This window comes from uncultured Campylobacter sp., from assembly GCF_938017775.1.
In the GTDB taxonomy this organism is placed as follows: Bacteria; Campylobacterota; Campylobacteria; order Campylobacterales; family Campylobacteraceae; genus Campylobacter_B.
In genome coordinates this window covers 1-57,671 of record NZ_CALIIU010000038.1, presented here as the reverse complement: position 1 = coordinate 57,671, position 57,671 = coordinate 1, and the positions used below count along the sequence as shown (strand labels likewise).

Here is a 57,671-nt window from a genome sequence, read left to right as displayed (position 1 = left end):
GAAAATTAATTCGATCATAGTAAAGCCCTTCATGTTTTTATCCTTTGATAAAAAATTTTTGGATTTATATTATAGAGCGTTTACTATAAATTTAACTTAAAAGTTCTTTGCGAATTCTAACATTTCAGATAAATTTTTCATCGCATTCGCGCCGACCGCCAAATAATGGTTATTTATCAGGCTTTTTCCGTTATAAAGAGGCGCCTCCATCGTCTTTAGATCTACCACCACTCCGCCGCTTTGATGCAGCAAAAAATCCCCAGCGGCGATGTCCCAGAGCGAACAGTCGCTAAATCTCGCATACGCGCTGGCGCCCCCCTCGGCTAAAATACAAAATTTTATCGCAGAGCCTTTGCACATTAGTTGCATTCCAAATTTCTGCGCAAATTGCACGTATTTTGCGGATCTGCTATAGTGCCCTTGCATGAAGATTTGCGGCGCGCTAGTGGGGCGAGCGAGCAGTACGCCGTTTTTATAAACTCCGCCGCCATTTGAGCTATATATATCGCCGCTTATTGGTATGCTGATCACTGCTAAAATTGGGCGCCCACGCTCGATCAACGCGATGCAGACGCAAAACTCGCCGTTGCGCGCGATAAACTCCTTCGTGCCGTCCAGCGGATCTATCAGCCAAAATCTCTCCTCGCTCATGCGCCGCTTGCTATCCAGCACGCACTCTTCCGAGCAGATCGCGATACCGCTAGGCTCCAGGGTGCTCATTATTACATCGTTTGCCGCAAGATCGGCATTCGTAAGCGGCGATCTGTCCGCTTTGACAAAGATATCGAATTTGTCGTAATTTTGCATTATCGCATCGTTTGCCTTTTTTGCGGCGTCCTCAGCAAGCGCCAAAAGCTCATCCAAGCCCACTTTTGCTCCTTAAATTTAACGGTGATTCTATCAAATTTAAAATTCTAAACGTCTAAATTTACGCAAATAAAAAAACAGGCAAAATTTCAAAACCCTTTAGAATTTTAATATTCTTTTTTATATAATTGCTAAAATTTTTTAAAGGATCAACATGACCCCAGTCGTATTAGATAGCGTTAAACACGCGGATTTACAGTATCACGCGGATGCATTCCCTACCGCGCCTTTCGTGCCGGTGATCGCGCCGGAGATTCCGTTTTGTGCGGACAACCTCGTTATCGTATTTACCATCGAAAAAGAGCCCAAAATAGTGGCGCTGCTAGGGCGCACCAAAAACATCCTAATCGATAAGGATTATAAAGGAACGGTGCCTTCCTCGGTGCAGAATTATCCATTTTTCCTAGCCCAGATCGGCGAGCAGACGGCGATCTGCTTCGACAAAGACGCGCAGCAGATCAAAGGCGACGGCGAGGCGCTTTTTAAAGACGGCAAGCCGACGCCGTTTTTACAAAATTTAAAAGAGGTGATGAAAAACTACGCCGATTTAGATATGCGCACGCGCGTTGCGGCGGCGGAATTTCAAAAGGCGGGGATTTTAGAGGCCAAGGAGCTCGGCATCAACTCTAGCGGCAAGGAATCGTCCCTGTTAAACGGCTTTTCGGTCGTAAATCGCGAAAAGCTTTTGAAGTTAAGCGATAAAAAGCTTGCGGATTTTGCGCGCCGCGGATATCTGGAGCTAGTGTATTTCCACTTAAAAAGCCTTGCAAATTTTCAGCGCCTGGGCGATAAGATCATGCAGCTTGACCCACCGACCGCGCAGAAAGAAGCGAAAAAATAGACCATTTTAGCCTCCTAAGTAGCTCATAATTTTTAGAATTTAATGTCGCAGATTTATAAAACTTGTAAAACTTACGATTGTTTCGGGGTTTGAAGTTGCCATAACCGCATGTGAGCTTGAAGCACTAGGAGGCTTTATTCGCGGCTAAACTAAATACACCGCAAATTTAGTTCTAAAATTTTAGCATAGGGTTTTATAACAAAATTTTGCAACAACACAGTATGCAAGATTCCACGCTTAAAATTTCAAGCGAGAAATTTTACTATAAAATTCTATTAAATTTAAAATTTAATTTAAGTAGATCAATTTATAAAATTTTATCCACACTGCCTAAAACTTTAGTTTTAAATTTAGCCCAAGCTCCACCTTTGCACTAAAATTCCATCCGCGATTTATAGAAATTCCCGCGGCTCGTAGATTTGCACGCCGCGGGCGCCGCCGCGAGCCGCATTTATCATCGCGCGGGCGATACTTGCGCCGCTAAGCGGTCTAAATTTACCAAGCACGCAGGCGGGCAGCAGTTTAAAAATCGCCGCAGCGATCTGCTCTATTGGGCGAGTGTCGAATCTCTCGCCGAGGATTAGCGGCGGATGAGCGATCTGGAGGTACTCAAAGTCAAGCTCGCTCACGCATCGCTCGATCTGCCCTTTGGCACGCAGATAAAAGCTTAGCGAGCTCTCTTTCGCACCCAGAGATGATACGAGAACAAAGCGCCGCACGCCCGCTGCTTTGCCCCACTTCGCCGCCGCATAGACGTAGTCCACATCCACGCGCAAAAACGCCTCGCGCGAACCCGCCTGCTTCATCGTCATGCCAAGCGCGCAAAAAATTTCGTCAAATTTATGCGGTGCGATATCCGAGATACCCTCAAAATCAAATGATCCGCACGTGAAACTTAGGGTGGCAAAAGCCTATCTCGCGGCGCGCCCATGCCTCTACCTCATCGTAACCGGGACTCTCACAAAGCTCGCGTACCAGCTCTCTGCCAACGACGCCCGTAGCGCCCAGCACCAAAGCCGTTTTTCCCATTTTTGCTCCTTAGTCTTTAAATTTATATTCCCTAAAAGATGCGGATGATTTTACCCGCTTTCATCTTAAATTTACGCGTTTGCCCGCGTAGTCAAATCGCGGGGCTTGTAAGCTAAACTCAAAGCTGTTTCGATCCACCGCACCCACGCACGCGTCGCTATCGTAAAGCGCGAGCAGAAATTCCGCCATCTCCTCGCTTGAATGATAGCGCTTAAAAGCCGCGTCGTAGTCGTAGCCCGCGTCATCCGTCGCCACAGAGCCAAAAATTATGTCCTGCAGGGTAAAATTTCGCGGCGGAATGAACGAGCTAAATTAAAATCAAATCTGCGCGCGGAGTAGAAAGCGCCCTAGCTAGGCTCGCGCCGCCGCCAGCGTTATAATCCGCTTAACCACCTCGCTCGCCGCTTTTAAAGAGCCTACGGGCAGATACTCGTAGATCGAGTGGAAATTGTGCCCGCCGGTGAAGAGGTTCGGGCACGGCAGCCCCTTTGCGGAGATGACGGCGCCGTCGTAGCCGCCTCGCATAGGCTTGATCTTGGGCTCGATGTTTAGGCTTTTAAAAGCTTGCTTCGCAAACCGAATTGCCGGTGCATCGTCGTTTTTCAAAAAGTTATAGACGTTTTTGTAGCGGTCGTTTAGCGAAATTTCGATCCGATCGCCCCAGATCGCGCGAAGCGCGTCCGCAGTTTTTTGCAAAAAATCCATACGCTGCTCGTATCTTTTCTCGTCAAATTCCCTCACGTCGATCTTTAGGACGGTCTTTGCGCTGTTGCCGCTAAGCTCCTTGACCCAAAAATAGCCCTCCTTGCCCTCTGTGTATTCGGGCGCCTCGCCCGCAGGCAGCAGCGAGATAAACTTATGCGCCAAAAGCAAGGAATTTACGAGCTTGCCCTTGGCGTTCATCGGATGAGCGGACTGGCCTTTAAAGGTAACGACGCAATCGCCCGCGTTCCAATTCTCGTAGATAAACTCGCCGATGCCACAGCAATCAAGGCAGTAGCCAAAATCCGCGCCTACCTCGCTTACGTCCAGCGCCTTTGCGCCCCGCAAGCCTTGCTCCTCGTCCGGCACGAAGCAAGCGATTATCTCGCCGTGCTTGATCTGCGGATTTTGGACGAAAAATTCTAGCGCATTTACGATCGCGGCGATCGCTGCCTTGTCGTCGGCGCCCAGCAAGCTAGTGCCGTCCGTTACGATGATCTCGTCTCCTTTGTAACCCTGCAGCTCCTCATTTTCGCTCTCTTTAAGATAAATCTCTAGCTCTTTATTCAGGCAGATATCGCCGCCTTCGTATCTTACGATCTGCGCTTTGGTGTCGCCGCTCTGCTCGGCGCTGGTATCAAGGTGGGCGAAAAACGCTATGCTCGCAGCGGGCGCGTCTAAATTTGAGGGAATTTTAGCGATCAAAATCGACTTCTCGCTAAGGCTGATATTTTTTATGCCCAGAGCTTCGAGCTCGTTTTTTATGAAACCCGCCAGCTCGAGCTCCTTGGGGTTTGAGGGCATTATGCCCGCAGCGCCCGCGGCTCTATTCGTGGTGGTGTTAATTTTGGTGTAGTTTAAAAACCTCTGCACGATATCCATGATAAGCTCCTTTTACAAAATGAAAAATGCGATGACGCAGACGGATAGAAACATCCCTAGAGCCGTTCTTTTAGCGATCTGAATAGGACTTACCATTGCAAGTCCCGCGCAAACGATACAAGCGCCCGCAATCGGCGATGCGCTCCTGCCTAGCGCGCCGCTTATCGCAACCGCCATACCGAGCTTATCTTGCTCAAAACCCAGCGCGTCGGCGTGCACGGTCACGGCGGTGTTAAACGCCATCGACGCCGCGTCTCCCGAGCCCGTTACGACGCCCATAAAAAACGGCACGAAGGTTCCGCCGAATTTTACGTAGCCCTGCTCGTTCTTAAGCCACTCGATTACGAAATCGATCGCGCCGCACGCGCTAAGCCCCGCGACGAAGACGCCCGCAGCGATGATGATACCTATGATCTCGGCATACGCGCTACCCATGCCTTTGAAAAATTCCTTCGTAATTTTTTGAGGATCGGTTAGAGTAACGGCGATGGTGAGGATAGCGCCCAGCAGCATCGCTTCGGCAACGCCCATCTTCGTCCATTTTAGGAAAGAGACCTGATTTAGACTCGTGCCGCCGATTACCAAGATCACTAGCGGCACTAACGGCATAAGCGCGTATAAGACGTTTATCTTTTGAGGCTGCGCGTCTAAATTTGAACCGTCGGCGGAATTTGACGCAACGGAATTTACGCCGCCCTCCTTTTGTGCGAGATAATTCACCCCCTTGGTGTAGTCTTTGCAAACTATCGCCGTTATACTCATTACGATCAAAACCACGATCAAAGCGGTAATCGCGCTGGAAAACTGCACGGCGATGACGTCTTGAACCGTGTAAGATGGGTTGTGCGCCTTTACCATATCGGCTACAAATACGTTGTGCGCCGAGCCCGGGCTTAAAACGCTACCGAAAGTGCCCGCAAATACCGCAGCTCCCGCCATTTCTGGCTTAACGCCTGCAGCCATCATCACGGGAATCAGCGTAGCGCCGACCGCAGCCGAGCAGCCCGCAGCGGAAGGGATAGCGATATTGATAAAATATGTAAGCGCCACGACGATAGGTATCAATAAAAATCCGATATTTCCAAGAGGCCTGGTGAGTAAATTTACAAGAGCGCGGTCGCATTCGGTAAATTTCATCACGAAGGCAAAACCCATACTGGCGCAGATCGCCTTAATGAGCCCCGCCTTAGTCATATACGAGGTAAAGGCATTTAGCCCGTCCAGCGGCTTTAGACAAAGCACGCACAGCACCAAACCCACGCCGATAAGCACGGTTTTAGTATCCTTCTTCATAATCAGTAAAGCGACGACTGCGACGATACCCGCAAGCGCCAAAAATAGCCTAAACGTCTGCACGATAACTCCTTTTAAATTTTAAATTTACTTCCCACGGCGATGCGCGAGATCTCTTTTTTATACTCGAATTTCAGCACGTCCGCATACCCCATCACCTCGCACTCGTTTCCGTTTATCAAAAACGCGCTACCCTCGGGCATAGCATAGACGCTGTCATTTTGATTGACGATCAAAAACTCCTCCAGTCGCTCCTCTCTACTCTCGCCGTTGTGGTTTGAAATTTTACCGCTTATGAAGTGCGGATTGATCTGGTGCGGAAAGATCCCCAGAGCTACCGGCGAGGGCGGGAAGACGATCGGCATGTCGTTGGTAGTCATCATCGTCTTGCCCGCGACGTTTGCGCCCGCAGACCAGCCGAAATACGGCGTACCGCCGTCCACGACGTCTTTGATCGCACCCAAAAGATCAAATTTATAAAGCTCATTTAGCAGCACGAAGGTATTGCCGCCGCCGATGCAGATCGATTTGGCATTTTTAACGGCGGCTTTCATATCGGCAAAGCGATGGATCGATCTGATATTGTTGCTCCCCAAACAGTCCGCGACTTTCTGCTCGTATTGATCGTTCGTGCGCCTAACGCCTGCAAACGGAATGAATAAAATTTCATCCTCCCAAAGACCCCCTAAAAATTCCTTGATCCACCCCTTGCAGTGGTTTAGATAGCCGCTGTCTTTGTAACTGGAAGCGCTTAGAAGTAGTGCTCTTTTCATACCGCTCTCCTTAAATTTTACCGTTTAGCTTATACGCGCAGCGCAGATAAACGTCCACTCCCGCAAGCAGCGAGTCCTCGTCGAAGTCAAATTTGCCATTGTGATGCCCCGCCGCAAGCGTCGTGCCGATCATCAGATATCCGCTCTTGCCGCCCGCGTCCTGCACCGAGCGCATAAAATGCGCGAAATCCTCGCATGCACCGAAGCTTAGCTCCCTTACGATTTTATCGTCGTCGATAAACGGCGATGCCTTCGCGGCCTCCTCGTAAAGCTGCGTGGTGGCCTCGTCGCTATCGCCGCCTGCGGTACCGCCCGTAACCTGCACGTCGTAGCTGACGCCGTAAATTTTAGAAACGCCCTCCACTATGTCCATGCATTTAGCCTTCATAAACTCATTCAGCTCCGTGCTCTCGCCGCGAGTCTCGCACGCAAGATAGCCGTTGGGCGCGATGACGTTGCGCCCTTCGCCCGCGCGCAGCACTCCGACGTTGATACGCGTGACGCCGTCTGCGTGCCTGGTTATGCCGTGCATATCAAGCGCCATCTCGGCTGCGGCGAGCAGAGCATTGGCTCCATTTTGCGGCGCGCCAGCGGCGTGAGCGGACTTGCCTTTTAAATTTATGTCAAATTTAGTGGTCGCAAGCAGCTTTTTGGTACCGCAGATGATGCCTCTCATGGTGTTTGCCTGAAAGCCGATATGACCGCCAAGCAGATAATCCACGCCCTTGGTGACGCCCGCAGCTTCCATACCTACGGCGCCTCTGGTGCCCTCCTCGGCGGTTTGAAAGATAAATCTAAATTTACCGCTAAAATCGTCCAAGTTTTGCGCGATCAGCTTCGCTAGGGCAAGCCCCATCGTGATATGCCCGTCGTGCCCGCACGCGTGCGTGATGCCGCTAATGTCGGAGCGAAAGCCCTCCTTAAAAGGGCGGTGATCCGCGTCCATGCTCTCGGTCACATCCACGCCGTCTATGTCAAATCTAAAAGCGACCGTCTTGCCCGCGCGCCCCGTGTTTATTTCGGCTACGAGACCCGTTAGCCCGTCTTCCATCGCATCAAGAAATTTTATCTGATCTGCATTTAGCAGCTCTTTGGCGCGCTGCTTCGCCTTCTCGCAGGCATCCTTGCTACCTACGCCCTGCCTCGCCTCAGCCTTTACCACCTCGCGACCGAGCTTTATCTCATAGCCCAGGCGCTGCATACGATCTGCGATAACGGCGGTCGTAAAAAAGGTAAACCAGCCCGTCTCGGGATGCGAGTGAAAAAACCTGCGATCCCCGATCATCTCGCCTTTGAGCGCCTCTACTTTTTGTGCGATAGCATCCATCTTTTCTCCTTTATTTTTTAGCTAAGCTTAACATCGCCGCAGCTAAAACCTTCGTAGCGGCAAAGGCGTCGTGCCAGTTTATACTTTCATTTACGTTGTGGCTGATGCCGTCCTTGCACGGCACGAAAAGCATCCCCACGCGATCCGCAAGCTCCGTCATATTCATCGCATCGTGTCCCGCACCGCTAGGAAGCCTTAGGCTTGGAATTTTAAGCTCGCCGGCACAGCTTCCAAGCAGATCTATCATCTCCTCACTTAGCTTTACGGGGCGATCCTTGATGAGATTTTTTAGTTCAAATTTGCACCCTCGGCGAGCGCAAATTTCATCTATCGCCGCACAAATTTTATCATCCGCCGCCCTGAGCGCATCCTCGTCTATATCGCGTATATCAAGACCTAGCGTGCAGGAGCCGGGGATCACGTTTAGCACGCCGGGTAGCGCGTTTGCATAGCCCGTCGTCGCTACCGTGGTTTTGCCCATCTTTGCGATCCTCTCCGCGCTTAAAACGATCTCGCTCGCGCAAGCTAGGGCGTCGCAGCGCATATCCATCGGCGTAGCGCCGCTGTGATCGGCTCTACCCTCGATCCGTAGTTCGTATCGCACGGGTGCGGCGATACCCGTGACGATGCCTACGGGGATGCCGCGTCGCTGCAATACCGGCCCCTGCTCGATATGAAGCTCGATATAGCTATGAAAGCTGGATTTTGGCAGGATGCAGCTTTTTAAATTTGCGGGATTTAGCCCGAAATCCTGCATGGCGTCAAATAGCGAAATTCCGTCCGGATCCTTTAGCTCGCCCAGCCGCTGCCGAGAGAGCTTGCCGCTGATTATCTTGCTGCCTACGGTCGCCATTTTAAAGCGGCTCGATTCCTCGCAAACAAAGACGATGAGTTCCAGCGGTCGCGCAAGCTCCTCGCCGCTATCTCGCACCGTGCGGATCGCCTCCAAAGCGGCCATGACGCCCAACGTGCCGTCGTAAAAGCCGCCCTGCGGTACGCTATCGATATGCGAGCCAGCACTTACGGACGGTAGATCGGGATTTTGAACGCCTTCAAATTTAGCGAAAATATTGCCCGCATCGTCGATTTTGATCTTGAAATTTTCTTTTTGAAATAGCGATATGAGGAAATCGCGCGCCTCTTTATCCTCGCGCGAAAATGCAAGCCGCGTAAGCCCGCCGCCCGCCAAAGCCCCGAAGCGGCTTATCTGTTCGAACTCGCTTTTAAAGCGCTGCATGTTTATGTCCATAAATCCCCTTTTTTAAAAAATTTATGAATACGGCATTTTAATATTAAATTTATATAACAAAGCTGAAATTTACCTATCGCGGCGGCAAATAGGGCGCCAAAACGGCACGCGAACAGAACTGTTTTAAAAATAGCGCTTAAATTTCATTTTGCCTTTTGGGCTTTAAAATCGCAACGAGCCTGCTTAACTTCAGACTAAACGGATATAATTACCGCAAAATTTAACGAGGAGCAAGGATGGAACAGGGCTCGCTAGAGGGGCTTTATGAAAAGCTAAGGCAATTTGATAGGCTGGCGGATAAGGAGGAGTGTCTGTTTGATGCGATAAAGGGCGCCATCAAGGCGGAAAATTTTGACTTTGCCGCGCAAATTTGCGACTTTGTGCTAAACGAGGAATTTGAAAAATTCGGCGCGGTTTTAAGAACGAGGGCGCTAATGTGGCTCACGGGCTACATCGCGCAAAATTTAAAAGAAAGCGAATACCCGAATTTTGGCGACTTTGAAAGCTGCCTGTGGAAATTTAAATGGATTGTCTCGGGCGTCGCCAAAAGCTCCGTGATCGAAAAAGAGCTCATAGATGAGGTGAACGAGGCGATGCTGTTTTACTACGAGCGCTTGGAGCTCTCGCCGGCCTCATACTACAAGGCTTTGATGAACCAAAACATCGATATGGGCGACGCTAGAGAGGCAAGGTCCAACTACGAGCTGTGGAAAAAGCTCGCCAAAGACGATATGGGTGATTGCGAGGCGTGCGAAGCAAGCGATGAGATCGCGTATTTAAATTTTGCCGGCGAGCACGAAGCGGCGCTGGGTCTTGCCGAGCCGATACTCTCGGGCGAGCTAACCTGCGGCGAAGTGCCTCACACGACCTACACGCCGATGCTTTTTAGCATGATTAAAACAGGCAAGATAGAAGAGGCAAAAGCCCTTTTACCAAAGGCTGCGGCGACGATCGAGTCAAATCCTAGCGTCATAAATCAGATCGCGCCGCTAATCGAGATCGCCGTTAGGCTAGATGAGCGCGAGACGGCGCTAAACTTAGCGCGCAAGCACTCTGCGGCAATCCTTGAGGGCAACGACGATCTAAACGACCTGCGATTTTTCATCGCAGTTAGCGCATTCGGTGATGAGGGCGACTACAAAACGGCTTTGGAACTGGCGGGTAAATTTGACGCTAGAAATCAAAACTTCTACTACGCCGATTATCTGAATAAATTTTACGAGGAATTTTCAGGGCTTGAAATTTGACGGCTTAAAGACCTAGCGTGCTTTGTCCGCAAAGAAGAACACTATTCTCAAGCGCATACAGCGAGATAGTTTAAAATTTGCGGCTCGATACTACTTCGCTCTCGCAACAGCGAGCGCGATAAAATTTACGCCGAACGGGTGCAGCGGCTCGTGCGGTAAATTTTATGCCGCTTACTCGCGCACGTCGGCAGCCCATTGCCGAAATGATGATAGAGTGCATGCATGGCATTAAATTTTAACTAGATCGGTGCAGACGAAAACAAGTATTTGCGGTAGCCAAGACACGTATTCTAAATTTCAACCGCCGCAGAATGCAAAATTTAACCAAGCCCGCCGTCAATCTCATCGTAAAATACATAAGCGGCACAATGGCGTATCTCGCGCATCGTCACCAAGATTTAGCGGTAAATTTAATAGCAAAATTTTAAGCGTGGCGCGACGAAATTTTAAAACAAAATTTCAAGTAGATTTTTAAATGCAAAATTTCAAACGGAATCTTAAATTTAGAATTTCAAATAAATTTTAAAATTCCAAGAGAATTTCATCCCTTGGAATTTTAAATTCAGTGCTTGGCTAGGTAATTTGTATCGTAGTTATTATCCACGAAATCGGGGTTGTTCATCATCCTAAGATGAAAATCGCGCGTCGATTTTATGCCGCCGATGATGAGCTCATCTAGCGCAACCTTCATTTTTGCGATCGCACGCGCGCGGTCCTTGTCGTAAACGATGAGCTTGCCGATCATGCTGTCGTAGTAAGGCGGCACCGAGTAACCCTCATAGACGTGGCTGTCCATACGCACGTTTCTGCCGCCTGGAGCGACGTATTTTGTGATTTTGCCCGGGTTTGGCATAAAGCTTTTGGAGTCCTCGGCGGTGATGCGGCACTCAAGCGCGTGTCCGCTAAATTTTATCTCGCTTTGAGGTAGCAGCTTCTCGCCCTGCGCGATGCGGATCATCCACTCGATCAGATCGAGCCCGCTTCGCATCTCACTTACGGTGTGTTCGACCTGCAAGCGGGTATTCATCTCGATGAAATAGAATTTTTTATCCTTGCTATCGTATAAAAACTCAAACGTTCCCGCGCTTGCGTATCCGATCGCCTTAGCGGCGCGAACCGCCGTTTCGTGCAGGCTCTTTCGTGTCGGCTCGTCCAAGATCACGGCTGGGCTCTCTTCGATCAGCTTTTGGTGGCGGCGCTGCATTGAGCAGTCGCGCTCGCCGATATGCACGACGTGTCCGTGCTCGTCGCCCAAGACCTGAACCTCGATGTGGCGCGGGTTTGTGATATATTTTTCCATATACATCGTGCCGTCGCCGAATGCACTCATCGCTTCGCTCTCTGCCGACCAAAAGAGCTTTTCGATATCCTCTTCGCGCTCGACCACGCGCATTCCGCGCCCGCCGCCGCCGGCTGCGGCTTTAATGATGACCGGATAGCCGATTTCGGCGGCTAGCTTGCGTGCCTCTTCGACACTTGCAATCGCGCCGTCGCTGCCAGGCACTACGGGGATGCCCGCGCGCATCATCACTTGCTTAGCCTTGCTCTTATCGCTCATTAAAGTCATTGCCTCGACGCTCGGGCCGATAAATTTAATGCCGTGCTTAGCGCAAATTTCTACGAAATTTTGACTTTCGCTCAAAAAGCCGTATCCCGGAAATATCGCGTCAGCTTCGGTTAGCTCGCAGGCTGTGATGATCGCGGGGATATTTAGGTAACTATCGCTACTGCGCGGTCCGCCTATACAGACCGATGCGTCGGCGTATTTGACGTAAAGCGCGTCTTGATCGGCGGTGGAGTGCACGACAATGGCTTGCTTGCCCATCTCTTGGATCGTGCGAAGCGCTCTAAGCGCTATCTCGCCGCGATTTGCGATTAGAATTTTTTTAAGCTCCCTCATAGCTTCTCGACCTCAAACAGCGCCATAGCGTACTCGACGGGCTGTCCATCTTCGACGAGAGCTTTTTTTATGCGGCAGTCGAATTCCGCCTCAATCTCGTTCATAATCTTCATCGCTTCTATTATGCCGATTGTATCGCCCTTATGCACGACCTGGCCCACGCTTACGAACTCTGCCGCACCGGGACTTGGCGCTTTATAAAAAGTACCTACCATCGGGCTGTCGATCGTATCCATCGCGCCTTTTGAGGCGGGCTTATCGCCCACGAGCACATTTACCGCAGGCGCAGCAAGCTGCGGGGCAGGTGCCGGTGCGGCGAGCTGAGGCGTGCTCCCACCGCATGGGCCATATTTTTTTATCTCGATTTCAAAATCTTTATCTTTAATTTTTAGCTCGTTAATGCCCTGCTTTTCGCCGAAAAAATCCATTAACTCTTTGATTTCTGCTTTTGTCATAAATTTCTCCTGAAAAAATTTGCGAAATTTTAGCTAAATTTTTATAATTGTTTCTTTAAATGGATTTTTGAGGGACTTTTAAGAAGTGCAAAGCGAAATTTACGACAGAATTTGCGGACTGATTTTAAGGATTTACGGAGCGAGATTTGCCTCGTTCATTTTAAGCTCGAACTTCGCAAGCGAGACACGGAATTTTGCAGCAAGAGCGCGAAATGATTTTGAATTCTTTAAAATTTAGCACTTAATTTTACGATCGAAATTCTACGCCCAAGCCCCGAGCGCGAAAATTCCGCGCTTTGCTTTAAAATTCCACCTTCGGGCTCGTATCAAAATCCTGCGTCTTGCTTTTCTTTAAAATTTCGCGCCGAAATTTTGTTTTATAACCCCGCGCCGAAATCCTATCCGAGCGAAGTCCTGTGCGTTAATGTGTCGCAAAAAAGCTCTGAATTTTCGCTTTATCGCTCGTTTTGCTAAGAGCCAGCATCAGCAGCACGCGCGCCTTTTGCAGATTTAGATTATCTGCGGTTAGAAAGCCGAGCTTAGCGTCGTCCACCTCTGAGCTAACGCTAGTCGAGCCGCTGCCCGTGCGACTTGAGCGCACGACGATCACGCCTGCTTCGCTAGCTTTTGCAAGCGCAGCCTGCAAATCCGGATATAAATTTCCATTGCCTACGCCCGCTACGATAATGCCCTTAGCGCCCTTTTGCACCGCTGCATCGACCAAATCGCCGCTATCTTGCGCGTGTCCATAGATGATATCGACGCGCGGCAAGGATTTGAAATCCTTGATATTAAACTCGCTTGCGACGGTGTGTTTGCGAAGCGGCGCCATATAGAAATTTACGGCGCCATAATTTACGGTGCCGATCTTGCCGGAATTCGGGGAAGCGAAAGTAGCAACATTGGTGGTATTTGTTTTCGTAACCTCGCGCGCAGCATGAATCTCGTCGTTCATCACCACAAGAGCGCCCTTTTCGCGAGCGTTTTTATCTGCCGCGACGGCAACGGCGTTGTATAGATTAAGCGGTCCATCAGCACTCATCGAGTCTGCGTTTCGCATCGCGCCCACCAAAACGATCGGTTTTTTAGATTTTATGACCAGGCTTAAAAAATACGCCGTCTCCTCCATCGTATCGGTTCCATGCACGATGACGACGCCGTCTACGTCGTTTTTAGTAAGCAGTTCGCTTACGCGGTTTGCGAGCTTGAGCCAAATTTCATCATTCATATCCTGCGAGCCGATATTTGAAATTTGCTCGCTTTTAATCGTAGCTAAATCCCCTAGCTGCGGCACTGCCGATAAGATATCTTCTACGCCCTTTGAGCCTGCGGTATAGTTGCCCTCCGTGGCGCTTGCGCTGCTTCCCGCGATAGTGCCGCCGGTAGCTAAAATATAAATATTTGGCTTCGCAGCAGCCAAAGATGACGCGATAAAAAACGTAATAAACGCAAATTTCTTGAATAGCCCCATAGTTGCTCCTTAAAAAGTGATAAAATTTTTATAATTTAAGCAAAATTCTAGCATAAAATTTTTATTATATTTTATTTTGCTGCTATAATGCGCGAAAAATTTTGATTATTTTAAGGAAATTTTATGGGACTGAAAAGCGATAAATGGATCAGACAGATGTCGCAGCAGCACGATATGATAGCACCCTTTTGCGAGGAGAATATCGGCCGCGGCGTCGTTAGCTACGGACTTTCGAGCTACGGGTACGACATACGCGTAGCGCGCGAATTTAAAATTTTTACAAACGTCGGCGGAACGGTCGTCGATCCTAAAAATTTCGACGCAAAAAACGTCGTGGACTTTGAGGGCGACGTCTGCATCGTGCCGCCGAATTCCTTCGCTCTAGCGCGCACTATCGAATACTTCAAAATGCCGCGCGACGTGCTTGCGATCTGCCTGGGCAAAAGCACCTACGCGCGCTGCGGCATCATCGTAAACGTAACGCCGTTTGAGCCGGGCTTTGAAGGGCACATCACGATTGAAATTTCCAACACCACACCGCTGCCTGCAAAAATTTACGCGAACGAAGGCATCGCGCAGGTTTTGTTTCTGCAAGGAGACGAACCGTGCGAGGTGAGCTACTGCGACAAAAAGGGCAAATACCAAAGCCAAAAGGGCATCACGCTGCCTAGAATTCTAAAGGATTAAACAATGAAAAATTTAATCATCGTAGAATCTCCCGCAAAAGCCAAAACGATCAAAAATTTCTTAGGCGACAATTACGACGTAATCGCGTCTAAAGGCCATATCCGCGATCTGCCGCAGAAAAAATTCGGCATTAAAATCAAAGATAAAAGCTTCGAGCCCGAATATGAAATCAGCGCCGATCACGATCAGATCGTAAAGCAGATAAAGACGCTCGCCAAAAAGGCGGATCAAATTTACCTCGCGACGGACGAGGACCGCGAGGGCGAGGCGATCGCCTATCATATCGCCGCTTCGATCGGCAAGCAGGCGCAGGAGTTGCCGCGCATCGTGTTTCATGAGATCACCAAAAGCGCGATCTCAAACGCGCTAAGTTCGCCGCGCAAGCTCAATATCGCAAGCGTAAACGCCCAACAAGCGCGCCGCCTACTCGATCGCATCGTGGGCTACAAACTAAGCCCGCTCTTAAATTTAAAGATCCAGCGCGGCTTAAGCGCGGGTCGCGTCCAAAGCGCCGCGCTTAAGATTGTCGTCGATCGCGAGCGTGAAATTTTAAATTTTAAGCCGGTAGAATTTCACAGCATCGACGCGGTTTTTAAGAAGGATTTAGAAGCCGAGCTCGTGGAATTTCGCGGCAAAAAGATGGAAAAGCTCTCGGTCAAAAACGCGGCGCAGGCTAGCGAGATCGTCCTGACGCTGCAAAAAGACAAATTTAACGTAGAAAGCATCGAGAGCAAATCGCGCAAGACGAACCCCTATCCGCCGTTTATGACCTCGACGCTACAACAGGCGGCGAGCACGGCTCTGGGCTTTAATCCGCGTAAGACGATGAGCCTTGCGCAGAGCCTTTACGAGGGGGTTAATACAAAAAACGGCGGTGCGATCACCTACATGCGAACCGACTCGCTAAATATCGCTAAAGAAGCGATCGCGGCAGCTCGCGAGCTCATAGAGCAGCGCTTCGGCGAAAAGTATCTGCCCAAAAGCGCGAACTCATACGCCACCAAAAGTAAAGGCGCGCAGGAGGCGCACGAAGCGATACGTCCTACCGATCTAAAGCTTACTCCCGAGCTCGCGCAAAAAATCCTGCCTCGCGACGAATACCGCCTTTACGCGCTCATCTACAGCCGCTTCATAGCCTCACAGATGAGCCCTAGCGTCTCGCAAATCCAAACGATCATCGTGCGCGGCGAAGCGGGCGCATTTAAGATCAGCGGGCGCAAGGTGGAATTTGACGGTTTTTACAAGGCTTACGGCGATCTAGATAAAGATAAAATTTTACCAAGCCTTAGCGCGGGCGACGCGATGAGCCTACAAAGCCTAAGCTCGCAGCAGCACTTTACTGAGCCGCCGGCGCGCTATTCGGAAGCGAGCCTCATCAAAAAGCTCGAAAACCTCGGCATCGGCAGGCCCTCGACTTATGCGCCTACCATCTCGCTGCTTACTGCGCGCAACTACGTAAATATCGAACAAAAGCACCTGGTGCCGAGCGAGATCGCCTTTAAGATCACCGAGATGCTGGAGCAAAATTTTAAAAATATCGTCGATAGCGAGTTCACCTCCAAAATGGAAGAGAAGCTCGACGACATCGCCGAAAACAAAGCGGACTGGCAGCAAATTTTGGCGGATTTCTATTATCCTTTTATGGATGAGATCGCCAAAGGAAAAACGTCGATCGCAAGCCAAAAGCTAGCCGAAAAGATCGGCGAAGCATGCCCGAACTGCGGCGGCGAGCTACTTAAGCGCCAGGGCAGATTCGGCGAGTTTATCGCTTGCTCGAACTATCCGAAATGCAAATACTCGCGCAACGCGGACGCCGGCACCGAGGGGGCGAGCGAGGAGAAGGCGGCGCCCGAAGTGCTAGATGAGAAATGCCCGCAGTGCGGTAAAAATTTGATCAAGCGCAAGGGCAGATACGGCGAGTTTATCGCTTGCGAGGGCTATCCGAAGTGCAAATACTCGCGCAAAATCGAGGGCGCCGCAAAGGAGAAAAAGCCGCTCGTCTCTACGGGCGTCAAGTGCCCGAGCTGCGGCACGGGCGAGATCGTCGAGCGCTTCTCCAAACGCGGCAAATTTTACGGCTGCACGAACTACCCAAAATGCGGCTTTGTGAGCAACTACGCGCCGATCGCGCGCGCATGCCCGCAGTGCGGCAACTCATACATGCTCCGCAAAGAGCTGAAAAAAGGCAATTTCGCCGAGTGCCCGCAGTGCAAGCTTAAAGAAGAGATCGATTGATAATAGGCGCCATCTCGGACTCTCATCGCAAAAAAAAGGTCGCTGCCAGCGCCATAGAGTGGCTGCTCGCGCGAGGAGCGGATCTGCTCGTACACGCAGAGGGCATCGTCGAGAGCGAGACGCTACGGCTTTTGCGACAAAGCGGCAAGCCCTACTTTGCGGTTTTAGGGAACAACGACGAAGCGCTTGCGGAGCTAAAAAATGACTTTAACCTGCACGATGAACCCTTTTGCACGGAGTTTGCCGGGCTGCGACTAAAAATCATGCACCGTCCGTTTTATCTCTTTGACGAGGAGCCCGCAGCGCAAAATGAAGCCGACGGATTAAATTTAAACACGGATTTAAGTGCGGGTGCGGATCGCGCGGCAAATTTTCGCAAGGAATTCGGCGCAGACCTAGTCAAAAATTCTAGCTTTAGCGACGAAGTAAGTCGCGGCACGAATTTAGGCTCAGGCTACGGAGCGGATCACAAGGAAATTTTAGTCGTAAATTCTAAAGCGGCGGATCGCGAGACAAATTTAGACGCAAATTTTAATGCTGCGGACGATGATAAAATTTTAAATGGCACGCGCCGTGCAGATGCAAATTTTAAAAACATAGGTAGTGCGAGCACAAATTTAAAAAGCGTGCAGTTCGCAAGTCTAAATGCGAGCTTGAGCTTGAATGCGGGCGTGAACTCAAATGCAAATTTAGACTTAGATTTGAATGTAGACCTCGCTTCGAGCCCAAACGTAAATTTAAACTCAAATGCAAGCGCGAATTTGGCCGCCAATATGAACTCAAAAGCAAGCTTCAGTGCGGATCGCGCAGTAAATTTAACGGCGCCGAGTTTAAATGTAAATTTATTCACGCCGAACTTGAACTCAAATTTGACCGCGAGTTCGAGCCCCGATGCAAACGGCGAAAGTAAAAATCGGGGTTTGTGCCAGTGTGGCGCGGATAGAATTTCAACTATCAAAATTTACGGCCACACCCACTTTTTCGCCGCGGCGGTGGATAAAAACGGCACGCTCGTGCTAAATCCGGGCGAGATTTGCGGGCGCAAAAAGCGGCTTTTCGAGTTTGCTTACGTCGTGGCACAGGACGGGAAGCTCCGCGTATTCCACGTCTGCGCCGCACCTGAAAAAGCTCTAAAATGGCAAGAACGCGAGATAAAACTATGAATGAAATTTACGTCCTAATCGCGCTATCGTTTTTGATCTTTGCTTCGCCCTTTTTGGCTAGCTTAGCTAGAATTCCGCTCTCGCCTATGGAGATCATGCTTGGCATCATAGCCGCAAATTTAGGGCTTTTGCCGCCAAGCGCGACCTTCGATCTAGCCGCGCAGATCGGCTTTTGCTACCTTATGTTTTTGGCGGGCTGCGAGGTGGATTTCCGCGCGCTGCTTGCGATGCCGCGCAAAATTTTGCGGCTGATCCTAATCTTTTTGGCGCTGCTTTATATCCTAAGCGCGCTTGCGGTTTGGGTGTTTGAACTGCCGCAGATGCTTATCATCGCAGCACCTCTGATGAGCGTTGGGCTGCTTTCGGCGCTATATAAGGAGTACGGCAAGGATCAAGCGTGGCTCAATCTCGCGATGCCCGCGGGCGTGATCGGCGAACTCATCAGTATCGCCGTCCTTACGGTGGGCGGCATCTACCTTAAAAACGGCTTCGGCGTAGAGATGGCGCTTCATATCGGCGCGCTTTTGGGCTTTTCCGTGGCAGCCCTAGCGGTTTTTAAAGGGCTTGAAATTTTATTTTGGTGGTTCCCCGCGCTAAAAACGGTCATCATGCCCAAATACGACAAAAACGAAAAGGATGTGCGCTTTGCGATGGCGCTGTTTTGCCTAATCTGCGCGGGGGTGATGCTTTTGGGGCTCGAGGTTGTCATCGGCGCCTTTATCGCAGGCACCTTTCTGCCAACCTTTTTCTCTCACAAGGACGACCTCATCGAGAAGCTATCGTCGTTCGGCTTTGGCTTTTTGGTGCCGATATTTTTCATACACACCGGAGCCGTGATCAAGCTAGAAGCGCTTCTTATGCCCGGAGTGATGAGCTTTGCTGCGAGCCTAGCGGCGCTGATGTTCGGCATCAGGCTACTTGCAAGCGCTACGTTTTTAAGCACCTTAGGGCGCAAAGGCGCGGCGCTTTTCGCACTATCGCTTTCTATGCCGCTAACCCTCGTCATCGCCACGGCGACGCTTTTTTACTCCACCGCCGCGATCTCGCAAGAGATATACTTCGCGATGATCATCGCCTCGCTCATAGAGGCGCTTGCATCGATGATTTTGATAAATTTTATTTACAAGAAATTTTAGGGCGGGAATTTAAAAATTATAGGATTTCGGAATTTCAGAATTCTATGAAATTTGATCTGGTGCAGGATTAAAATAGAGTTAAATTTAAAGCTCTATTTTACGCCGCAATCGGTTAGGTCTTGTAGTTCCATAGTGTAGTTTGGGATTTGTTCCCGAGTAGAATAACCATACGCTTTTAATATTACATTCAACAGCTTCGTTATATCGCTTGCCGACAAAAGAGGTGTTTGCTTTGGATTTAGATTGAGCAGTTTCCAAATTCTATGGAATTTTTCGGGTCTCAATGCTTCGTCGATATCATAATCAAGAGTGACTTCAATAACTTCACCGTTATAATATAAAATCCAAATTCCTTTAGAATCAGTGCCATGGTCATAGTCTGGATCGGGAAAACTATAAATTTTCCACAGCCAACAATCCGCATCTCGATCAATAGTCCATCGCAGCTCATTAATAAAAGTCTCATAGTATGGATTATATTTGTAGTAAATCTTACTCAATCCATACTTCTCATCATCATCTTTTGTGATGATTGCATTTTCAAATGCCATCTGCGCTCCTTGTAATTTAAAATTTAACGTGCAAGCGGAAATTTTAAGTGCAAATTTATGCGAAATCCGCGACGCAGCCGAAACGACAAGCATGGAAATTCCAAACTCGCCGCGCTTAAATATGGACCGGCGCACTTGACGCGACTGCCAGCCCTCGCTCGCCGCAGATATACTTGCTTCCGCTAGCCGCGGCAAAGCAAACGCGGCTCGTCAACAAAGCTAGCGGTAAAAATTAATCGTAATTCATCCGCAAAATGGCATAACTGCACGATTTGCGGACAGGTTAATAAAGCCAAAGCGAGCCGATTAAATTTTAAAATTTAGCTTGCGGCGCTTAAAGCCGACTTAAGCCTAGACGCGGTGCGGGCGGTGTGCCGCGACGCGGTATCTAAGCTTTAAGCTACATTAAGACCGGAATTTTGGTCTTTTGTAGGAAGTATTTCGACGCGCCGCCTAAAAAGATCTCCTTTATGCCGCTGTCTGAGTGTAAGCCCGCGACGATGAGATCGAAATTGCCCGCGTCGGCGTACTCTAGTAGCACCTGTCCCGGGATCTTGCCCTCGACATTCAGTGCCTCGAAAACATCAATTTTAATGCCGTGCAGAGCCAGATAATCGCTTATACGGCGCTTCGTTTCGGCAAGATCATCCTGAAGGTAGTGATTTGCGGTAATGACGGTGATAGATTTGGCACGCTGCAAAAGCTCCAGCCAATTATCGAGCGCTCGCGCAGACGCCGCAGTGCCGGTAAGCGAAACTAAAATTTTATCCGCCCTAAACTCCTTCAGCTTGCGCGGTATGACGATGCAAGGCTTGCCGCTTTTGGTGACCGCCGCCTCGAATGTGCCCGTGATAGATCCCGTAGGCGGCACCGAAACCAGCACCAAATCGCAATATTTGGAGTATTTCTCGACCAGCTCGGAGCGGATACCTACCATATGCCTCAAAGCGGCGCTATTTGGGACGTGATCGTCGTCGTTTTGATCTAAGCCGAGCTTAGCGCATTCGGCGTCGAAGATAGCTTTGATCACCTCACGCTCGGCCCTCATCTCATCGCCCGCGGATTTTAAAAATTCCTCCATCAACACGCCGCCTTTTAGCGTCATACGGACGTTGTAGATCATCTTAGGATCGAGCTGGCACGCCATTATGTTGATGTGCGTACCGAAAAATTTATTTACGAGCAGCGCTCCGTGTATACGCTCGGCCAGCTCCTCGCCGCCGCCAATAGGGAAAAATATCTTTTTAAGCTGCATCTCATACTCCTATTAAAATTTTAAGCCAGTTCCAGTGAAATTTTAGAGCCTTTCTGATCGGTCACGCGCACTCGCACCACATCGCCCGCCTTGTAAGGCGTCGTGATAAATTTAGCGCGCAGTAGCCCGTCCACGCCGTCTCGCAGCGAGATGAAGGTGCCGAAATCCAGCACACTTTGCACCACGCCGTCAAACTCCTCGCCGATCTGAAATTTTACCTCTTTGCGTTCACCGCGCGGCTTGCGAAAATCGCGAGAATTAGAGACTATCGATAAAATTTTATCTTTCGCGCCCGATACGCCGCTAGCTTTGGCGCCTTGGATCTTAACCTCGCCCTTTTCTCGATCCAGATCGATATTTACGCCGAAGCTTTCGGTGATCTCTTTGATGACCTTGCCACCTTGGCCGATGATGTCGGGGATTTTGCTCGCCTCGACGCTAAAAATTTCGAGCTTCGGAAGCACGTCCTCGTTTATAACGATCGCCGCATCCGCCTGCTCCATAAGGCCCAAAATATGCGCGCGAGCCTGCTTTGCCTGCGCTAGAGCCTCTTTTAAAACCTCCAGACTGATGCCGCCAAGCTTGATATCCATCTGAAGCGCGGTGATGCCCTCATAGGTGCCCGCGACCTTAAAATCCATATCGCCGTCGTGATCCTCAAGCCCCATTATGTCGGTTAGCACGGCGTGTTTTTCGCCCTCAAAAATTAAGCCCATCGCGACGCCCGCAACGAGCTTTAGCGTAGGTACGCCCGCCGCCCGAAGCGATAGCGCGCCGCCGCAGACCGAAGCCATCGAGCTTGAGCCGTTGCTCTCTAAAATTTCGCTCACTACGCGGATGGACTGCGGCGAGTTTAGATCGATGCTCGGATATAGCGCTCTTTTGGCTAAATTTCCATGTCCCAGCTCGCGTCTGCCCGGGCTTTTGAGCGGGCTTGCTTCGCCGACGCAAAAGCCCGGGAAGTTGTAGTTAAACATAAATCTATCGTTGATCGGCTCGAGCTGCGTTAGGCTGTCGCTTAGCTGCGCGTCGCTATCGCCGCCTAGCGTAGTGACGACCAAAGCCTGCGTCTGCCCGCGCGTAAATAGGCAGCTTCCGTGCGCGCACGGCAGGATATTTGTCTCGATACTGATCGGACGCACCTCATCAAGCGCGCGTCCGTCGGCTCTGCAATGATCCTCAATGATCTGCGTACGGATGATGCCGCGCTTATACTTGCCGATGACGCTGGAGATCACCTCTTGGCTCCATTCGTTTTGCGCCGCGGCTTCGGTCGCTAAAATTTGATCTACGATTTTATTTAGTTCGGTAGCGCGTTCGCTCTTTGCCATCTGATTGATCGCCGCTTTGACGGCGTCTTTGTAGTTTGCGTCGATAAAATCCGCGATATCCTCATCCTCGATCTCGGGCTTGTACTCCAGGCTCGCATCCGGCTTTTTAAGCGGCAGAAAAGCCTCTTCGTAGGCGTTTGAACCCGCGCTTATCGCCTTTGCGGCAAAATCTATTGCATCTACCATCAGATCTTCGCTAAATTCATTCATCTGCTGCGCGCCGCCATTAATCTGCGGCAAGGAGCGCATCTCGATCATCAAAAGCTCATCGCCGACGCCCGCTACATAAAGATCGAGCGCGCTAGCTTTAAGTGCGGAGTTGCTCGGATTTAGGATAAAATTTCCGTTTTGATAGCCTATGCGCACGCCGCAAACGGGCGCCTTAATCGGGATGTCGCTAAGATACAGCGCCGCAGACGCCGCATTAAGAGCGACGACTTGCAGATCGACCTCGGGGTCCGCCGATAGCACGTAAACTACGATCTGCGTCGGATACGCGTATCCCTTCGGAAAAAGCGGGCGCAGCGAGCGGTCTATGATGCGGCTGGTAAGTGTCTCAAAATCGCCCGGCTTGGTCTCGCGCTTGATGTAGCCTCCGGGGATTCTGCCCGCTGCGTACATCTTTTCGATATATTGAACGGTAAGGGGTAAAAAGTCCTCTTGCACCTGCGTCTCTTCGCGCGCTACGGTAGCCAGCACGACGGTATTTTTCACACGCAAAAGCGCCGCACCCGCGGCTTGCTTTGCGACCTTATTGATATCGAAAATTTCGGTATTGCCATTTACTTCAATTTTGCACTGCATTAATTTTCTCCTTGTTTTTGTTGGTTTCGTGAAACGGCAGATAAAGCGGGCATTTGTTTAAAATTTGCATTATCTCCTCCGCGCTTGAGAGCGTTTTTTCTTTGTAATAAAAATCCACGTTCACGAAATCTCTGATCTTGTGAACGGCATAAATTCCATCCACCAGCATAGCGATCTCGTCCGCATTATCGCTGCCGATAACGGGCGTGGCATAAAAGATCGCTTTGGCGTTTAAGCTTACGAGCGTCTTTATGCAAGTAAGCGCGGTCAGCCCGCTCTCACACCCCTCATCTACCAAGATGACGTTTTTTTTCTCCAAATTTCCCAAAAGCTCGCCCTTGCGAAATTTATACATATTTTTTAAAATTTTCTCCTCATAAAGTCTGTTTGCCTGTCCGTAAACATAATCCAGGCTGATGCCGAAGCTTCGCACGAGCTCATCCACCATCACGATCTCTTGGGTTTCGCTTACGCACGCGATCGCACATTCAGGATTATTTGGCGCTAAAACGGGTTCTGTAAATAAAAACTCATAAGCAAGCCCTAATTTTAGAGCAAGATGGTTTGCGATAGGAAGCGACTCCAGGGATTGAGCGATTATTAGAAAATTTTCGTTTTTGATCACGGTAGCGGGTAAAATTTCTGCGAGTTTCATCGCGGCGTCGATTTGGTTTTCAAACATCAGCTCAGCTCTAGGCGTCATTATTTTTCGCTTCCGTATTCGCTATTTACCGAAAAATCATACCCTACTCCGCCGAACGGATAGAAATTTACGAGAAAGTAAATTCCGCGCTCCTTGCTTGCTTTGCTGTAGCCCGTCGTACTGGTATTTTTAGGCTCAATATCCTCTTGATACACAAAAGAGTAATTCCAACACTTGCGCGTATGAGAAAGCCCCACGCGCCACATTTTAGAATAAGATCGCTCCAAGTCGTAATCCCAACGCCCAAAAATTTTATTATTCCTAGGCAAATTTACCGAAGCGTTTACGATGCCGTAGTTATCTTTCGTATAGCGTTTAGGCTCCATGCTTAGCTTTTCGTATTCGTAAGCGTGGCTGAGTCCAAAGCTAAAGTCGTCGTTGGAGTAGTTGGCGTAGGTATAGACCTTATCAAAGCTTTTATATTTATGTGAGTAGGTAAAGCGGTTTCCGATATTTAGCCCATTTGCAAAATATGCATCGATGCGGTGTTCTAAATCATCAAACTCGTGATCGTCGAAGTCATATCGCTGCTTGACGCTATGGCGTAAAAATTTACGTCCGTCTTCATTATAAAAAAACTGCGTCATACTTAAAGCTGCATTTTCGTGGGTGTATTCGTCGCTAAGCTCGCTTAAGAAGTTATCCTCCCAATAAAGCGAGTCTTGCAAGTTACCCAGCCGCGAGCGATCTACTGCGCCGCGAGCAAGGTCGTATTTATACTGATGATATTTTAAAATTCTATCCTCTATATCGCCTTGCTGCCATCCGGGAATTCTAAAATCCGCCCTCCAGCTCATAGTGTGATACAAGCTATCGTAAGCCCTGGCTACGTCGGTGTAGAGCGAAAGCTCTGTGTATTGATTAGCGTAGAAAGTGCTTTTATCCTCGCCAAGATCGCCGTTTGCGTAGTAGAATTTATCGTGCCAATCGATATTGGTCATATACACTCGCTCGGTAAAGGCGAAATTTAAATAATCCGCCAGTAGCGGCGTGCTTATACTAATCGGTATGTCAAACTCGTATTGGCGAGCAGTCGCGCCCTCCCATCTGGTGTAATTACGCGCTTTTGCATCAAGCGAATAGATCAAATTTGGCAGTCCCAAATCATTGCTAAATTTATGATATTGCAGCGTCGGAAGCTCTTGGACGGTATCTTCGTTGCGGAAGGTATTATCGGCGTTTAGCTTGCTAGTATCAATATAGTAGCGTCCGTAAGCGCCAAAATAGTGCTCGTCGCCGGTCAAATAATAATTCAGCCGTGAAGTTACGAGCGAGTTATCCGCATCGTTGCCAAGACCTCCCTTTTCCTTCAGATCGTAGTATTCAAGGTCGTTTAGCTGAGTAAAATCGATCCATAAATTTTCGCGCAGATCGCCGTCTAGCAGATAGGTCGCAAGCTTGCTGCGATCGTATTGCACTTCAAAGCCGTGGTGGCGCTCATTTTTGTATTCGAGGCGTTTTTGCGCCCGCGAGAAGTTATCGAAAACTCCACCTCTAATCTCGCCGTAAGAATACGGCGACTCCGTAAATCGAAATGTCCCGTATACGCCAAAGCCCCTGCGCGTGCGCACCTGCGGATCGAGCTGAAAATCCCAGCTATCGTAAGGCGCGAAATAGATCGGCTGCTTATAATAGATCCCTTCCTTGCTGATGTAACCAGCCTCTGGAGGCAGCAAGCCCGTGCGGCGCGTGCGGTCGGTCGGGAAGCCGAAATACGGCAGATAGAGCACCGGCACATCGCCCACGTAAAATCTCGGATTGAACAGATGGAGGAATTTGCTCTCTTTATTGAGCATGCCGCTGCTAAATTTAATACGCCAATCGGGATCGGTGACGTTGCAGCTAGATACGCTAGAGCCCTCCACGCGGTAATACTCGCTGTCGCTGCAGCTGGCGTCGTTTTGCATCCAAAGCTCGGAGTCCTTGTCCATCATAAAATTTACGTCGGCTTCCTGCTTGTCGTTTTTCAGATCGATTTTGACGTGCTGCGCGCGCGTAGTTTCGCTGCTACCGCGCATCGCATTGACGTTGCCGAAAAGCTCGATGATGCCGTTTTGTTCGTCGTATGTAGCGCGATCGGCGGTGATAAAGTAGTCCTGCGAATACACCGTTACGTTGCCGCTTGCCTCCGTCAAAAAGCCGTTTTTCTCGACATTATCTGCTATGAGCTCGACGTCTTGGACCTTTGCACTCGCACTACTTGCTAAAAGAGCGCTAAAACTAAGCGCTAGAATTTTAAATTTTTTACTCTTTTTCAATCTCTACCACCAATGTTTTCGCCGCCATATCATGCAGGCTCTGACGCGAGTTCGTAAAAAGCGCCACCAAAAATCCCATATAAAAGATCATCTCGCTTATCAACCTAACCGCCGCGCGGATCGCTGCAGTAGCGATATCCATAGAGCTGCCGTCAGCGCGGACGCAATAAATTTTAACCGCAAGCTTGCCTAGCGTCGCGCCGTATAGATAGACAAAAATCGCCTGATATAAAAATTTTATTATCGCGTAATGCAAAATGAATTTTGACGCGATCTTTTGTACCTCAAGATTGCTTCCGCTCTGCGCCGCTGCGACAAGCTCTGGCTCATCGATAGCAAATAGCACGACCACAAAAAGCGTTACGCTCACCGCTTCGTCAATACTAAACGCGATTACGCGCTTGCTAAGCGGAGCGATGATCAAATTTTATCTCTTAAGGCTTGGTGCGCGATATCACGCCTATACTGCGCGCCGCTAAATTTTATATTTTCGCACAGCGCGTAAGCCGTGTCCCGCGCCTGCTTTAGGCTCTGTGCGACGCCCACGCCTACCAAAACGCGTCCGCCGCTAGCGTAAATTTGCCCCTCCCGCTCGCTCACGCCTGCATAGCAGATATGCGCGTCCGCAGGAATTTCGCCCGTCTTGATCGGCTCAGGCTGCGAAGAGCCGTAAGGGTAGCGCTCGCTAGCCATCACGACGCCCACCGCAAATCGCTCTTTTAAGCTTATGCTACTTAGCTTGCCTACGGCGGCATTGTATAAAATTTCGCTCAAATTGCCGTCAATTAGCGGCATCAAAACCTCGCACTCCGGATCGCCGAAGCGGACGTTGTACTCCAGTACGTAAGGCTCGCCGCTCACGATCATAAGCCCCACGAACAGCACGCCGCAAAATGGCGTGCCCTGCTGCCTCATCCCTTTTAGCGTAGGCGCTACGATCTCGCTTTCTACTCTTTTTATCAGCGCGGTATCCGCTAGCGGGCTTGGCGCATAGGCTCCCATGCCGCCGGTGTTCGGGCCTAGATCGCCGTCAAGAAGCTTTTTGTGATCCTGCGCTACGGGCAAGCTTACGAAATTCTCCCCGTCGCAGATCGCAAAAAAGCTCAGCTCGAAGCCCTCTAAAAACTCCTCCACGACGACGCGCTTGCCTGCTTCGCCGAAGCTTTCGCCGCTTAGCATGTCCGCGGCGGCTTTTTTAGCTTCATCTTTGGAATTTGCGATTATGACGCCCTTGCCTGCGCACAAGCCGTCCGCTTTAACCACGACGTGACCGTTTAGATCGTCTATAAATTTTGAAATTTCGGGGAGATCGTCGCTGCTTAGAAATTTTGCGGTTTTAATATGATTTCGCGCCAGAAAGTCCTTCATATAGGCTTTAGAGCCCTCAAGCTTCGCCGCAGCGGCGCTGGGACCGAATATTGCAAGACCTTGCGCTTTGAAAATATCCACGATACCTTTTGTAAGCGGCTCTTCGGCGCCTACGACGGTAAGGGCTACGTCGTTGTTTTTGGCAAAGAGCGCAAGTTCATCAAAATCTTTTAAATCTAAATTTTTACCGAGCGCCTTTGTAGCGCCGTTTCCCGGAGCAAAATACAGATTTAAAACGTTTTTATCCTCGCGAAGTCTTAGCCCGATCGCGTATTCTCTACCGCCGCCGCCGATTATTAGGATATTCAATGAAGCCTCCGTAACGTAAAAAACCCAAGTGAGCGTTGCGTAAAAAGAATCGGCTCAAACAAAGCCAATCTTGCAACTAGGAAAAATCTCTAGGTCGCAACCCGTAACTTTAAAAAAAGCTCGAGCCGAGCCGCGTCACACGGACCTATCACATCGTCGCTTATACAAATATGTTGAACCCTCATATAAAACGCTCTCGCTTCACCCAGGCTTGGGCAAAATTATAGTCAAAATTTGCTTAAACTATGGCAAAAGCGCCAGATCGACGCAGGATTTTATCGACATTCTTTCGCAGATTATCGGCTCGCAAAACTCGCTCAAAATGCTCGCCGTCGTCTTGCCGATACAAATCGCCCTATAGCTCCCGTCCCAGCCGAAATTTGCGGTAAAGCCGCGGACGTTTTTAGGAGAGGTAAAAATCAGCGTACTGCCTTGCGGCGGCTTTGCGGCGGCGGGGAGGCTGAGAATAGAATTTTCGTAGGCGATCACGCTTTGCAGCTGCACGTCGGCGCTAGATAGAATTTGCCCCAGCTTCGATACCGTCTCGCGCGCACGCAGATACAGCGCGTCTCTGCCCCGCAAGAGCGGCGCGATCTCGGCGGCGAATTCATTTCCGTGCCCGTGCCGCGCCGTATAAATGCCGCGAAATCCAAACTCGCGCGCAGCCGCAGCGCATGGCTCGCCGATAGCGTAAACGGGCGTATCTAAATCAGGCGAAATTTCATTAAATTTTATCGCCGCCACCGCATTTTTGGAGGTAAAAATTAGCGCGCCGATCTGCGCAGGCAGGCTAAATTTGAGAAATTTTATCTCGCAGACCGTAAGCTGCCTCACCTGCGGATGATCAAATCTCGTATTAGACACCAGATATATCAAAACGCCCTCCATGTTTAAATTTGCTTCGATTAAATTCCGCTCTCGAAAAAAATCCGATCCGCCGTCATTAATCTTTGAGTTTAAATTAATTCCGCTCCGCGCCGCCCTCGACGCCGATTAAAACCCGCCCGCAAAGTCTGCTCGCGCTTTCTAGCTGCACTTGGATAATCTATCGGTGCGCTTTTAAATTTCAGCCCACGTCCTAAACTTCAAGTCAAGCGCTCCGCTTTGCGCGGAGCCTGTCCTTTAAATTTTACTTTACAGTCTGCGGCGGCACTTAATAACGCCGCCGCAAAGCTTAATCTGCGCGCGGCAGACGTATTACATAGCTCGTCAGCTCCGCGCAGCCTGTGTATGCATCCACACAGATCGTCAAGCTCGCCAAATTTTAAAATTTAAAACCGCGGCTACGAAATTTTAAAATCACAACTATGAATTTTAAAATTTTGCTGATCTAACCCTTAAATATCGGTATCAGATTGTATCCGTTTATCTCGCGCGCTTCAAGTGGCATGCTCTCGCCCAAACTTAGCACTAAATTTCGTCCGAGCATCCGTGCAGTATTTAGCTCCTTAAATTTAGCCTTTCAGCCACTCGTTTAAAATTTCAATCTGCGCTGCTACGCTCTCATTTGCCGTGCCTCCTTGCGACTTGCGCGCCTCCTTAGAAGCGTTTAGATCAAGAAATTTAACCGCATCGCCGCCCAAGCTTTCATCCACGCTTGCAAACTGTTGCGCGTTTAGCTCGCTCAAATCTAGACCCAAATTTTCCGCATACGCCACAGCCTTGCCCGTGATGAAGTGAGCTTGTCTAAACGGCACGTTTTTCTCCCGCACGAGATAATCAGCCAGATCGGTTGCCGTGAGGTGCCCGCGGCGCGTCATCGCGAGCATATTTTGCTCGTTGAATTTGGCCGTTTTTAGCATCTGTTTTAAAATTTCAAGGCTCGCAAGAGCGGTGGCGACGCTGTCAAAAACGCCCTCTTTGTCCTCCTGCATGTCTTTGTTGTAGGCTAGCGGCAAGCCCTTCATCACCGTTAGCAGCGCGACGAGATTGCCGTTTACGCGCCCCGTTTTGCCCCGTATTAGCTCGGCGACGTCGGGATTTTTCTTCTGCGGCATGATCGAGCTGCCCGTGCTGTACGCGTCGCTGATCGTGACAAATCCGAACTCCTGCGAACTCCACAAGATGAGCTCTTCGCACAGGCGCGATGCATGCGTCATCAGCACGCTTACGTTAAACAAAATCTCCAGCGCAAAATCGCGGTCGCTGACGCTATCCATCGCGTTTGGCGTCACTCCCGCAAAACCGAGCTGCTGCGCGACCAGCTCGCGTTTTATCGGATGCGGCGTGCCCGCAAGCGCGGCGGAGCCTAGCGGACAGAGATTATTTCGTTCGCGCGAGCTGGCAAAGCGCTCGTAGTCGCGGCGAAACATAAACGCGTAAGCTAGCAAATGATAGGCAAGGCTCACGGGCTGAGCGTGCTGGAGGTGCGTGTAGCCTGGCATCAGCGTGTTCATGTGCTCGCTAGCTATATCTCGCAGAGCCTCTACTAGTTCGCGAGTTTTTTCGGCGATTGCAGCGCCGCTTTTAAGCACGTAGAGACGAAAATCAAGCGCGACCTGATCATTTCTGCTGCGCGCCGTGTGCAGCCTACCGCCAAGATCGCTTCCGATGAGCTCGCTTAGGCGCTTTTCGACCGCCATGTGGATATCCTCGTCGGCGGTTTTAAACTCAAATTTACCGCTTTTTATCTCCTCAAATACGGCATCAAGCCCCGCGATGATCTTTTCGCTCTCGTCAGCCTTTAAAATCCCGCAGGCGCCGAGCATTCTTGCGTGCGCCTTACTGCCCGCGATATCCTCCCGCCAAAGCGCCCTATCAAAGCCGATCGAGGCGTTAAACTCCTCCAAAAGCGCCGAACTCGCCTCGCTAAAGCGCCCCTCCCACATTTTTTTCACGCTCGCTCCTTCGTTTAAATTTTCGGTGATTTCTTAAAATTCTAAATCTCGCCGCACAAGATTTGCGGGCGAGAAAAAAGGCTAAAGCGCGGTAAATTCCTAAAAACGCGCTTGCCGCTTCGCGCGCCGGCTTTGGAATTTTGCGCGCTGTAAATTTAACGCCTTAAAGCCGTTTTTAATTTATTCGATCCACTTTACTACGTCATCCATGCTGCGGCGGATCTTTTGCGGCTGCGGGTTTACGCGGTAGCCGAAAGGTACGAGTAGCGCCACGCGGCGATCGTTCCAATCAATGCCTAAAATTTTATTTAGCACTGCGCGATCAAACCCCTCCATAGGGCAGCTATCGATACCGCGGCTGGCGGCCTCGTTCATCATCGCCAGAGCCGGGAACATGCACTGCGCGTGCGACCAATTAAATAGCTCCTCATCGTCGTTGTGAAAATAACCGCTTAAAAAATCTCGATAAAATTTATGCCTGTCGCCGATATATTTGGGCGCTTCGTCTTTTTTGCGTGTAATCATTCGCTCGATATAATCACTTCCTAGCTTTATGTCCTTGATCTTTGCTAAAATCACGACCAGATGTGAGCAAGAGGTGATCTGCGGCTGATTCCATGATTTTTCGCGAATCTGCTCGCGCAGTGCCTTGTTTTGTACAACCAAAAAGTCCCATTGTTCTAGCCCCGTAGAACTAGGTGCTAAGATGCCTGCCTGCAAAATAGCGTCAAAATCGGCTTTACCGATCTTTTTGTTCTCGTCAAAAATTTTGCACGCGTGGCGAAATTTCATAATCTCTAAATGTGTCATAGTCTCTCCTTAATTAGAATTTTTGTAGATCAAATACCCGCCATCTTTGCGTCTGATGCTGAGGTTACCCTCGCGCGAGCGTACGCCGATGCGGTAGTAGCCGTCCTCTTTAGTAACATTAATATCGCTAAAGCCACCGATATTTACAGCGAAGCTCGCGCCGCTAAGCGGGATCTCTTGGCGCCAAAACTCCGCTTCAAGCGTGCCCGAAGCATTTGCGTCGGAGCTTTTGAAATCGTCTGCGGTGATGAGCTGCACGCTGTCTTTGCGGATGACAAATTTTAATCCGTCGTCAAATTTAAGCGTCTCTAGCGGTAGCTCCAGGCGCGGCGCGAAGCTAGGCGTGATGCCACTTTGCGAGACCTGCTTTTGTAAATTTGGATCAGTCGAAGTAACCGAGACGTCCAGTGCCCTATGTAGCGCGGGTTTGGCGCTCGCGCTTAGCACGAAATCATCGTGCCAATCAATCGAGCGATTGATATCAACGATCTTTTCATGCAGAGCCCCGTCGTCGTCCCTATATCGCACGATCATGCTTTCGATCGTAAGAGCGTCTGAAGGAAGCGCAAAGGTTTGCTGCGTAAAATTTTTAGGCGCAGGAGTATTTTGCGGCGTGGCGACGGAGCTTTGCGCCGGATTGGAATTTTGCGGAGCAGATTGCGCGTTTTGCTGCATAGTGGAGTTTTGCACCGTAGAATTTTGAGCTGTAGAATTCTGTGTCGCCTTAAAATTTTGCGCTACCGTAGAATTTGGCTCGCTTACTTCCGGTGCAATCGGTAACTCATCAGGAGGCGGAAGCGTCGTAGCTGAATGCTGCACGGAAGAGTTCAGCTCCATTTTTATAACCTGCGAAGGAGCGCCGATGCCCGCTTTGGGGTCAGGAGCTTTTTTTTCAGTCTGCAATAGCTGCGCGCTCATGGCTTTTTTGGCGGCGCTTGCTTTAATACTGGAATTAGCTTCTGCGGCGCTTTTTTGCATTGCTGCGATAGGGCTTTTAGATGTTTCAGGTTTCATTACAGCTTGCTTTTTAGCGTTTGGGCTTTGCGCACCTGTTTTTGGCTCTTTAATCGCCAAATCGGTAGAATTTTGCTCTTTTATCGCGACGATGCTAGGTTTCGTAGCGTTTGAATTTGCGCCATTTAAATTCTCAGCGTTAAAAAAAGCGCAAAGACCTAAAATTAGCAAAAAAATTTTTCTCATTTTTTAAGGTCCGGGTCGAGCGAGCGACGCTCTAAATAAAGCTTTTGCAGCTCAGCGTTTTCCTCTTTTAGCCGCTCGACGTCGGTGAATAAAAACGCCTTTTCTTTTTGCAGCTGGCGTAGCACCTCAAACGATCGTTTGCCAAACAGCACGTCACCCACGAAGATGCCCGCAAAAACGACACAGACGATCAGCGCAAGAGCTGCAAAAATCTGCTTAAGCGGTGAAAACGGATTGATAAAATTCAGCCGTTCTTTTAAATTTTTACGCTTCTTTAAAGCTTTTTTAGCGGCAGAATCTGCGTTCTGTGGCGCAAAAGAAAATCCTTGCGTGGCAGAATTTATACCTTGCGCCGTAAAGCCTATGCCTTGAGAGCCGCGCTCTACGCTCTGAGCCGCAAAATCCGCGTCGTTTGGGAAGTGATTTTCTTTCGCGTATAATTCTGCACTCTTTAAATCGCCGCCCCCAATAAATTCCGCGCTGTAAAAGCCCACGTCTGCTTGCACGCTACTTTCGTAGTTTCCGCTTGCAGCGGAGCTTTTACCACTTAAATTAGAGCTGCTACTTGTGGCTTCAGAGGCAGAGCCTGTTTCGTCTACGCTGTGTGAGGTTCCGTTGCGATTTTTTCGGAAGCCAGCCCCTACCTCGCTAAAGCCTCCGCCAAAATTTTCATCGCTATAAAATTCATCATCGTCAAAAAAATCGTCCTCGTCAAGGTCTGCGTCTGAATATCTGCCTTGCGTGTCCGTATAATCCACCCCGTCCGCATAGGTGCGCTGCGCGCTACCTTTTAAGCCCCGCTTGGACTTTTTTTTAAAAAACATTTTAAATTCGGCTTCCTAAAAACTCGTCCGTCTCGCGCTCGATCTCAAGAAGGCGGTTGTATTTTGCGTTGCGTTCGCTTCTTGAGGTTGCGCCCGTTTTTATTTGGCCCGTATTCATCGCGACGGCGAAGTCTGCGATAAAGCTATCCTCGCTCTCGCCGCTTCTGTGGCTCATCACGCAGCGGTAGCCTTTGCGCTGAGCTAGGCGGATCGTCTGCATAGTTTGGCTAACTGTGCCGATTTGATTCGGTTTGATTAAAATCGCGTTAGCTACGCCCTTGGCGATGCCTTCGCGTAAAATTTTCTCGTTCGTTACGAAAAGATCGTCGCCCACGAGCTGCACTTTAGAGCCAAGCTTGCTCGTCAGCTTCGCCCAGCCCGCCCAGTCGTCTTCGCTTAGGCCGTCTTCGATCGAAAATATCGGATACTTCTCGCAAAGCTGCGCATATCGCTCGATCAGCTCTTCGCTGCTAAATTCCTTGCCTTCTAGCTTGTATTTGCCGTTTTCGTATAGCTCGCTGGCTGCCACGTCAAGGGCTAGTTTGATCTGCTCGCCCGCTTTGTAGCCAGCTTTTTCGATAGCTTGCATGATTAGTTTGATCGGCTCTTCGTTATCGTTTAAATTTGGCGCAAATCCGCCCTCATCGCCCACCGCCGTGCTGTGGCCGGCTGCGTTTAGCAGGCCTTTTAGCGTGTGGTAAATTTCGCTCGCCGCTCGCAGCGCGTCGCTAAATTTATCAAAACCAAACGGCATAATCATAAATTCTTGAAAATCCACGCTGTTGTTCGCGTGCGCGCCGCCGTTGATGATATTAAACATCGGCACGGGTAGCACGCTGGCATTCGCGCCGCCTAGGTAGCGGTACAAAGGCACGTCAAGGCTCTTTGCCGCCGCGCGCGCTACCGCCATAGATACGCCAAGCACGGCGTTCGCGCCTAAATTTGAGTAGTTATCGGTGCCGTCAAGCTCTCTCATCTCATCGTCAAGCGCCTTTTGATCGAAGGCATCTAGCCCGATCACGGCTTCGGCGATCTGCGAATTTACGTTTTCTACCGCCTTTAGCACGCCTTTGCCGCAGTATCTCTCGTCTTTATCGCGAAGCTCCAGCGCCTCGCGTTTGCCCGTGCTTGCGCCACTTGGCACTATCGCGCTTGCTACGGTGCCGTCGCTTAGAGCCACGGTCGCCTTCACGGTCGGGTTGCCGCGGCTATCTAACACCTCTATCGCATAAACATCTTCGATATAAATCATCATTCATCTCCACTTTGTAAATTTTCTTCATCGTCCGCGTCTGCGCTGAAATTTACGCTGCCCATCTGCTCGCGGATCTTTGCAGTGATCTCTTCAGCGACGGCAGGGTTATTCTCTAGATAAATTTTAGCATTTTCGCGACCTTGACCCAGCTTAGTGTCGCCGTAGCTGAACCACGCACCGCTTTTATCTACGATGTCTAGCTTGACGCCGTAATCGATCAACTCGCCCACCTTGCTGATACCCTTGCCGAACATTATGTCAAATTCCGCGATCTTAAACGGCGGCGCCACCTTATTTTTCACGACTTTGACTTTGGCGCGGTTGCCGATGCTCTCTTCATTTTGTTTCAAAGTAGCGATCTTGCGTATGTCGATGCGCACCGAAGCGTAAAATTTAAGCGCATTGCCGCCGGTCGTGGTCTCTGGCGTGCCGTAGCCCATCGCGCCGATCTTCATACGGATTTGGTTGATAAAGATCACCGTCGTATTCATCTTATGCACGACGCCGGCGAGCTTGCGCAGCGCTTGGCTCATAAGTCGCGCCTGAAGCCCTACGTGCTGATCGCCCATATCGCCCTCGATCTCGTTTTTCGGCGTGAGCGCAGCGACGCTATCTACGACGATAAGATCGATCGCGCCGCTCTTTGCTAAGGTTTCTACGATGTCAAGCGCCTGCTCTCCGAAGTCGGGCTGGCTGACGTAGAGATTGTCGGTATCGACGCCTAAATTTGAAGCGTATTTGACGTCTAGTGCGTGCTCGGCGTCTACAAATGCGCAAATTCCGCCCGCCTTTTGGCACTCCGCGATGATGTGAAGCGTAAGCGTCGTCTTTCCCGAGCTTTCAGGCCCGTAAACCTCGATGATACGTCCCTTCGGCACGCCGCCGATGCCAAGCGCGATGTCAAGCCCCACAGAGCCTGTAGAGATGGCGTCTATCGGCTCGACCTGCTTATCGCCCAGCCGCACCAGCGTACCCTTGCCGAAAGCTTTGTCGATCGATTTTAGTGCCGCATCCAGCGTCTTTTTCTTTCCCTCGTCCATGTTTTTCCTTAAAAATAAATTCACTTGATTTTACCAAATTTGAAATGAATTTTTGATTATTCGCTCAAATTCGGCGCGGCATCGGAATTTGAAATTTTTAAGGAGCGCAGAAGCTCTGCGCGGCAAGCGGAGAGCATTAAATTTACACTTCTAAGCACGCCTGGTTTTCACGTTTTTCTTTAGAAATTCCGCATTTTTATGAGGGCTGTAGCAAAATTTCACTATAATTTCGCAACATTTTAAAATCAAGCTGCGCGCCGCGCGCGAAATTTAAAGCGGAGCAAAAAGGATAAAATTTGAAGATTTTTAAGCATATAAACGTCGCTCACTCGCCCGACGCCGACGATATTTTTATGTATAAGGCGATTGATTTTGGCTGGGTGAGCTCGAAAAATCTAAAATTTAGCGCCACCGCGCTTGATATCCAGACGCTAAACGACGAGGCGCTAAAAGGCATATTTGAGGCCACGGCGATCAGCTTCGCGCTATATCCGCTCATCTGCGACGAATACGCGCTTTTGCGCACGGCAGTGAGCTTTGGCGATGGCTACGGCCCAAAGCTCGTCAAGAAAAAAGGCGCGGTTTTAAAGCGAAATTTCAAGGTCGCGCTAAGCGGCAAACACACGACAAACGCCCTGCTTTTTCGCATGGCCTACCCGCAGGCGCGCATAGTTTATAAAAATTTTCTCGAGATCGAGAGCGCGGTCTTAAGCGGCGAGGTGGACGCGGGCGTGCTGATACACGAGAGTATTTTGGACTTTTCGGACGAGCTTTGCGTGGAGCGCGAGATCTGGGACATTTGGAGCGAGCTGGCTGGCGAAAATCTGCCGCTACCGCTGGGAGGCATGGCGGTTCGCCGCAGCCTACCGATAACGGACGCCATCGAGTGCGAGCGCGTGCTAACGGAGGGAGTGCGTATCGCCACCGCGCATAAGCCGTTTTTGTCGCACATGCTCATGGAGCGAAATCTCATCCGCGTGGACGACGCAAAGCTAGAAAAATATCTGAGCCTTTATGCCAACGAGGCCTCGATCGAGCTTTCGGGGGCACAGATAAGGGCGGTGGATAGGCTGTTTGAGCTTGGTTACGAGCGCGGATTTTACCCTGCGCCGATTAGCGCGCAGGAGAATTTTATCCCGCGCGAATATAACGAGATCCGTTTTGCGGACTGCGGCGGGCAAAACCCGATGTAAGGCCGAGCGAGATTAAAATTTAGCTGAAATTTGACGCCGAGCTTGCCGCGATTTTGCCGCCAATTTCGTCAATCGACCGCGTGTTGTGGCGCCATTGTCGCGGTGCGATGTTCCGCCTCAAATTTACGGCTACGCGGCGATGAAATTTCACGGTGCGGAGGTACATTGTGCGGCTGTATTTTGTACCGCAGGGTGCGAGCTGCGCGTGCGACGTAGCGCGCCGCCGAAAACGTATCGCAGGCGAGCTAAATTTAATCGCAGCAGCACTAAATTTTAAGATAGTGTTCGCGTTTCGCACCTTGCGGCGGGGCGGTACCGCTAAATTTTAAAACGATACGCGGCGAGCATGAAATTTTAAATTTACGAAACCAAAAAATGAAATTTAAAAGGCAAAATTTTGAAAACAAAGCAGATAGATTTTAGCAAATACACCTCCGTGCGCATCGGCGGGAGCTTTGCGGTGCAAATTTTAAAAGATGAGGCCGATTTTGCGGAGTTTGAGAGCATAGCGGGGGGCACGATCATCGGCGGCGGCAATAATCTACTCATCTCGCCCGCGCCGCCGCACCTTGCGATGCTAAGCGAGGAGTTCGACCGTATAAGCCTAAGCGGAGATGTCCTTAGCATCGGGGCTGCGACGAAGTCGGGCAAAATTTACAACTTCGCCAAAAAGCAAAACATCGGCGGCTTTGAGTTTTTGCGAAACATCCCAGGCCAGCTCGGCGGACTAATCAAAATGAATGCGGGGCTCGCCGGCGCTAGCATCAGCGATAGCCTGCTTGCCGTGTGCCTAACGCGCGGCTGGGTGGAGCGCGAGCGGATAAGCTTCGGCTACCGAAGAAGCGGGATCGAGGAGCCGATTTTGGGCGCCGAGTTTAAAATTTCACGCGGCTTTGACGTCTCGCTCGGCGCGGATTTCGCCGCCAAACGCGCCAACCAGCCAAAGGGAGCTAGCTTTGGCAGCTGCTTCAAAAACCCGCCGAATGACGCCGCGGGCAGGCTGATCGAAGCGGCGGGATTAAAAGGCCACGCGATCGGCGGCGCGAAATTTAGCGAGCAGCACGCCAATTTCATCATAAATTTCGGCGGTGCAAGCTTTGAGGATGTGATGAGTCTGATAGATCTCGCTCGCGAGCGGGTTTTGCAGCGCTTCGGCGTCGCGCTTGAGCTAGAGGTTAAAATTTTATAGTTCAAGCGCAGGCTTCGCGGACCAAGACAGCAAGCAAGCGTGACGAGCGAGCCTCTGTGCACGGCGACGGCAAGGAGATAAAAGCTCGGCGTGCTTGCGGGCGGCTTTTGTCTAAGAACTCTTATCGTACTTGGCGCAGTCTATATATTTTAACCCCTATCTTTTGGTATTGTTCGAGCGTTTGACCGAACTTTTAAATTTTATCGCTCTTTTGCTTTTGCAAGTAAATCGCCTACTTGATCGCTCACATCTGCTAACGGCGTAAATTCACACTATTTAGCTAAAATTTCGATATAATCTCCGCTTTAAAAATTAAAATTTAAAGGAAACATATGAAATTTATTTCTCACAAAATTTTAAAAAGCGCGGTTTTGCTGGCGGCATTGGGATCTTTTGCGACTTGCGGCGCCGAGATGCAACAGCCTAACGGCTACGCCATAAGCGGCGCGGCGCTATCAGCGATAGAGGAGGACAATAGGGCGAAAGAAAATTATCTAGTCATCGACGTCAGAAGCGCGGATGAGTACGCTGCAGGCCACATAAAACACGCGATCAACATCCCGCTTGAGCAGCTTGAAAGCAGGCTGGATGAGATAAACGCCTACAAGGATAAAAACGTCGTACTTTATTGCAACACAGGCAACCGCAGCGGCAAGGCGCTTGATCTGCTTAAACAAAAGGGCTTTAGCATGCTTATGAACGCGCCCGGCGTGAAGCAGTATGACTACGAGCTGTATAAGGTCGGCAGCATAAACGCGGAGGGGTTTTTGAAAATAGCGAATAATCCGAACGTGCTGATTATCGACGCTAGAGAGAAAAAAGACTATGACGCCGGACATATGAAGGGCGCGATAAATATCCCATACGGCGAGCCTTTAGAAAACTACAAGGACATGCTTGAGGTCAATAAAGACAAAAAGATAATCACGCACTGCTACAGCGGCAACCGCAGCGCCAAGCTAGCCAAAGCCCTAAACGAGCGAGGCTACAACGTCACAAATCTACTCGACGGCACGAAAGAGTATAATTACGAACTGGTGAAGTAAATCGGGATTGGCTCTTGAGGTAAAATTTTTACGACCATTTTTTGTATTCGCCGCGTCTTTATAAAATGCAGCTTCGCGGCACCCGATAAGACAGGCGCCGCTAAATTTGAAATTATTTGCTCCGCCTGCTCATTTGGCGCCTACTTTGCATAAAATTTGTCTTTGATGTAGGGCGTAAATTTTAAATTCTCCATACCGAGGCGGCAATAGCGCTTGGGAGTTTAGCTCCTTTTAGAGGAATTTTTAAAATTTAAATCATAAAGCTGTAGCGGGAAAGCAAGTATTTAAAGCTAAAAATAGAATTTTATAAGTTAGCGCGGGTTTTGTGAGACGCAAAATTAAAACGAGCTCTATAAAAGTTGCGTAAATTTTAAATACAGCCAAATCGCTTAAAAATTTTACTTCAGAAAATGGAATTCCGCGCTAGTGGTGCGCGCGTTTTAAATAGCCTCACCAATTTCGATAAAATTTGCGTTTTAGTAGAGGCAAGCAAAATCAAGACCGAATTCTAAAAGCAAATTAAGCCCGCAACGTATTTTTCTCGCTCCATCATTACAATGAACTGAATTTTACGCGGAAGTCAAACGCACGAATTAAATTCTGCACGAAATTTTATTCAACCAAGAATTCCTTCTTATCGATCGTGCCGTGATAGAAAATCCCGAGCGTATCATCAAAGGTCTTATCCAAAAATCCATCTTTTTTTAGTCCTGCTAAAGATTTATTGATTAGCTCTAGCAGCGCATTATTGCCCTTCTGCACGGCGATTGCGTTGTAAGTTTGCTTACCTAGACCATCTAAAGCAACCTGCGATTTATTATCGATGATCGCGTATGCGTGCAGGATTAGATTATCATCGACATGCACGGCATTTTTCGCCCTTTTGAAAGCGCGGTAGCATTTAGCCGAGCTGGCGCAAAAGTTTAAATTCTTTCTAAAGCCCGCTTTGCGTAAGAAATTGTGAATAGGAGAGTGTTTGATGACAAAAATCCTCTTTTTGCGCAGCTGATCGAAGCTCGTGACATTTTCGTCTTTTTTGGCTAGCACACCTACCTGCACCTTAAAATAAGGCTCCGAAAAATCTATTTTTTTCGCTCGCGCGGGCGTCGGAGTAAAGGTCGCAATCACCATATCCGCTTCATTGCGCTGTAAAGCGCTAATGCGCCTTGAAGCCGTGATCGGGATAAATTTTACCTTGCCAGGATTATCGCCGAAAATCTCCTTACCGAGCTTTTCGCCAAGAGCAATCTCAAATCCCCTATATTTGCCGTCTACGAGCGCACTAAACGGCGGCTGATCGTTATATACACCTATACGAACGAGCCTATCCTTTTTGATCTGATCCAAAGAATTTGCAGATAGAAAACCAAGTAGTAGAGCCGCCAAAACAAATACTTTCATTTGCTCCCCTTTTAGTTGAAATAAGGCGCAATTATAATAAAAAGAAATTATAGCCAGCTAAAATTCTGCGATTTATGGCGCATTTTCATCTAAATTTATGAAAAGATGAAATTCGCGGAGAAATTCTATGTCCAATTTACAAACGAAATCTCATAAAAAACTTGCACGAGCGAAAAAAGAAGCTCTTTTAATTAAATTTTATAGACAAAATCTACGGATGGATTTCACGCTAGAAAACCTTAGCAAAATTTACGATATTCTTAAAAGCAAACGGCGAAATTCTACGCAGATTTAGCGTCTAATTGCGAATTTAGCTAAGGGGCGAAATTTAGCTCCGCTGTTGCGCAGAAGCTTAAGCTCTTAAAATTTCGTAAGACTAAGCTAAGATGCAAACGTAGCAGTAATAGCCCTAGATCGGCATTACGCGGATGTTTGGGCTAAGGTTTTCTTGCAAAACATTTTCGATCGCGTATAATGTGCCGCTCGCACCGCTGGCGCAGCCGCTGCAAGCGCCTAGGTAGCGGATATAGATGTCCGTTTTGCCGTCGTCTGCAGGCTTGATGTCGATGACATCGAGATTGCCGCCGTCCATCTGAAGCATCGGACGGATATCCTCGTCAAGCACCCCTTCGACCGCTTTAAATTTACCGATTAAATTTAACTGCTCAAAGCTCATCTCAGCTCCCGCTTTCACGCTAGTGGCGGCACTCGCCTCGGCTTGGGCCTGAAGCCTCTCTCGCTCCATCTCCTCTCTGGTTTGCTTTAAAATATCGACCAGATAGTAGTCCTTCTCCTCGTGCCCGCCCGGACGCACGCAGGATTTGCAAAACGCGCCCGCTTTGGTGTATTGCGTGATCTCTTCGACCGTGTGAAGGTCGTTTAGGCGGATCACCTCTTTGATCGTGCCGAGGCTCACGCGCGCGCAGTCGCACACGATGATCTCGTCCTCGAAATGCGCGGGATCGACGCCCTTATAATTCGCCGCAGCCTGCTTGATAACGTCGTATGCCATTACCGAGCAGTGCATCTTTTGCGGCGGTACGGCGGGCTCGTCGGGATTATCGCGCATCGCGTGCTCTACGTCTAAATTTGTAATCTTTACCGCTTGATCGACGGTCTTTCCGATACAAAGCTCAGCCATCGTATCCGAACTCGCAATCGCGGTGCCGCAGCCAAAGCTTTTAAATTTAGCGTCTAAAATTCTATCAGTCTTAGGATCGATCAGCCAATACAGCCGCACCGCATCGCCGCAGCTCTCGGCGCCGAAGTCCGCGACCACGAGTTTGGCTCCCTTGGCTTTCGCCTCCTCTTCGGTAATCTCGCCCATATAGCGAGGATTATTCATACGCTCCTGCACTTTTTGCGAGTACTGCTCCCAGATTGAGCCGTTTATCAAACTATTTTTTGCCATTTTTTATCCTTTATTTTTCTCATAACCTTGCGGCGCGTAAGCAAACGTGCTTGAAATCCCGCGCAGACGAGCGATAGCTTTACCAATATGTTCGATCGCATAATCGATCTCCGCTTCCGTAGTAAAGCGCGACAGCGAAAGCCTTAGCGCCGTATGCGCCAGCTCCTTATCTGCGCCGATCGCTTCCATTATTGGGTTATTCTCGAGCGCCTCGCTCGCACATGCAGAACCCGTAGAAGCGGCTATGCCCGCTTTATTTAGATCCCACAGCATCGCCTCTCCCTCGACGCCTTGGATTGAGGCGAGGATGGTATTTGGCACCCGAATGCTGCGGTCGCCCACGACGCTTACGTTTGGAATTTGTAAAAGCGCATCTTCCAGCTTATCGCGCAGTCTGCTTACCTGAGTGCGCTCAAAATCCATAAATTTATCCGCTAGCTCTAAAGCCTTACCGAGCCCCACGATGCCCGCGACGTTTAGCGTGCCGCTGCGGCGCCCGCCCATCTGCTCGCCGCCGTGAAGTAGGCTCGTAAGTGGCTTACTATCTTTTATGTAGAGTGCGCCGACGCCCTTTGGAGCGTGAAATTTATGCCCGGAAAGACTCAAAAAATCCACATCCGCATCGCGCACGTTCACCTTTATCTTACCTATCGCTTGCACCGCGTCGGCATGATATAGCGCGCCATGCTCGTGTGCGATTTGTGCGATTTTTTTTACGGGGAAGATCGTGCCGGTTTCGTTATTTGCCCACATCACGCTAACAAGCGCAGTTTTGTCGTCGATCTTTTCGCTAAGCTCGTCAAGATCGATTAGTCCGTCTTTATCGACGCCGAGGCGCGTGATCTTTACGCCGCAAATTTTTTCTAAAAAAGCACAGGTCGCGCTGATTGCAGGGTGCTCTACGGAGCTTATGACAATATTATCCTTCTCGCCGGTTAGAATTTTATCGTAGTAAATTCCTTTTAAAACCCAGTTGTTGCTTTCGGTCGCACAGCTCGTGATGACGATATCGTCTGCATCCGCAGCACCGAGTCCTGCATAGAGCCTATCCATCGCAGTTCTTAGCGCGGGGTGGGTCTCGCTGCCGAAGCTGTGAAGGGAGTTTGGATTGCCGTATTTATCACAAAAAAACGGCTTCATCTCCTCAAAAACTTCAGGATCGACCATCGTAGTGGCGTTATTATCCAAATAAACGCGCTGCATAAAATTCCTTTCTAAAAATTTGCCTGAAATTTAATCAGACAATTTCGCTCTTTTATCAATTTCGCACGATAATATAACATAATTGCTAAATTTTTCTTTAACGCTTGCCGTTTTAAAAACCAAAAGTTTTCGGAGAATTTATTAGATCGAAAAATTCCTTGCGCGTATCGTTTCGGCTGATAAAAAGTCCCCTAAGCGCCGACGTAGTCGTGGTCGAGTTGATCTTTTGCACGCCGCGCATCTCCATGCACATGTGCCGCGCCTGCAGCACCACGCCCACGCCGAGCGGATGGATCACCTCTTGGATTGCGCTTGCGATCTGCTCGGTAAGCTGCTCTTGGATCTGCAGCCTGCGCGCGAAAATATTTACCATACGCGGAATTTTACTAAGCCCTACGACCTTTTTATTCGGGATATACGCGACGTGTGCACGCCCGATGATCGGCAGCAGATGGTGCTCGCAGAGGCTATAAAATTCTATATCTTTTATCAAAACCATCTCGTTGTTGCTGCTCTCAAACAGCGCGTCGTTTAAAATTTCTTTTGGATCCAGCTCGTAGCCGCTAGTTAGAAACTCATAGGCTTTAGCCACGCGCTCGGGCGTCTTCGCAAGCCCGTCGCGCTTCGGATCCTCGCCTAAAATTTCAAGCATCTGCGACACGCAGTTTTCAAATTTAGCTCGGCTTTTTTCGTCCATTTTTAGCAATTCCTTAAAGATCGATGCGCGATATTACTCAAAAACGCCTTTTATAACGCTGATGAATTTTAAAATTTCGATTAAAATTTCGAGCTACGCGCGGCAGTTTATGTTTAACGTATCGGTAAAATTTTAGCCTTAGTCCCGCTTTAAATTTCAAGGCGGGCTCTTAAAATTTTAAAATTTAAAAGCCGCGAGCCGCTTAGGCTCGGTAAATTTTAGGAATTTATACTTTAAATAAGAAATTTTTTGATATATTACGAGCTATTTTTAAATTTTCTAAAGGAATTTTATGGAAGTAAAAGCAAAAATGAAAGACGCCGCGAATGCGGTAGCTGCGAGCAAGATCGAAGCAAAGCAGATCGCAGCCAAAGTAGAAGAGCTAGCCAAAAAGGCCTCCAAGCAGCTAAGAATCGACGGATTCAGACAGGGTAAAGTGCCTACCGCAGTGGTTTTGAAGCGATACGGCAAGCAGCTTGAGGGCGATGCAAAGCAGGAGCTTCTTAAAGATATGATCGATCAGTCTCTTAAAATTTTAAAGAAAAAACAAGATGAAATTTTATCCGAGCCGGTCTTTTCTAAATTTGACGAAAAAGAAGGTGACATCGATGTCGAGATCGAAATTTCTTTCAGACCGGAGGTTAGCGTCGAGGGGTACGAGGAGCTGATCCCTAAATTTAGCAGCCCGCGCGTTACTCAAAAAGAGATCGACGAGAAAGTAGCGGAATTTTTGCAGATGATCGCTCCGCTTTCTAAAACCAACAAAAAAATTCTAGCCAAAGACGATTTTGCAAAATTTGATTTCGAAGGCTTCGTGGACGGCAAGCCATTCGACGGCGGCAAGGCCGAGGACTACGTACTTCAAATCGGCTCAAATCAATTTATCCCTGGCTTTGAAGACGGTATGATCGGGCTTAGAGTGGGCGAGGAGCGCGACGTAGCGGTTAAATTTCCGCAGAATTACGGCGCGAAAAGCTTAGCCGGCAAGGACGCGATTTTTAAAGTCAAGCTTCATGAAATTCAGGCTAAAAAACCTGCCAAAGAGCTCGGCGAGGAGGAGCTAAAGCAAGCCCTTCCGGGCGAGAAAGAGCCGAGCAAGGAGAAATTTGAAGCGCGCATCAAAGAGCGCATCAAAAACGATAAGCTTCAAAAGCTGATAAACGAGGATCTAAAGCCTAAATTTGCCGATGCGCTCGCCGAGAAATTTAACTTCGCGCTTCCAAAAGCGATCGTTGAGCAGGAGATAAATTTGCAGTTTAACAACGCCTGGAGCGGCTTTTCAAAAGAGCAGATCGAGGAATTTAAAAACAACAAAGACGCCCTGGATAAAAAGCGCGAAGAGTTTAGAAAGGCTGCCGAAAACAGCGTAAAACTTACATTCTTAATAGACGAGCTAGCCAAAAAACGCAATATCGACGTGAGCGATCAGGAGCTCGTCCAAGCGGTCTATATGGAGGCCTACACATACGGCGCCGATCCGAAGGAGCATCTAAATAGATACCGCAACAACGGCATGCTGCCGGCCGTTAAAATGGCACTTATAGAGGAGAAGCTATTTAACGATATTTTCTCAAAGCAGGGCAAAAAAGAAGAGAAGGGCGAATAGATGGTGATTCCTTACGTTATCGAACAAACTAGTCGCGGAGAGCGCAGCTACGACATCTACTCGAGGCTGCTAAAAGACCGTATCGTAATGCTTAGCGGCGAGATTGACGACGCAGTGGCAAGCTCGATCGTCGCGCAGCTTCTGTTTTTGGAAGCGGAGGATCCGGATAAGGATATCTATCTATACATCAACTCCCCGGGCGGCGTGGTTACGAGCGGATTTAGCATTTATGACACGATGAATTATATCAAACCCGACGTAAGCACGATCTGTATCGGTCAAGCGGCGTCGATGGGAGCGTTTTTGCTAAGCTGCGGCGCCAAAGGCAAACGCTACGCGCTTCCAAACTCGCGCATAATGATCCACCAGCCCCTTGGCGGCGCGCAGGGCCAAGCTACCGACATCGAGATCCAAGCCAAAGAAATTTTACGAATGAAAGAAATTTTAAATAACATCCTTTCGCAAAATTCCGGCAAAGATCTCGCGCAGGTCGAAAAGGACACCGATCGCGACTTTTTCATGAGCGCCGAGGATGCCGTGCAATACGGCTTGATCGATCAAGTACTTCAAAAGAGCTTTAAATAGATGATCCTGGATGTCCTTACCTATCCGAATAAAAAGCTATACCAAAGATCGACCGAGGTCGTGAAATTCGACGCGGCACTGGGCGAGCTTTTAGACGATATGTATGAGACGATGATCGCAAAAAACGGCATAGGCCTTGCCGCCATCCAGGTAGGCAGGCCCGTGCGCGCTTTGATTATAAATTTAGCCAATGAGGAAAAAATCCAAGATAAAAAAGACCTCATCGAGATCATCAATCCGCAAATTTTAAAAAAGGAAGGCGAGGTCGTATTCCAGGAGGGCTGCCTCTCGGTACCGGGCTTTTACGAGGACGTCACGCGCGCCGAGTTTATCACGGTGCAGTTTCAAGACCGCGCCGGCAATACCCAGCAAATAGGCGCTAGCGAGCTGCTAGCCGTCTGTATCCAGCACGAGATAGATCACCTCGACGGACATCTTTTCATCGAGCGCATCGGATACAACAAACGCAAAAAATTTGATAAAGAATTCAAAAAAAGTCTAAAAGAAAAATCGAAATGAAATCCCTAAAATGCGCTGCCTTCACGGATGCACTGATCCCCGTAGAGGTCGAGTCGACATTCGTGCGGGGACTGCCTGGATTTAATATCGTTGGCCTTGCGGGCGCTACGATAAAAGAGAGCGAAAGTCGCGTAAAAGCGGCGCTTATGAGCCTAAATTTTAAATTTCCCGCATCCAAAATCATCATAAATCTCTCCCCCTCCGACACGCCCAAAAACGGCTCGCACTTCGATCTTGCGATCGCGCTTCTCATCGCGCTGCAAAAAGAGCGCATCGACGGCGATTTTTTCGTCTTCGGCGAGCTCGGTTTAGACGGCAGCCTAAAGAGCACGGCGAGCCTCTTTTCGATCCTGCTTTTTTTAAGCACGAAGGTGAGGCGCGCTAAAATTTTAGTGCCGCAAAGCATAGCTCTAAAGGCCTGCACGATCCCAAACTACGACGTGTATGCGGTGGATAGCCTAAGCGACGCGGTCAGATTTTTTTTAGACGAGGAGTTCGCCGCAAGTAGGCTCATGCGAGAAACCCATCCGCTTTTTAAAAACGTAGTGGAGATTGGCGGGCAAGCTTACGTCCCCAACCGCGATTTTTCGCTCGATTTCAAAGACGTCAAAGGGCAAAAGCGCGCCAAGCGCGCGAGCCTGATCGCCGCGTGCGGTATGCACAACATCCTCTTTGAGGGCAGCCCAGGCTGCGGCAAAAGCATGTGCGCCAAGCGGATAGCCAGAATTCTACCGCCGCAGAGCCTGGGCGAAGTGCTGCTCTCGTGCGCCTACGAGTCGTTAAATAACAAAGACGTCGATTTTAGCGCGCTACGTCCCTTTCGCTCGCCGCACCACACCAGCACGCGCAGCTCGATTTTCGGCGGCGGCAGTAGCGGCGCAAAGATCGGCGAGGTCGCGCTTGCAAACGGCGGCGAGCTGTTTTTCGACGAGCTGCCGCACTTCGGCAAGCAAATTTTAGAAAGCCTGCGCGAGCCGCTGGAGGATAATAGAATTCTGATTTCGCGCGTAAATTCCAAGGTCGAATACCAAACGAAATTTATCTTCGTCGCGGCGCAAAACCCCTGCCCGTGCGGAAATTTATTCTCCAAAAACCTAACCTGCACCTGCTCGCTAAACGACATCAGGCGCTACAAAAACACGATCTCCGCGCCGCTGCTCGATCGCATCGACATATACGTCGCGATGGACGAGATCGGCGCGGACGACAGAAGCGACGTTTGCAGCGAGGAGATGGCAGATGCGGTGCTGCGGGCGTTTCGCGCGCAAAAGGCTCGCGGACAGAGCGAGCTAAACGCAAAGCTACGCGACGAGGAGACCGAAAAATTTTGCGTCTGCGAAAGCGCTGCGCGAGAGGTTTTGCAAACGGCGATCACCCGCTACGATCTTTCGCAGCGCGGCGTGAATAAGACGCTAAAACTCGCGCGCACGATCGCCGATCTAGCAGGCGCCGAGATCATCGCCAAGGCGCATATTTTAGAGGCTCTTAGCTTTCGCATAAGGAGCGAAATTTGAAAAAAATTTTCTTTAGCACCGAGGAGCTCGACGCGCGAGCTAGTGCGAAATTTGGGCTTAGCGAGCAAATTTTAATGGAAAACGCCGCTGGCAGGATCGAGAGCGAGATCAGAAAGCGGCTCAAAAAGGGTTCGCGCGTTTTGGCGCTTTGCGGCGGCGGAAACAACGGCGCCGACGCGATGGCGGCGCTGCGAAGGCTAAGCGGCGATTTTAGCTGCACCGCGCTTTGCGTGCTTCAAAACAGAAGCGCGGCAGGTAAATTTCAAGCTGATGCGGCGCGGGCTGCGAGCGTTAAGCTTATCGACATCGCAAGCACAAAAGACGCTTACGGGCACGCAGACAGCGCGTCTAGCAGGGATGTCTGCGCGCATGAAAGTGCAAGCGGCTCCTATTTAAAAGACGCTGGCGCGAGCGAGCCGCAGCGCGAGCGCGAAAGCCTAAGCGGCGCGGACATTTCGGGCGGCGGCGATAAACTATGCGTAAAATTTAAGGACTTAAAATTTACGAGCGCTAAATTTAAAACCACGGAGCACGGCAGCGATTTCGGCAAGCTAGGCAACGAATGCGGCAAACCGAGCGTCCTGCGCGATGAAATTATAAGCGCAGACTGCATAATCGACGGGATTTTCGGCAGCGGTTTGAACAAAGCCTTAAGCGCTGAAATTTGTGAAATTTTATCTCTCGCAAACGGCACGAAATCCCTAAAAATCGCAGTCGATATCCCAAGCGGCATCGATAAGAGCGGGCGCGTTTTAGACGGTGCATTTTGCGCGGATTTGACGATCGCGATGGGAGCGCTCAAACTCGCGCTGTTTTCGGATGCGGCGAAGGATTATGTAGGGCGGATCAAGGTCGCAAATCTTGGAATTTCGCGCTCAAATTTTGAGGAGCAGAGCGAATATTTTCTGCTTCAAAAAAGCGATCTGAGGCTGCCGCTGCGCACGAAGCAAAACACCAACAAGGGCGACTTCGGGCACACCTACGTCGTAAGCGGACAGATGAGCGGAGCGGCGCAGATGGCGGCTCTAGCGGCTCACGCGATCGGCAGCGGGCTCGTTAGCGTCGTTAGCGATGAGCCGTTAAACTTAAGCCCGATTTTGATGCAAAAAAGCTCATTCAATGCAGCGCGGGTGGTAGTCTGCGGCTGCGGCCTCGGAGAGCAAAAGATCGATCTTGCCGCGCTGCGGGACAAAAGCTGCGTCATCGACGCCGATCTGTGCTACGAGAGCGAAATTTTAAGCTTACTAAACGCCAATTCAAATTTAATCCTAACGCCCCATCCAAAGGAGTTTTGCTCGCTTTTAAAGATCGCAGGTATCGCGGATCTTAGCGTGAGCGAGCTACAAGAGCGGCGCTTCGAGCTTGCGCGGGCATGGAGCGAGAAATTTAGCGGCGTACTCGTGTTAAAGGGCGCAAACACGCTCATCGCGCAAGCTGGCGTCATTTATGTCTGCGACAAGGGAAGCGCCGCGCTCGCAAAAGGCGGCAGCGGCGACGTACTCGCAGGGCTCATCGGCGGGCTGCTCGCGCAACATTACTCGCCTCTGCAAGCCTCAATCTGCGGCGTCCTAGCCCACGCACTCGCCGCGCGAGCCTTCGCCAAAAACTCCTACGCTCTAAGTCCGCTCGATCTCATCGAGGAGGTAAAATGGTTGTGAAAAAGCTCGCCGTGCTTTTTAGCGGCAGCGGCTCAAATTTAGAGGCGATCTTGCAGAAGCTGCACGGCAAGGTTTTTGGCGAAACCAAGATCAAGGTCGTGCTAACGCTAAGCAACAAAGCGGACGCGGGAGGCATAGCAAAGGCCGCAAAATTCGGTCTAAAAAGCGTGATCCTAAATCACAAAGACTTCGCTAGCCGCGAGGAATTCGACGCCGCGCTCGTGCGCGAGATCGAAAAAAGCGGCGCGGAGCTTACGGTACTCGCGGGCTTTATGAGGATTCTCACGCCCGTTTTTACGAGCAGGGTTCGCGCGATAAACCTGCACCCGTCGCTGCTGCCGCTTTTTAAGGGCGCGCATGCGATAGAGCAGAGCTTCGAGAGCGATATGAAAGTGGGCGGCGTGAGCGTGCACTGGGTCAGCGAGGAGCTTGACGGCGGCGCGATCATCGCTCAGCGCGCGTTTGAAAAGAGCGCGGGAATGAGCCTTGAGGCTTATGAGGCCAAAATCCACGAGATCGAGCATGAGCTATTGCCGCAGGTGATCGTAGAAATTTTGTGCCGAAGCTAAATTTAGCGCAGAGATTCGCGCTAAATTTAAAGAGCAAAATTCCGCGGAATTTTGTAAATTTTAAAGCTTAGTTCTTTAAATTTAGGGGCGGATTCGAAGCTGAATTTTAAAATTTGCTTCGATAAATTTAGAAAGAGAAAGATGACCGCAAACGAACTGGAAAAACTAAGACTAGGCATCCTAGATGAGGCGGAGCAGCGCAAAGGCACGGCGTTTTCGATAATAGCACTGGCAGTGCTGGCCTCGGCGCTGTGGCTATTTTTCAATTTTAGAGATCAAGAAGCAGCAGTAGGCCTCTGCTGGATCATAGTGGTATTTAGCTGCGGCAGCATCTCTTTTAGAGTAGTGAATAAAGATGCAAATATAGTGCGCGTATTTATCTTTTGCACCTTACTGTGGATGCTTGCCAAAGGCGTAGAAATGTGCGAGAATGATACCTTGCGCTTCGTCATCGCATTCGTAACCATCTGTCTTTCTTTGTTTAATATCGCGGATGCCGCGCTGGAGCGGATCAAATACAACAGATCCAAAAAATTCGTCCGCACCTTTAAACACCAATATATTGCGCCCTATATTGCAAGCCTAGGTTATCGCTACGAAATTTCAGGCTCGTTTCGGCCGGCGTATCTGCGCGCTAGCGGTCTATTTGTGGACGGCATAAGCTATTTTGATTGCGAAGATAAAATTTCCGGCGTCTATGACGGAGTATTTTTCAGCTTTGCGGATGTTTGCGTGACTCATACTGACGAACGACGTAGCAGCAGGGGGATCTTTTTCTACGCGGAATTTAAAAAGCGCGTAAACTCGGTGGCGGTGATCCTGCCTTCGCTCAGCGCGAGGCCAATACTCGGCGGACTTAAGAAGATCGCGATGGATGATAGCGAGTTTAGCTCCGCATTTAACGTGTATAGCGCCGATGCGTGTCTGCAATGTATGCCATCACGCCCGCCTTTATGCGGCGCCTGCTTCGCTTTAGAAGCGGTGCCGGCGGATCGATCAGTTTAAGTTTTTCCGGTAGAAACGTCTATATTTTCATCCGCACGGGATACGATAGTTTCGAGCCTAGCGTGGATCGCAGCGTATTTGGCTTTGATCCCGCCGCGTTTATCAAGCACGAGCTTCTATTCTTTCTCTCCATCGTAAAAAGCCTGAAACTAAACGAAAATATCTGGCAGGATTGAATTAAAGCTCTGATTTAAGGTATAGATCGCTGCAAAATTTTAGGCTTTCGCTTTAAATTTACGAGCTACTACGCCGCAACCGCTGCAACAAAATTCTATTTGAAATTTCAAGGGCATTTAAACCATGAAATTTATAAAATTTTTTAGCGATGCAAATTTTACGACATAGGATTTAGGGCTTTTAGCTATTTTTATCCTAGCATATTGTGACAAAATCAGCGATCTATTTTAGCTCTAAAAGCCGTTTAACATCGCCCTTGCTTAAATACGGTGCAAATATATGCTGCGGCTGTGAACCACTTAGTTTTACTAGCATATCACCTGCGCCTAGAAGCTTTTCGGCTCCGCTTTCGTCCAAGACAATACTACAGGCACGTTATTTGCAAAAATCCGCCGAGCAGAATTTTATGAGATTTTGCGTTAAATTTTAATTAGATTTTATCACTCACCTATAAATTTATCCCCGTGCAAATCCACTCTGTATAGTATTATGATCTCGCCACTGCCGCTTACGGCACACGATCTTTATATGAGATTGCGACGAGGCTTTATGCGCTTCGAATTTCATCAAACATTCTAAAATTTTACCGCTTCGTAGCGCGTGAATAGACTCAGATTAAATTTTGTTGCGCCCTTAGCACGACAACGCGCGTCTTTCCTACTTACTTAATATATCAAGAGCCGCTTTTAATTGCTCTTTAAATGTTTTTCTTAGATCTTCCGGCTCAAGTATCTCTATATCGGGAAGCCACTTTTTTATAAACGGTAATATCTCCATATCTTGAGTGAAATTTATGCTAAAAGTAACGCTGCCGTCGCCCAGCTTCTTTTTAAATTTTTGAGTTGGGAAAAACAGCTTCATACCCTCCTTAAAATATATAGCCACTTTCGGGGAGGCTTTTAATAGCGCCCTTCGCAATGGCTCGGAGGGCAAGCTCATAGCATTTTGTATCTTATTAAAATACGTTTTGTATTCCTTCAAGATCTTTCCTTCGTATTTTTTTGAGCTTTTGCTAAGCGATACGATAAAAGCCACTCTTAAAAGCCTAAAATTTCCCTTAACATCCTCGATAGCCAGATACCAATTACTATCTGTAAAAACTATTTTTAGGCACTTTACGTCGATTAAATTCTCCATTTCACCGATATATTTATACTTAATATCTCGGTATTCTCTATTCATAACGGCATTGCGAAGTTCGCTTAAATACCTCTTACTAGGCTCGTCTTGCAATATCTCCAAAGGATTGGTTCTGAATAAAAATATGCCTGAATTCTCTTTTAATTGTGCAGATACCTTCTCTTTTTCATTTTTATCTAAATCGCTAAATAAGCTAGGATCATTTTCGTTTAATAAACTAATTAACCAGCCTAGATCATTGCCATATTCTAAAAGACATTTTAAAACGCCGATTATATCTTTGTTTTTATCATATACTCTTAATACTTTTACCGGTCTCTTGCCATGCCCTATGAGCTTGCTTTCTATCCTAAAAGCATCTGGAAATAGCTTGTCGATTTCGCCCATATACCTTCTAAGCGTTCTTTCCTTAATCCTTAACTCATCTAAAAGCTCTGTATCGGTAAGATAAATTTCTTGCTTTGCAACTAGCTTTTTTAAAATTTCAAAGATAACTATCGTTTTATTGTCTGCATCTGATGACATTATAACTCCTCGTATTCTCTAAATCTTGCGTGTTTAAATTCTCGTTTAATCACGACTTTGTCGTTTTCTACCTGCTCACTTACGATGCGGTTAGTAGTCGCATACACAGCTATCAGACCCATATTTTTAGCAAACCTTATCATATTATAAGTCGCTCCGAAATCACCCTGCACCAGCAATACGTCACCCGCTTTTGCTTGCTTTTTAAGTTTATCTTTATATGTTTCAACAAATTTTATTATGCTTTTTTCAGACGGGTCGATATCGCTCCACCTCGCATCGGCTATGTTTACGAATTTATCAACATCTAAATTCTTCCTCGCATCTTCTTCTTGCTCCAACGTCAAGGTGTGGTTTATTAGTGTAAAGAGGATTTTCATATTTTATTTCCCAATATATTTTGCTGTATACAAAATGAATTATATTTATCTAATAATCTTGATAACTCTTGCTTTGAGTCTTCTATCCTTTCGTTGGCATTACCATGAGCTAGATTATTTCTTAGTTTTTCTGCATCTTTTATGAAATCGCCAAAATTACTAAGAGCTTTTATACTTTTTAGTTTCTTTTGTATACTAGTGTACGCCATGCCGCCATCTTCTGTTAAATATACCTCACCCCTTAACTTCATCCGTTTTACAAAAGTCCTAGACTCATGTGTCAAATCATAAGCATTGAATTCTTTACTTTTCTTAAAGTTGTTTATATGCGTTTTTATATCGTCGCCAAAGCACTCGAAACTCTCTGCACAATAATATCCGATAGCCTCAAATAGTAAAGTTATAGCATTTAACAAATAGCCTTTAGGGGTTAGAATTCTAGACATCTTGTAAAATTTTGTAGAATCTTTTTCTACGCCTATTCTCTGGAGTTCCATAATGTGTTGCCGTATATCCTCAAGGCTACTTTTAAATGTCTCTATTTGCTCGTTTTTTAAAATAAAATCTATATTATTTAAAATTTTGCTAATATCATTGTTAAGAGCTTTTAGTGAATTTGATAATATGTGATTTGATATAGTTGAAAGTTGACTTGCCAAATCACGAAAATTCTTATTTTTAAACTTAGATACCAAGGCTACCGTATAGTTGTGATTAAAGCTCTCTAGCACGTATGACATATTCGCAAGCTCTAAATACTCTTTTAAATCGATTATCTCATAATTTTTATACGGCACTTTCTCTTTCGCAAAAAATATATGTTTGATTTTATTCGTATTATTTAGACTTTGAGAAATAAGCGAAATGGTAGCCAAAATAGGAATATGCCTAAATCCGTGGGATAGATCAATTATATATTCTTCATTGCCGGATGTTGCATCATTTATGATGCGTAAAATTTTATAAAAGTCCTTTTCGTCATCTATAAAATTTCTATCATCAAAAATTTCATTGTACTCAGCATGAAATTCTTCCATCAAAACCTTAGTTTGAGCTTCTTTAGCCAGTTTCGTAAAGATAGGCACTACATTTTGCGCACCAAAATTATCAATTAAAAGCGGAAGCATATTTATGTATCTTTCTCTTTTTAGAGAATACTGTTCTGCCAGCTTTTCATCATACTTATAAATAGGAATTCCAAATTTTTCATTTTTCGCAATTCTGCCTAAAATCGTTACAACCTTCATCTTTTACTCCTCGTTTTGTATATAAGTTAAATCATAATGCCTAACGGTATAATCGCTCGTAGAAACGTATTGCAAGTGCCTATCGTTCGGTATCGCAAACATCGCTCCGGCTATGCTTACCGCTTTTTGCCCACCAGTAACGTCAAATACGACGTCGTCCTCCATAAAGCCCTCTTGCTTAAGCTGGTTATATACGCTCTCTAAAAATTTATAGACGCTTTTAGCATCTTCAAAATTCTTTATATATCGCATATTTACCATATCCGCAAGCTCCTTGCCAAAGAGATTTTGCACGCATTTTAAAAATTTATCTCTATCGCCGTGGGATTTTTCAGAACAAGCGACTATAATCTTTTTAAGCCTTTGTTTGTGGTAATCTATCGCTTTTAGTGGCATCCTATAATTATTTCTTCCATACTCATCGATAGTTTTAAATTTTAAAATTTCTTCCATTTCACTATTATTTTCACTTAAAAATAGCACCAAAACTTTAGCCCTCTTAGGCATATCATTTATATCTATATCGACATTCGGAATGCTTTTGGGAATTATCCGTTTGATTTCACAAAAAATTAATAGGGAGCCCAAAATTTGAACCAGCATAGTGCCGTCTTTGGCGCTCCATTCTAAAATTTCACCACCGAAAATTTTATCTAGTAGCGATGACATTCCATCCGGCAACCAAGCGAAAAATAGCAATACGCCGACTATAATAATAAATGCTTTGCGCTCCAAAAGGGAGCTTCCCAAAAGAGAGGCAACTATTTTTTGTAAATTTCTTTTTTCATAATGCGTCATTTCTCAAATTCCTTAAGCATTGCCATTATCTTTAATGTATCTTGATAGTCTCTATCTTTTTCGGGCTTCTTTTGTTTTGTTTGCTCTTTCCAGCTTCCAGTGGCGCAAATATACTCTTGTATACCCTGGATACTCGCGCCGTATAGGTATTTAGCCATCTTGCCTCCTTCGTGTTATATTTTTGAAATTTTATCGCAACTAAACTTAAATTATTTTTTGAAAAATTACGCAAAATGAACTAGCCGAAGCAACGCCTCGAGCTAGACCGAATTTATTGTCTAGTCCTACCGCAAAAGACATATTGTCCGTTATATCCTTGCCTTTGACGTAAAAATCAAGCGTAGGGACGTACGAGCCGTAATTGCTCGGTGCGATATTGGCTAAATTCGGCACCTCTTGCGCCAAAGCGCCACTCATAACTCCAGCCGCTGCTAGCGACAACACAATCTTTTTCATTACAACTCCTTTAATTGATCTCGTCGGCGTTTTACCTCCGACTTTGAACGCAATTATAGTAAGCAGTAGTGTCAGATTCTGTCAGCCAAGGGAAAACTTTGAAAAATGAGAGGGAAATTTTAATTAAATCAGGGGAGGGTAGATTGAAAATTTTGGGTGCAAAGAGGAACCAATCCCCTATATCGGGGAGATTCTAATCAAATATAATCGATGAGAGAGATTAAATTTAGAGCTTTTTAGTTTCAATCCCCAGATCGGGCAAATTCTAACTAAATCCCTCGCCGCCTAAAACCATTCCTAGCAAAAGCCGTATTTATTGAGCCATTCTACCTCATTCATCCGACTCTACTATTTAGTTTAACTCATTGTTTTCAAATGCTTTTTTCGGAATTTTACTTAAGATAGCGTTGAGCTTCGCTCCAGTGTAAGTTGCAGTATGGATGGTAATCTTTACTGGCGTAAAGCCATCTTTATAGTTGTTGAAAGCCGACTTTACTTCAACAAAATTTATCATAATTGAAGCCATATCTCCTTCTACATCCGTTTCGGTTAGCAAAGGAAATTCGTTAAATAAGCATAGGGAAGTGCCATCAAAACAGTTCTTTTGCGCTTTTCGAAACTGAGTATCGAAAGGAACGAGAGAAGCGACTTCGGCATTAAGCCTGCCCGAATATCTCTTAAACTTATTTTTACCGCTACTCTTAACCGCGCGCTCATAAACGCGTAACGGCGCAGCTCCTTTTGAAGCTAAAAAGCTTTTAACTTCCGAAAGCTTTACATCGTTTTCGTAATCGGCTATCTTAAGCGAATTATCAAAGTAATCGTTTCCATATTGAGATTTTTCGCCCATATCAAATAAGACGATTAGCTCGTTAGCAAGCCTTCTACTTTGAAAGTTGCTCGTAAACTCATCTTTTCTATTAACCCTTCCATAGTAGCTTTCCGGGTCCGGTTCTACACACCCTATTAAAAATATAGCAATTGATACTAAAAACAGTGTTCTCATAACATTTTCCTTCCTTTAAATTTATAAACAATCTGGCAATTTAAAAAGCTGGCTATTCTATCCGTTGCATCGCTTTCCAATTGAAGCAAAGCAAAAATTAGCTATCTTATTTAACTCTCGCGGCGAATACTCGATAATCTCAATTGTCAGGTAGTTGAACTTATACCTACTTTTCATTATACGCTTTGTAACCCGCAAAATCATAAGTGCTTTTATCAATCTCTTTTCTTGTTTCATAATCAATAAAAATTAGATCGAGCGATGAACCAAGCTCCATTAGCTCGCCGATTTCTTTAGAAGAATAAAGCAATTGAGCCATTCGCTCTTTTAAAAAGTTAATAAAGGTATAGGCGTCCTCATTTTTTCCATCTTTCTCATTCTGAGCTTTAACTTTATGAGGTGTAATCTCTACAACCATATTAAGCTTTTTATTTTCTCTGTCGCAAGTTATCGGCTTATACACCAAACCATATTCACGCCAGTATAGTCCCGGGTGATTGTCACCACTAAAAGCTCTATCTAATAGCGAAACGCTATACTCTCC

The 57,671-nt window shown here is 48.2% G+C and carries 55 protein-coding genes and 1 pseudogene (1 of these 56 running past the window's edge); 16 read left to right on the top strand and 40 right to left on the bottom strand.

The genetic code is table 11. The features are described 5' to 3' along the window. Both Q0537_RS05810 and Q0537_RS05805 read right to left on the bottom strand, forming a co-directional pair. On the bottom strand, positions 1-33 hold the start of the coding sequence (locus Q0537_RS05810) for a type II secretion system protein (protein ID WP_299225920.1). 351 nt of this gene lie to the left of the window's left edge; only the first 33 of its 384 coding nucleotides appear in the window; the start codon lies at positions 31-33; the stop codon falls past the left edge of the window. A gap of 63 nt (positions 34-96) precedes the next feature. Further along, entirely contained in the window at positions 97-870 is a 774-nt protein-coding gene (locus Q0537_RS05805; RefSeq protein WP_299225917.1) for a 3'(2'),5'-bisphosphate nucleotidase CysQ, read from the bottom strand. 151 nt (positions 871-1,021) lie between these two features. Between Q0537_RS05805 and Q0537_RS05800 the strand changes: the two genes are divergently transcribed. Further along, positions 1,022-1,708 (top strand): SapC family protein, encoded by a 687-nt coding sequence (locus Q0537_RS05800; protein ID WP_299225915.1) that lies wholly within the window; start codon positions 1,022-1,024, stop codon positions 1,706-1,708. A 392-nt stretch (positions 1,709-2,100) separates the two neighbouring features. On the opposite strand, the gene Q0537_RS05795 is transcribed toward Q0537_RS05800, so the two are convergent. From Q0537_RS05795 to Q0537_RS05760, 8 genes are all read right to left on the bottom strand, one after another. Beyond that, positions 2,101-2,514: a hypothetical protein gene (locus Q0537_RS05795; protein ID WP_299225913.1), complete on the bottom strand. Its 414-nt coding sequence runs from the start codon at positions 2,512-2,514 to the stop codon at positions 2,101-2,103. A 67-nt stretch (positions 2,515-2,581) separates the two neighbouring features. Beyond that, positions 2,582-2,737: a hypothetical protein gene (locus Q0537_RS05790; RefSeq protein ID WP_299225911.1), complete on the bottom strand. Its 156-nt coding sequence runs from the start codon at positions 2,735-2,737 to the stop codon at positions 2,582-2,584. A gap of 60 nt (positions 2,738-2,797) precedes the next feature. Continuing rightward, entirely contained in the window at positions 2,798-2,992 is a 195-nt protein-coding gene (locus tag Q0537_RS05785) for a hypothetical protein (protein ID WP_299225908.1), read from the bottom strand. A gap of 96 nt (positions 2,993-3,088) precedes the next feature. Further along, complete coding sequence (pepT, locus tag Q0537_RS05780) at positions 3,089-4,321, bottom strand: peptidase T (RefSeq protein WP_299225905.1); 1,233 nt, start codon at positions 4,319-4,321, stop codon at positions 3,089-3,091. A gap of 12 nt (positions 4,322-4,333) precedes the next feature. Then, the gene (dcuC, locus tag Q0537_RS05775; protein ID WP_299225902.1) at positions 4,334-5,677 is read right to left on the bottom strand and encodes a C4-dicarboxylate transporter DcuC; all 1,344 of its coding nucleotides are present in this window, start codon (positions 5,675-5,677) and stop codon (positions 4,334-4,336) included. Between the two features lie 11 nt (positions 5,678-5,688). Then, entirely contained in the window at positions 5,689-6,387 is a 699-nt protein-coding gene (pepE, locus tag Q0537_RS05770) for a dipeptidase PepE (protein ID WP_299225899.1), read from the bottom strand. A gap of 10 nt (positions 6,388-6,397) precedes the next feature. After that, positions 6,398-7,714, bottom strand: a complete 1,317-nt coding sequence (locus tag Q0537_RS05765; protein ID WP_299225896.1) for an amidohydrolase — start codon at positions 7,712-7,714, stop codon at positions 6,398-6,400. A 10-nt stretch (positions 7,715-7,724) separates the two neighbouring features. After that, entirely contained in the window at positions 7,725-8,963 is a 1,239-nt protein-coding gene (locus Q0537_RS05760; RefSeq protein WP_299225893.1) for a Zn-dependent hydrolase, read from the bottom strand. Between the two features lie 236 nt (positions 8,964-9,199). On the opposite strand from Q0537_RS05760, the gene Q0537_RS05755 reads away from it, so the two are divergent. Beyond that, a complete protein-coding gene (locus Q0537_RS05755) occupies positions 9,200-10,210 on the top strand; it encodes a hypothetical protein (RefSeq protein ID WP_299225890.1) in 1,011 nt (336 codons plus the stop codon). 562 nt (positions 10,211-10,772) lie between these two features. Here Q0537_RS05755 and Q0537_RS05750 read toward each other — a convergent pair. The 3 genes from Q0537_RS05750 to Q0537_RS05740 form a co-directional block, all read right to left on the bottom strand. Continuing rightward, the gene (locus Q0537_RS05750) at positions 10,773-12,110 is read right to left on the bottom strand and encodes an acetyl-CoA carboxylase biotin carboxylase subunit (RefSeq protein WP_291938702.1); all 1,338 of its coding nucleotides are present in this window, start codon (positions 12,108-12,110) and stop codon (positions 10,773-10,775) included. Continuing rightward, positions 12,107-12,565 (bottom strand): acetyl-CoA carboxylase biotin carboxyl carrier protein, encoded by a 459-nt coding sequence (gene accB / locus Q0537_RS05745; RefSeq protein WP_291938704.1) that lies wholly within the window; start codon positions 12,563-12,565, stop codon positions 12,107-12,109. Before accB ends, Q0537_RS05750 begins: the two co-directional genes overlap by 4 nt. A 421-nt stretch (positions 12,566-12,986) precedes the next feature. After that, positions 12,987-14,036: a type II asparaginase gene (locus tag Q0537_RS05740; protein WP_299225887.1), complete on the bottom strand. Its 1,050-nt coding sequence runs from the start codon at positions 14,034-14,036 to the stop codon at positions 12,987-12,989. A gap of 123 nt (positions 14,037-14,159) precedes the next feature. On the opposite strand from Q0537_RS05740, the gene dcd reads away from it, so the two are divergent. The 4 genes from dcd to Q0537_RS05720 are packed head-to-tail and all read left to right on the top strand — an operon-like array spanning position 14,160 to position 19,257. Further along, entirely contained in the window at positions 14,160-14,723 is a 564-nt protein-coding gene (dcd, locus tag Q0537_RS05735) for a dCTP deaminase (protein WP_005871523.1), read from the top strand. Positions 14,724-14,726: 3 nt separating this feature from the next. Continuing rightward, on the top strand, positions 14,727-16,958 hold the full coding sequence (gene topA, locus Q0537_RS05730) for a type I DNA topoisomerase (RefSeq protein ID WP_299225884.1): 2,232 nt from the start codon (positions 14,727-14,729) through the stop codon (positions 16,956-16,958). Continuing rightward, the gene (locus tag Q0537_RS05725) at positions 16,955-18,121 is read left to right on the top strand and encodes a metallophosphoesterase family protein (RefSeq protein WP_299225881.1); all 1,167 of its coding nucleotides are present in this window, start codon (positions 16,955-16,957) and stop codon (positions 18,119-18,121) included. The genes topA and Q0537_RS05725 overlap by 4 nt, the downstream gene beginning before the upstream one ends. Further along, on the top strand, positions 18,094-19,257 hold the full coding sequence (locus Q0537_RS05720; protein ID WP_299225878.1) for a cation:proton antiporter: 1,164 nt from the start codon (positions 18,094-18,096) through the stop codon (positions 19,255-19,257). The genes Q0537_RS05725 and Q0537_RS05720 overlap by 28 nt, the downstream gene beginning before the upstream one ends. 92 nt (positions 19,258-19,349) lie before the next feature. On the opposite strand, the gene Q0537_RS05715 is transcribed toward Q0537_RS05720, so the two are convergent. The 14 genes from Q0537_RS05715 to recA form a co-directional block, all read right to left on the bottom strand. Further along, entirely contained in the window at positions 19,350-19,808 is a 459-nt protein-coding gene (locus tag Q0537_RS05715) for a hypothetical protein (protein ID WP_299225875.1), read from the bottom strand. A 400-nt stretch (positions 19,809-20,208) separates the two neighbouring features. Further along, positions 20,209-21,063, bottom strand: a complete 855-nt coding sequence (locus Q0537_RS05710; protein ID WP_299225872.1) for a universal stress protein — start codon at positions 21,061-21,063, stop codon at positions 20,209-20,211. A gap of 20 nt (positions 21,064-21,083) precedes the next feature. Further along, positions 21,084-23,198, bottom strand: coding sequence for a polyribonucleotide nucleotidyltransferase (locus Q0537_RS05705; protein ID WP_299225869.1), 2,115 nt, complete (start codon positions 23,196-23,198; stop codon positions 21,084-21,086). After that, entirely contained in the window at positions 23,182-23,901 is a 720-nt protein-coding gene (locus tag Q0537_RS05700; protein ID WP_005871536.1) for a phosphoribosyltransferase family protein, read from the bottom strand. Before Q0537_RS05700 ends, Q0537_RS05705 begins: the two co-directional genes overlap by 17 nt. Beyond that, positions 23,901-26,159, bottom strand: coding sequence for an LPS-assembly protein LptD (locus Q0537_RS05695; RefSeq protein ID WP_299225865.1), 2,259 nt, complete (start codon positions 26,157-26,159; stop codon positions 23,901-23,903). Before Q0537_RS05695 ends, Q0537_RS05700 begins: the two co-directional genes overlap by 1 nt. Beyond that, positions 26,146-26,583, bottom strand: a complete 438-nt coding sequence (locus Q0537_RS05690; protein WP_298986911.1) for an RDD family protein — start codon at positions 26,581-26,583, stop codon at positions 26,146-26,148. The genes Q0537_RS05695 and Q0537_RS05690 overlap by 14 nt, the downstream gene beginning before the upstream one ends. Next, positions 26,580-27,836, bottom strand: coding sequence for a phosphoribosylamine--glycine ligase (purD, locus tag Q0537_RS05685; protein ID WP_299225862.1), 1,257 nt, complete (start codon positions 27,834-27,836; stop codon positions 26,580-26,582). Before purD ends, Q0537_RS05690 begins: the two co-directional genes overlap by 4 nt. Before the next feature lie 243 nt (positions 27,837-28,079). Further along, positions 28,080-28,712: a uroporphyrinogen-III synthase gene (locus Q0537_RS05680; RefSeq protein ID WP_299225859.1), complete on the bottom strand. Its 633-nt coding sequence runs from the start codon at positions 28,710-28,712 to the stop codon at positions 28,080-28,082. 578 nt (positions 28,713-29,290) lie between these two features. Next, positions 29,291-30,664, bottom strand: coding sequence for an argininosuccinate lyase (gene argH, locus Q0537_RS05675; RefSeq protein WP_299226158.1), 1,374 nt, complete (start codon positions 30,662-30,664; stop codon positions 29,291-29,293). A 189-nt stretch (positions 30,665-30,853) separates the two neighbouring features. Continuing rightward, positions 30,854-31,483 carry an NAD(P)H-dependent oxidoreductase gene (locus Q0537_RS05670; protein WP_299225856.1) on the bottom strand — a complete coding sequence of 210 codons (630 nt, stop codon included), beginning with the start codon at positions 31,481-31,483 and terminating at the stop codon, positions 30,854-30,856. 9 nt (positions 31,484-31,492) lie between these two features. Continuing rightward, the gene (locus Q0537_RS05665; protein WP_299225853.1) at positions 31,493-32,683 is read right to left on the bottom strand and encodes a hypothetical protein; all 1,191 of its coding nucleotides are present in this window, start codon (positions 32,681-32,683) and stop codon (positions 31,493-31,495) included. Then, positions 32,680-33,507 carry a hypothetical protein gene (locus Q0537_RS05660; protein WP_299225848.1) on the bottom strand — a complete coding sequence of 276 codons (828 nt, stop codon included), beginning with the start codon at positions 33,505-33,507 and terminating at the stop codon, positions 32,680-32,682. Before Q0537_RS05660 ends, Q0537_RS05665 begins: the two co-directional genes overlap by 4 nt. Before the next feature lies 1 nt (position 33,508). Beyond that, complete coding sequence (gene eno / locus Q0537_RS05655; RefSeq protein ID WP_299226155.1) at positions 33,509-34,759, bottom strand: phosphopyruvate hydratase; 1,251 nt, start codon at positions 34,757-34,759, stop codon at positions 33,509-33,511. Next, positions 34,759-35,802, bottom strand: coding sequence for a recombinase RecA (gene recA, locus Q0537_RS05650; protein WP_297897512.1), 1,044 nt, complete (start codon positions 35,800-35,802; stop codon positions 34,759-34,761). The genes eno and recA overlap by 1 nt, the downstream gene beginning before the upstream one ends. Positions 35,803-36,098: 296 nt before the next feature. Between recA and Q0537_RS05645 the strand changes: the two genes are divergently transcribed. The 3 genes from Q0537_RS05645 to Q0537_RS05635 all read left to right on the top strand — a co-directional run bounded on the left by Q0537_RS05645 (position 36,099) and on the right by Q0537_RS05635 (position 39,230). Next, positions 36,099-36,995 (top strand): menaquinone biosynthesis family protein, encoded by an 897-nt coding sequence (locus Q0537_RS05645; RefSeq protein WP_299225845.1) that lies wholly within the window; start codon positions 36,099-36,101, stop codon positions 36,993-36,995. Between the two features lie 397 nt (positions 36,996-37,392). Continuing rightward, entirely contained in the window at positions 37,393-38,184 is a 792-nt protein-coding gene (locus tag Q0537_RS05640; protein ID WP_299225843.1) for a UDP-N-acetylmuramate dehydrogenase, read from the top strand. A 332-nt stretch (positions 38,185-38,516) separates the two neighbouring features. Next, positions 38,517-39,230 (top strand): rhodanese-like domain-containing protein, encoded by a 714-nt coding sequence (locus tag Q0537_RS05635; protein ID WP_299225841.1) that lies wholly within the window; start codon positions 38,517-38,519, stop codon positions 39,228-39,230. A 612-nt stretch (positions 39,231-39,842) separates the two neighbouring features. On the opposite strand, the gene Q0537_RS05630 is transcribed toward Q0537_RS05635, so the two are convergent. The 4 genes from Q0537_RS05630 to folE all read right to left on the bottom strand — a co-directional run bounded on the left by Q0537_RS05630 (position 39,843) and on the right by folE (position 43,942). Further along, entirely contained in the window at positions 39,843-40,631 is a 789-nt protein-coding gene (locus Q0537_RS05630) for a transporter substrate-binding domain-containing protein (protein WP_299225840.1), read from the bottom strand. A 409-nt stretch (positions 40,632-41,040) separates the two neighbouring features. Further along, on the bottom strand, positions 41,041-42,042 hold the full coding sequence (locus Q0537_RS05625; protein WP_299225838.1) for an iron-sulfur cluster assembly scaffold protein: 1,002 nt from the start codon (positions 42,040-42,042) through the stop codon (positions 41,041-41,043). Positions 42,043-42,045: 3 nt separating this feature from the next. Continuing rightward, positions 42,046-43,245 (bottom strand): NifS family cysteine desulfurase, encoded by a 1,200-nt coding sequence (locus Q0537_RS05620; protein WP_299225836.1) that lies wholly within the window; start codon positions 43,243-43,245, stop codon positions 42,046-42,048. A gap of 112 nt (positions 43,246-43,357) precedes the next feature. Next, positions 43,358-43,942 carry a GTP cyclohydrolase I FolE gene (gene folE, locus Q0537_RS05615; RefSeq protein ID WP_297918758.1) on the bottom strand — a complete coding sequence of 195 codons (585 nt, stop codon included), beginning with the start codon at positions 43,940-43,942 and terminating at the stop codon, positions 43,358-43,360. Positions 43,943-44,234: 292 nt separating this feature from the next. On the opposite strand from folE, the gene tig reads away from it, so the two are divergent. The 7 genes and pseudogenes from tig to Q0537_RS05580 all read left to right on the top strand — a co-directional run bounded on the left by tig (position 44,235) and on the right by Q0537_RS05580 (position 51,574). Next, positions 44,235-45,548 (top strand): trigger factor, encoded by a 1,314-nt coding sequence (tig, locus tag Q0537_RS05610; RefSeq protein WP_299225834.1) that lies wholly within the window; start codon positions 44,235-44,237, stop codon positions 45,546-45,548. Beyond that, on the top strand, positions 45,549-46,133 hold the full coding sequence (gene clpP, locus Q0537_RS05605; RefSeq protein ID WP_295150849.1) for an ATP-dependent Clp endopeptidase proteolytic subunit ClpP: 585 nt from the start codon (positions 45,549-45,551) through the stop codon (positions 46,131-46,133). Beyond that, positions 46,134-46,652 carry a peptide deformylase gene (def, locus tag Q0537_RS05600; protein ID WP_299225832.1) on the top strand — a complete coding sequence of 173 codons (519 nt, stop codon included), beginning with the start codon at positions 46,134-46,136 and terminating at the stop codon, positions 46,650-46,652. Further along, a complete protein-coding gene (locus Q0537_RS05595; protein WP_299225830.1) occupies positions 46,649-48,166 on the top strand; it encodes a YifB family Mg chelatase-like AAA ATPase in 1,518 nt (505 codons plus the stop codon). The genes def and Q0537_RS05595 overlap by 4 nt, the downstream gene beginning before the upstream one ends. Continuing rightward, positions 48,163-49,824 carry an NAD(P)H-hydrate dehydratase gene (locus Q0537_RS05590; RefSeq protein WP_299225827.1) on the top strand — a complete coding sequence of 554 codons (1,662 nt, stop codon included), beginning with the start codon at positions 48,163-48,165 and terminating at the stop codon, positions 49,822-49,824. Before Q0537_RS05595 ends, Q0537_RS05590 begins: the two co-directional genes overlap by 4 nt. Then, the gene (purN, locus tag Q0537_RS05585; protein WP_299225823.1) at positions 49,815-50,393 is read left to right on the top strand and encodes a phosphoribosylglycinamide formyltransferase; all 579 of its coding nucleotides are present in this window, start codon (positions 49,815-49,817) and stop codon (positions 50,391-50,393) included. The genes Q0537_RS05590 and purN overlap by 10 nt, the downstream gene beginning before the upstream one ends. Positions 50,394-50,534: 141 nt before the next feature. After that, positions 50,535-51,574: pseudogene (locus Q0537_RS05580) on the top strand (DUF3137 domain-containing protein). 223 nt (positions 51,575-51,797) lie between these two features. Here Q0537_RS05580 and Q0537_RS05575 read toward each other — a convergent pair. The 9 genes from Q0537_RS05575 to Q0537_RS05535 all read right to left on the bottom strand — a co-directional run. Then, entirely contained in the window at positions 51,798-51,932 is a 135-nt protein-coding gene (locus Q0537_RS05575; RefSeq protein ID WP_299225820.1) for a hypothetical protein, read from the bottom strand. A gap of 300 nt (positions 51,933-52,232) precedes the next feature. After that, positions 52,233-53,240: a WYL domain-containing protein gene (locus Q0537_RS05570; protein WP_299225817.1), complete on the bottom strand. Its 1,008-nt coding sequence runs from the start codon at positions 53,238-53,240 to the stop codon at positions 52,233-52,235. Continuing rightward, entirely contained in the window at positions 53,240-53,620 is a 381-nt protein-coding gene (csx20, locus tag Q0537_RS05565; protein ID WP_299225814.1) for a CRISPR-associated protein Csx20, read from the bottom strand. The genes Q0537_RS05570 and csx20 overlap by 1 nt, the downstream gene beginning before the upstream one ends. Beyond that, positions 53,617-54,867 (bottom strand): TM1812 family CRISPR-associated protein, encoded by a 1,251-nt coding sequence (locus Q0537_RS05560; protein WP_299225811.1) that lies wholly within the window; start codon positions 54,865-54,867, stop codon positions 53,617-53,619. The genes csx20 and Q0537_RS05560 overlap by 4 nt, the downstream gene beginning before the upstream one ends. Positions 54,868-54,870: 3 nt before the next feature. Further along, positions 54,871-55,536, bottom strand: a complete 666-nt coding sequence (locus Q0537_RS05555) for a hypothetical protein (protein ID WP_299225808.1) — start codon at positions 55,534-55,536, stop codon at positions 54,871-54,873. Between the two features lie 125 nt (positions 55,537-55,661). Then, the gene (locus Q0537_RS05550) at positions 55,662-55,823 is read right to left on the bottom strand and encodes a hypothetical protein (RefSeq protein ID WP_299225805.1); all 162 of its coding nucleotides are present in this window, start codon (positions 55,821-55,823) and stop codon (positions 55,662-55,664) included. A gap of 46 nt (positions 55,824-55,869) precedes the next feature. Beyond that, entirely contained in the window at positions 55,870-56,121 is a 252-nt protein-coding gene (locus tag Q0537_RS05545) for a hypothetical protein (protein WP_299225802.1), read from the bottom strand. A gap of 352 nt (positions 56,122-56,473) precedes the next feature. Beyond that, a complete protein-coding gene (locus tag Q0537_RS05540) occupies positions 56,474-57,127 on the bottom strand; it encodes a hypothetical protein (RefSeq protein ID WP_299225799.1) in 654 nt (217 codons plus the stop codon). A 166-nt stretch (positions 57,128-57,293) separates the two neighbouring features. Next, positions 57,294-57,671, bottom strand: a 378-nt coding sequence (locus Q0537_RS05535; RefSeq protein WP_299225795.1) for a hypothetical protein, incomplete at its 5' end; no start/stop codon positions are given.

Excerpts from the sequence above, each read along its gene's own strand:
- Q0537_RS05670 (WP_299225856.1), bottom strand. The coding sequence starts at position 31,483 with ATGACACATTTAGAGATTATGAAATTTCGCCACGCGTGCAAAATTTTT.
- Q0537_RS05740 (WP_299225887.1), bottom strand. The coding sequence starts at position 14,036 with ATGGGGCTATTCAAGAAATTTGCGTTTATTACGTTTTTTATCGCGTCA.
- Q0537_RS05630 (WP_299225840.1), bottom strand. The coding sequence starts at position 40,631 with ATGAAAGTATTTGTTTTGGCGGCTCTACTACTTGGTTTTCTATCTGCA.
- Q0537_RS05755 (WP_299225890.1), top strand. The coding sequence starts at position 9,200 with ATGGAACAGGGCTCGCTAGAGGGGCTTTATGAAAAGCTAAGGCAATTT.
- Q0537_RS05750 (WP_291938702.1), bottom strand. The coding sequence starts at position 12,110 with ATGAGGGAGCTTAAAAAAATTCTAATCGCAAATCGCGGCGAGATAGCG.
- Q0537_RS05720 (WP_299225878.1), top strand. The coding sequence starts at position 18,094 with ATGGCAAGAACGCGAGATAAAACTATGAATGAAATTTACGTCCTAATC.
- Q0537_RS05700 (WP_005871536.1), bottom strand. The coding sequence starts at position 23,901 with ATGACGCCTAGAGCTGAGCTGATGTTTGAAAACCAAATCGACGCCGCG.
- Q0537_RS05550 (WP_299225805.1), bottom strand. The coding sequence starts at position 55,823 with ATGGCTAAATACCTATACGGCGCGAGTATCCAGGGTATACAAGAGTAT.
- Q0537_RS05795 (WP_299225913.1), bottom strand. The coding sequence starts at position 2,514 with ATGAAGCAGGCGGGTTCGCGCGAGGCGTTTTTGCGCGTGGATGTGGAC.
- argH (WP_299226158.1), bottom strand. The coding sequence starts at position 30,664 with ATGTGGGAGGGGCGCTTTAGCGAGGCGAGTTCGGCGCTTTTGGAGGAG.
- folE (WP_297918758.1), bottom strand. The coding sequence starts at position 43,942 with ATGGACGAAAAAAGCCGAGCTAAATTTGAAAACTGCGTGTCGCAGATG.
- pepE (WP_299225899.1), bottom strand. The coding sequence starts at position 6,387 with ATGAAAAGAGCACTACTTCTAAGCGCTTCCAGTTACAAAGACAGCGGC.
- Q0537_RS05715 (WP_299225875.1), bottom strand. The coding sequence starts at position 19,808 with ATGGCATTTGAAAATGCAATCATCACAAAAGATGATGATGAGAAGTAT.
- Q0537_RS05760 (WP_299225893.1), bottom strand. The coding sequence starts at position 8,963 with ATGGACATAAACATGCAGCGCTTTAAAAGCGAGTTCGAACAGATAAGC.
- clpP (WP_295150849.1), top strand. The coding sequence starts at position 45,549 with ATGGTGATTCCTTACGTTATCGAACAAACTAGTCGCGGAGAGCGCAGC.
- eno (WP_299226155.1), bottom strand. The coding sequence starts at position 34,759 with ATGATTTATATCGAAGATGTTTATGCGATAGAGGTGTTAGATAGCCGC.
- Q0537_RS05555 (WP_299225808.1), bottom strand. The coding sequence starts at position 55,536 with ATGTCATCGCTACTAGATAAAATTTTCGGTGGTGAAATTTTAGAATGG.
- accB (WP_291938704.1), bottom strand. The coding sequence starts at position 12,565 with ATGACAAAAGCAGAAATCAAAGAGTTAATGGATTTTTTCGGCGAAAAG.
- recA (WP_297897512.1), bottom strand. The coding sequence starts at position 35,802 with ATGGACGAGGGAAAGAAAAAGACGCTGGATGCGGCACTAAAATCGATC.
- purN (WP_299225823.1), top strand. The coding sequence starts at position 49,815 with ATGGTTGTGAAAAAGCTCGCCGTGCTTTTTAGCGGCAGCGGCTCAAAT.
- Q0537_RS05540 (WP_299225799.1), bottom strand. The coding sequence starts at position 57,127 with ATGAGAACACTGTTTTTAGTATCAATTGCTATATTTTTAATAGGGTGT.
- Q0537_RS05705 (WP_299225869.1), bottom strand. The coding sequence starts at position 23,198 with ATGCAGTGCAAAATTGAAGTAAATGGCAATACCGAAATTTTCGATATC.
- Q0537_RS05620 (WP_299225836.1), bottom strand. The coding sequence starts at position 43,245 with ATGCAGCGCGTTTATTTGGATAATAACGCCACTACGATGGTCGATCCT.
- def (WP_299225832.1), top strand. The coding sequence starts at position 46,134 with ATGATCCTGGATGTCCTTACCTATCCGAATAAAAAGCTATACCAAAGA.
- tig (WP_299225834.1), top strand. The coding sequence starts at position 44,235 with ATGGAAGTAAAAGCAAAAATGAAAGACGCCGCGAATGCGGTAGCTGCG.
- Q0537_RS05560 (WP_299225811.1), bottom strand. The coding sequence starts at position 54,867 with ATGAAGGTTGTAACGATTTTAGGCAGAATTGCGAAAAATGAAAAATTT.
- Q0537_RS05595 (WP_299225830.1), top strand. The coding sequence starts at position 46,649 with ATGAAATCCCTAAAATGCGCTGCCTTCACGGATGCACTGATCCCCGTA.
- Q0537_RS05545 (WP_299225802.1), bottom strand. The coding sequence starts at position 56,121 with ATGAAAAAGATTGTGTTGTCGCTAGCAGCGGCTGGAGTTATGAGTGGC.
- Q0537_RS05660 (WP_299225848.1), bottom strand. The coding sequence starts at position 33,507 with ATGTTTTTTAAAAAAAAGTCCAAGCGGGGCTTAAAAGGTAGCGCGCAG.
- Q0537_RS05800 (WP_299225915.1), top strand. The coding sequence starts at position 1,022 with ATGACCCCAGTCGTATTAGATAGCGTTAAACACGCGGATTTACAGTAT.
- Q0537_RS05665 (WP_299225853.1), bottom strand. The coding sequence starts at position 32,683 with ATGAGAAAAATTTTTTTGCTAATTTTAGGTCTTTGCGCTTTTTTTAAC.
- Q0537_RS05710 (WP_299225872.1), bottom strand. The coding sequence starts at position 21,063 with ATGCAGCTTAAAAAGATATTTTTCCCTATTGGCGGCGGCGAGGAGCTG.
- dcd (WP_005871523.1), top strand. The coding sequence starts at position 14,160 with ATGGGACTGAAAAGCGATAAATGGATCAGACAGATGTCGCAGCAGCAC.
- Q0537_RS05790 (WP_299225911.1), bottom strand. The coding sequence starts at position 2,737 with ATGGGAAAAACGGCTTTGGTGCTGGGCGCTACGGGCGTCGTTGGCAGA.
- pepT (WP_299225905.1), bottom strand. The coding sequence starts at position 4,321 with ATGGATATCGTGCAGAGGTTTTTAAACTACACCAAAATTAACACCACC.
- Q0537_RS05570 (WP_299225817.1), bottom strand. The coding sequence starts at position 53,240 with ATGTCATCAGATGCAGACAATAAAACGATAGTTATCTTTGAAATTTTA.
- topA (WP_299225884.1), top strand. The coding sequence starts at position 14,727 with ATGAAAAATTTAATCATCGTAGAATCTCCCGCAAAAGCCAAAACGATC.
- Q0537_RS05625 (WP_299225838.1), bottom strand. The coding sequence starts at position 42,042 with ATGGCAAAAAATAGTTTGATAAACGGCTCAATCTGGGAGCAGTACTCG.
- csx20 (WP_299225814.1), bottom strand. The coding sequence starts at position 53,620 with ATGAAAATCCTCTTTACACTAATAAACCACACCTTGACGTTGGAGCAA.
- Q0537_RS05765 (WP_299225896.1), bottom strand. The coding sequence starts at position 7,714 with ATGGATGCTATCGCACAAAAAGTAGAGGCGCTCAAAGGCGAGATGATC.
- Q0537_RS05635 (WP_299225841.1), top strand. The coding sequence starts at position 38,517 with ATGAAATTTATTTCTCACAAAATTTTAAAAAGCGCGGTTTTGCTGGCG.